This is a genomic window from Dysgonomonas termitidis, assembly GCF_054657735.1.
On the sequence record NZ_BAAHYD010000002.1, the window covers coordinates 1,845,488 to 1,903,158 of the forward strand.

At 38.0% G+C, this 57,671-nt stretch carries 55 protein-coding genes, 1 tRNA gene and 1 pseudogene (2 of these 57 running past the window's edge); 28 read left to right on the plus strand and 29 right to left on the minus strand.

Annotated elements, in window-relative coordinates; translation table 11 throughout:
* From ACYQ3L_RS11810 to ACYQ3L_RS11845, 8 genes and pseudogenes are all read left to right on the plus strand, one after another.
* On the plus strand, window positions 1–1,652 hold the 3' portion of the coding sequence (locus ACYQ3L_RS11810; RefSeq protein WP_380000347.1) for a SusC/RagA family TonB-linked outer membrane protein. Its footprint begins 1,549 nt before the window's first position; the window shows 1,652 of its 3,201 coding nt (coding positions 1,550–3,201); its start codon lies off the left edge, out of view; its stop codon occupies window positions 1,650–1,652.
* A gap of 17 nt (window positions 1,653–1,669) precedes the next feature.
* Window positions 1,670–3,454 carry a RagB/SusD family nutrient uptake outer membrane protein gene (locus ACYQ3L_RS11815; protein WP_380000349.1) on the plus strand — a complete coding sequence of 595 codons (1,785 nt, stop codon included), beginning with the start codon at window positions 1,670–1,672 and terminating at the stop codon, window positions 3,452–3,454.
* A gap of 241 nt (window positions 3,455–3,695) precedes the next feature.
* Complete coding sequence (locus ACYQ3L_RS11820) at window positions 3,696–5,993, plus strand: alpha-L-rhamnosidase-related protein (protein ID WP_380000351.1); 2,298 nt, start codon at window positions 3,696–3,698, stop codon at window positions 5,991–5,993.
* Between the two features lie 27 nt (window positions 5,994–6,020).
* Complete coding sequence (locus ACYQ3L_RS11825; RefSeq protein ID WP_380000353.1) at window positions 6,021–8,129, plus strand: hypothetical protein; 2,109 nt, start codon at window positions 6,021–6,023, stop codon at window positions 8,127–8,129.
* Window positions 8,130–8,752: 623 nt separating this feature from the next.
* Window positions 8,753–8,835 (plus strand) — tRNA-Leu (locus tag ACYQ3L_RS11830).
* Window positions 8,836–9,266: 431 nt separating this feature from the next.
* Window positions 9,267–9,497, plus strand: a complete 231-nt coding sequence (locus tag ACYQ3L_RS11835; RefSeq protein WP_380000355.1) for a hypothetical protein — start codon at window positions 9,267–9,269, stop codon at window positions 9,495–9,497.
* Entirely contained in the window at window positions 9,494–9,811 is a 318-nt protein-coding gene (locus tag ACYQ3L_RS11840; RefSeq protein ID WP_380000357.1) for a type II toxin-antitoxin system RelE/ParE family toxin, read from the plus strand. The genes ACYQ3L_RS11835 and ACYQ3L_RS11840 overlap by 4 nt, the downstream gene beginning before the upstream one ends.
* 1,877 nt (window positions 9,812–11,688) lie before the next feature.
* A pseudogene (locus ACYQ3L_RS11845) lies at window positions 11,689–12,263 on the plus strand (ORF6N domain-containing protein).
* A 298-nt stretch (window positions 12,264–12,561) separates the two neighbouring features.
* Here the strand turns inward: ACYQ3L_RS11845 and ACYQ3L_RS11850 are convergent.
* The 3 genes from ACYQ3L_RS11850 to ACYQ3L_RS11860 form a co-directional block, all read right to left on the minus strand.
* Entirely contained in the window at window positions 12,562–13,029 is a 468-nt protein-coding gene (locus ACYQ3L_RS11850; protein WP_380000359.1) for a hypothetical protein, read from the minus strand.
* 133 nt (window positions 13,030–13,162) lie between these two features.
* Window positions 13,163–13,429 (minus strand): putative polyvalent protein kinase domain-containing protein, encoded by a 267-nt coding sequence (locus tag ACYQ3L_RS11855; protein WP_380000397.1) that lies wholly within the window; start codon window positions 13,427–13,429, stop codon window positions 13,163–13,165.
* Window positions 13,354–13,530 (minus strand): hypothetical protein, encoded by a 177-nt coding sequence (locus ACYQ3L_RS11860; protein ID WP_380000361.1) that lies wholly within the window; start codon window positions 13,528–13,530, stop codon window positions 13,354–13,356. The genes ACYQ3L_RS11855 and ACYQ3L_RS11860 overlap by 76 nt, the downstream gene beginning before the upstream one ends.
* 433 nt (window positions 13,531–13,963) lie before the next feature.
* Here ACYQ3L_RS11860 and ACYQ3L_RS11865 point away from each other — a divergent pair, with 433 nt between their 5' ends.
* From ACYQ3L_RS11865 to ACYQ3L_RS11880, 4 genes are all read left to right on the plus strand, one after another.
* A complete protein-coding gene (locus ACYQ3L_RS11865; protein ID WP_380000363.1) occupies window positions 13,964–15,118 on the plus strand; it encodes an HlyD family secretion protein in 1,155 nt (384 codons plus the stop codon).
* Complete coding sequence (locus tag ACYQ3L_RS11870; RefSeq protein ID WP_380000365.1) at window positions 15,102–17,261, plus strand: peptidase domain-containing ABC transporter; 2,160 nt, start codon at window positions 15,102–15,104, stop codon at window positions 17,259–17,261. Before ACYQ3L_RS11865 ends, ACYQ3L_RS11870 begins: the two co-directional genes overlap by 17 nt.
* 92 nt (window positions 17,262–17,353) lie before the next feature.
* The gene (gene rseP / locus ACYQ3L_RS11875) at window positions 17,354–18,634 is read left to right on the plus strand and encodes an RIP metalloprotease RseP (RefSeq protein ID WP_380000367.1); all 1,281 of its coding nucleotides are present in this window, start codon (window positions 17,354–17,356) and stop codon (window positions 18,632–18,634) included.
* A gap of 322 nt (window positions 18,635–18,956) precedes the next feature.
* Window positions 18,957–19,127: a hypothetical protein gene (locus ACYQ3L_RS11880; RefSeq protein WP_380000369.1), complete on the plus strand. Its 171-nt coding sequence runs from the start codon at window positions 18,957–18,959 to the stop codon at window positions 19,125–19,127.
* Between the two features lie 393 nt (window positions 19,128–19,520).
* Here ACYQ3L_RS11880 and ACYQ3L_RS11885 read toward each other — a convergent pair whose 3' ends face one another.
* From ACYQ3L_RS11885 to ACYQ3L_RS11945, 13 genes are all read right to left on the minus strand, one after another.
* Window positions 19,521–19,712, minus strand: coding sequence for a hypothetical protein (locus ACYQ3L_RS11885; protein WP_380000371.1), 192 nt, complete (start codon window positions 19,710–19,712; stop codon window positions 19,521–19,523).
* Complete coding sequence (locus ACYQ3L_RS11890; RefSeq protein ID WP_380000374.1) at window positions 19,702–19,998, minus strand: hypothetical protein; 297 nt, start codon at window positions 19,996–19,998, stop codon at window positions 19,702–19,704. The genes ACYQ3L_RS11885 and ACYQ3L_RS11890 overlap by 11 nt, the downstream gene beginning before the upstream one ends.
* A 48-nt stretch (window positions 19,999–20,046) precedes the next feature.
* A complete protein-coding gene (locus ACYQ3L_RS11895; RefSeq protein ID WP_380000376.1) occupies window positions 20,047–21,117 on the minus strand; it encodes a DUF6371 domain-containing protein in 1,071 nt (356 codons plus the stop codon).
* 119 nt (window positions 21,118–21,236) lie between these two features.
* Window positions 21,237–22,679 carry a DNA primase family protein gene (locus tag ACYQ3L_RS11900; RefSeq protein WP_380000379.1) on the minus strand — a complete coding sequence of 481 codons (1,443 nt, stop codon included), beginning with the start codon at window positions 22,677–22,679 and terminating at the stop codon, window positions 21,237–21,239.
* The gene (locus tag ACYQ3L_RS11905; protein WP_380000381.1) at window positions 22,676–22,957 is read right to left on the minus strand and encodes a hypothetical protein; all 282 of its coding nucleotides are present in this window, start codon (window positions 22,955–22,957) and stop codon (window positions 22,676–22,678) included. The genes ACYQ3L_RS11900 and ACYQ3L_RS11905 overlap by 4 nt, the downstream gene beginning before the upstream one ends.
* Before the next feature lie 3 nt (window positions 22,958–22,960).
* Complete coding sequence (locus tag ACYQ3L_RS11910; RefSeq protein ID WP_380000383.1) at window positions 22,961–23,254, minus strand: helix-turn-helix domain-containing protein; 294 nt, start codon at window positions 23,252–23,254, stop codon at window positions 22,961–22,963.
* A 241-nt stretch (window positions 23,255–23,495) separates the two neighbouring features.
* Window positions 23,496–25,514, minus strand: coding sequence for a hypothetical protein (locus ACYQ3L_RS11915; protein ID WP_380000386.1), 2,019 nt, complete (start codon window positions 25,512–25,514; stop codon window positions 23,496–23,498).
* A gap of 2 nt (window positions 25,515–25,516) precedes the next feature.
* Entirely contained in the window at window positions 25,517–26,896 is a 1,380-nt protein-coding gene (locus ACYQ3L_RS11920; RefSeq protein WP_380000389.1) for a site-specific integrase, read from the minus strand.
* Between the two features lie 167 nt (window positions 26,897–27,063).
* Complete coding sequence (locus tag ACYQ3L_RS11925; RefSeq protein ID WP_380000391.1) at window positions 27,064–28,707, minus strand: recombinase family protein; 1,644 nt, start codon at window positions 28,705–28,707, stop codon at window positions 27,064–27,066.
* Window positions 28,700–28,876: a hypothetical protein gene (locus ACYQ3L_RS11930; RefSeq protein WP_380000393.1), complete on the minus strand. Its 177-nt coding sequence runs from the start codon at window positions 28,874–28,876 to the stop codon at window positions 28,700–28,702. The genes ACYQ3L_RS11925 and ACYQ3L_RS11930 overlap by 8 nt, the downstream gene beginning before the upstream one ends.
* Window positions 28,877–29,366: 490 nt before the next feature.
* Window positions 29,367–30,149: an IS21-like element helper ATPase IstB gene (gene istB / locus ACYQ3L_RS11935; RefSeq protein ID WP_459952321.1), complete on the minus strand. Its 783-nt coding sequence runs from the start codon at window positions 30,147–30,149 to the stop codon at window positions 29,367–29,369.
* Window positions 30,136–31,719 carry an IS21 family transposase gene (gene istA / locus ACYQ3L_RS11940; RefSeq protein WP_380002093.1) on the minus strand — a complete coding sequence of 528 codons (1,584 nt, stop codon included), beginning with the start codon at window positions 31,717–31,719 and terminating at the stop codon, window positions 30,136–30,138. Before istA ends, istB begins: the two co-directional genes overlap by 14 nt.
* A gap of 137 nt (window positions 31,720–31,856) precedes the next feature.
* Window positions 31,857–32,231 carry a hypothetical protein gene (locus ACYQ3L_RS11945; protein WP_379999154.1) on the minus strand — a complete coding sequence of 125 codons (375 nt, stop codon included), beginning with the start codon at window positions 32,229–32,231 and terminating at the stop codon, window positions 31,857–31,859.
* Between the two features lie 354 nt (window positions 32,232–32,585).
* Here ACYQ3L_RS11945 and ACYQ3L_RS11950 point away from each other — a divergent pair, with 354 nt between their 5' ends.
* Entirely contained in the window at window positions 32,586–33,026 is a 441-nt protein-coding gene (locus tag ACYQ3L_RS11950) for an AAA family ATPase (protein WP_379999152.1), read from the plus strand.
* A 67-nt stretch (window positions 33,027–33,093) separates the two neighbouring features.
* Entirely contained in the window at window positions 33,094–33,258 is a 165-nt protein-coding gene (locus ACYQ3L_RS11955) for an AAA family ATPase (RefSeq protein WP_459952412.1), read from the plus strand.
* A 370-nt stretch (window positions 33,259–33,628) separates the two neighbouring features.
* Here ACYQ3L_RS11955 and ACYQ3L_RS11960 read toward each other — a convergent pair whose 3' ends face one another.
* The 4 genes from ACYQ3L_RS11960 to ACYQ3L_RS11975 form a co-directional block, all read right to left on the minus strand.
* On the minus strand, window positions 33,629–34,891 hold the full coding sequence (locus ACYQ3L_RS11960) for an LVIVD repeat-containing protein (RefSeq protein ID WP_379999148.1): 1,263 nt from the start codon (window positions 34,889–34,891) through the stop codon (window positions 33,629–33,631).
* A 38-nt stretch (window positions 34,892–34,929) separates the two neighbouring features.
* Complete coding sequence (locus ACYQ3L_RS11965; RefSeq protein WP_379999146.1) at window positions 34,930–36,225, minus strand: outer membrane beta-barrel protein; 1,296 nt, start codon at window positions 36,223–36,225, stop codon at window positions 34,930–34,932.
* A complete protein-coding gene (locus ACYQ3L_RS11970) occupies window positions 36,203–36,763 on the minus strand; it encodes an RNA polymerase sigma factor (protein WP_379999144.1) in 561 nt (186 codons plus the stop codon). The genes ACYQ3L_RS11965 and ACYQ3L_RS11970 overlap by 23 nt, the downstream gene beginning before the upstream one ends.
* 209 nt (window positions 36,764–36,972) lie before the next feature.
* Entirely contained in the window at window positions 36,973–37,350 is a 378-nt protein-coding gene (locus tag ACYQ3L_RS11975; protein WP_379999142.1) for a hypothetical protein, read from the minus strand.
* Window positions 37,351–37,547: 197 nt separating this feature from the next.
* Here ACYQ3L_RS11975 and ACYQ3L_RS11980 point away from each other — a divergent pair, with 197 nt between their 5' ends.
* From ACYQ3L_RS11980 to ACYQ3L_RS11990, 3 genes are all read left to right on the plus strand, one after another.
* Window positions 37,548–38,201, plus strand: coding sequence for a hypothetical protein (locus tag ACYQ3L_RS11980; RefSeq protein ID WP_379999140.1), 654 nt, complete (start codon window positions 37,548–37,550; stop codon window positions 38,199–38,201).
* A gap of 199 nt (window positions 38,202–38,400) precedes the next feature.
* On the plus strand, window positions 38,401–39,072 hold the full coding sequence (locus tag ACYQ3L_RS11985) for an oxidoreductase (protein WP_379999138.1): 672 nt from the start codon (window positions 38,401–38,403) through the stop codon (window positions 39,070–39,072).
* A gap of 203 nt (window positions 39,073–39,275) precedes the next feature.
* On the plus strand, window positions 39,276–39,794 hold the full coding sequence (locus ACYQ3L_RS11990; RefSeq protein ID WP_379999136.1) for a GNAT family N-acetyltransferase: 519 nt from the start codon (window positions 39,276–39,278) through the stop codon (window positions 39,792–39,794).
* 4 nt (window positions 39,795–39,798) lie between these two features.
* Here ACYQ3L_RS11990 and ACYQ3L_RS11995 read toward each other — a convergent pair whose 3' ends face one another.
* Both ACYQ3L_RS11995 and ACYQ3L_RS12000 read right to left on the minus strand, forming a co-directional pair.
* Window positions 39,799–40,557 (minus strand): GNAT family N-acetyltransferase, encoded by a 759-nt coding sequence (locus tag ACYQ3L_RS11995; protein WP_379999134.1) that lies wholly within the window; start codon window positions 40,555–40,557, stop codon window positions 39,799–39,801.
* 116 nt (window positions 40,558–40,673) lie between these two features.
* Complete coding sequence (locus ACYQ3L_RS12000) at window positions 40,674–40,949, minus strand: zinc ribbon domain-containing protein (protein WP_379999132.1); 276 nt, start codon at window positions 40,947–40,949, stop codon at window positions 40,674–40,676.
* Window positions 40,950–41,158: 209 nt separating this feature from the next.
* Here ACYQ3L_RS12000 and ACYQ3L_RS12005 point away from each other — a divergent pair, with 209 nt between their 5' ends.
* The 3 genes from ACYQ3L_RS12005 to ACYQ3L_RS12015 all read left to right on the plus strand — a co-directional run bounded on the left by ACYQ3L_RS12005 (window position 41,159) and on the right by ACYQ3L_RS12015 (window position 43,669).
* On the plus strand, window positions 41,159–41,929 hold the full coding sequence (locus ACYQ3L_RS12005) for a hypothetical protein (RefSeq protein WP_379999130.1): 771 nt from the start codon (window positions 41,159–41,161) through the stop codon (window positions 41,927–41,929).
* Between the two features lie 141 nt (window positions 41,930–42,070).
* The gene (locus tag ACYQ3L_RS12010) at window positions 42,071–42,505 is read left to right on the plus strand and encodes a hypothetical protein (protein ID WP_379999128.1); all 435 of its coding nucleotides are present in this window, start codon (window positions 42,071–42,073) and stop codon (window positions 42,503–42,505) included.
* Window positions 42,506–42,670: 165 nt separating this feature from the next.
* Entirely contained in the window at window positions 42,671–43,669 is a 999-nt protein-coding gene (locus tag ACYQ3L_RS12015) for a hypothetical protein (RefSeq protein ID WP_379999126.1), read from the plus strand.
* Between the two features lie 43 nt (window positions 43,670–43,712).
* Here ACYQ3L_RS12015 and ACYQ3L_RS12020 read toward each other — a convergent pair whose 3' ends face one another.
* The gene (locus ACYQ3L_RS12020; protein ID WP_379999124.1) at window positions 43,713–44,099 is read right to left on the minus strand and encodes a hypothetical protein; all 387 of its coding nucleotides are present in this window, start codon (window positions 44,097–44,099) and stop codon (window positions 43,713–43,715) included.
* Window positions 44,100–44,228: 129 nt separating this feature from the next.
* Between ACYQ3L_RS12020 and ACYQ3L_RS12025 the strand changes: the two genes are divergently transcribed.
* The gene (locus ACYQ3L_RS12025) at window positions 44,229–44,597 is read left to right on the plus strand and encodes a YccF domain-containing protein (protein ID WP_379999122.1); all 369 of its coding nucleotides are present in this window, start codon (window positions 44,229–44,231) and stop codon (window positions 44,595–44,597) included.
* A 37-nt stretch (window positions 44,598–44,634) separates the two neighbouring features.
* Here the strand turns inward: ACYQ3L_RS12025 and ACYQ3L_RS12030 are convergent, their stop codons facing one another.
* Both ACYQ3L_RS12030 and ACYQ3L_RS12035 read right to left on the minus strand, forming a co-directional pair.
* Window positions 44,635–46,392 (minus strand): LIC_10190 family membrane protein, encoded by a 1,758-nt coding sequence (locus ACYQ3L_RS12030; RefSeq protein ID WP_379999120.1) that lies wholly within the window; start codon window positions 46,390–46,392, stop codon window positions 44,635–44,637.
* A 49-nt stretch (window positions 46,393–46,441) separates the two neighbouring features.
* On the minus strand, window positions 46,442–46,924 hold the full coding sequence (locus tag ACYQ3L_RS12035) for a surface-adhesin E family protein (protein ID WP_379999117.1): 483 nt from the start codon (window positions 46,922–46,924) through the stop codon (window positions 46,442–46,444).
* Window positions 46,925–47,680: 756 nt separating this feature from the next.
* Between ACYQ3L_RS12035 and ACYQ3L_RS12040 the strand changes: the two genes are divergently transcribed.
* Genes ACYQ3L_RS12040 through ACYQ3L_RS12050 form a run of 3 tightly spaced genes read left to right on the plus strand, consistent with a single transcriptional unit; the run spans window position 47,681 to window position 49,665 of the window.
* Entirely contained in the window at window positions 47,681–48,514 is an 834-nt protein-coding gene (locus ACYQ3L_RS12040; protein ID WP_379999115.1) for an ABC transporter ATP-binding protein, read from the plus strand.
* 4 nt (window positions 48,515–48,518) lie between these two features.
* Window positions 48,519–49,301: a hypothetical protein gene (locus tag ACYQ3L_RS12045; protein WP_379999113.1), complete on the plus strand. Its 783-nt coding sequence runs from the start codon at window positions 48,519–48,521 to the stop codon at window positions 49,299–49,301.
* 4 nt (window positions 49,302–49,305) lie between these two features.
* Window positions 49,306–49,665, plus strand: coding sequence for a GntR family transcriptional regulator (locus ACYQ3L_RS12050; protein ID WP_379999111.1), 360 nt, complete (start codon window positions 49,306–49,308; stop codon window positions 49,663–49,665).
* A gap of 192 nt (window positions 49,666–49,857) precedes the next feature.
* Here ACYQ3L_RS12050 and ACYQ3L_RS12055 read toward each other — a convergent pair whose 3' ends face one another.
* The 4 genes from ACYQ3L_RS12055 to glmS all read right to left on the minus strand — a co-directional run bounded on the left by ACYQ3L_RS12055 (window position 49,858) and on the right by glmS (window position 53,451).
* Window positions 49,858–50,439: a hypothetical protein gene (locus ACYQ3L_RS12055; RefSeq protein WP_379999109.1), complete on the minus strand. Its 582-nt coding sequence runs from the start codon at window positions 50,437–50,439 to the stop codon at window positions 49,858–49,860.
* 87 nt (window positions 50,440–50,526) lie between these two features.
* Entirely contained in the window at window positions 50,527–50,931 is a 405-nt protein-coding gene (locus tag ACYQ3L_RS12060; RefSeq protein WP_379999107.1) for a PaaI family thioesterase, read from the minus strand.
* Window positions 50,932–50,970: 39 nt separating this feature from the next.
* A complete protein-coding gene (locus ACYQ3L_RS12065) occupies window positions 50,971–51,498 on the minus strand; it encodes a Hint domain-containing protein (protein WP_379999105.1) in 528 nt (175 codons plus the stop codon).
* A 108-nt stretch (window positions 51,499–51,606) separates the two neighbouring features.
* Complete coding sequence (gene glmS, locus ACYQ3L_RS12070; RefSeq protein WP_379999103.1) at window positions 51,607–53,451, minus strand: glutamine--fructose-6-phosphate transaminase (isomerizing); 1,845 nt, start codon at window positions 53,449–53,451, stop codon at window positions 51,607–51,609.
* A gap of 1,082 nt (window positions 53,452–54,533) precedes the next feature.
* On the opposite strand from glmS, the gene ACYQ3L_RS12075 reads away from it, so the two are divergent.
* The 4 genes from ACYQ3L_RS12075 to ACYQ3L_RS12090 all read left to right on the plus strand — a co-directional run.
* Window positions 54,534–55,394 carry an energy transducer TonB gene (locus tag ACYQ3L_RS12075; protein WP_379999101.1) on the plus strand — a complete coding sequence of 287 codons (861 nt, stop codon included), beginning with the start codon at window positions 54,534–54,536 and terminating at the stop codon, window positions 55,392–55,394.
* 74 nt (window positions 55,395–55,468) lie between these two features.
* Window positions 55,469–55,879, plus strand: a complete 411-nt coding sequence (locus ACYQ3L_RS12080; protein WP_379999099.1) for a DoxX family protein — start codon at window positions 55,469–55,471, stop codon at window positions 55,877–55,879.
* Between the two features lie 312 nt (window positions 55,880–56,191).
* Window positions 56,192–57,202 (plus strand): AI-2E family transporter, encoded by a 1,011-nt coding sequence (locus tag ACYQ3L_RS12085; protein WP_379999097.1) that lies wholly within the window; start codon window positions 56,192–56,194, stop codon window positions 57,200–57,202.
* Between the two features lie 40 nt (window positions 57,203–57,242).
* Window positions 57,243–57,671 carry the 5' portion of an esterase gene (locus ACYQ3L_RS12090; protein WP_379999095.1) on the plus strand. The gene runs 723 nt beyond the window's last position, so only the first 429 of its 1,152 coding nucleotides appear in the window; the start codon lies at window positions 57,243–57,245; the stop codon falls past the right edge of the window.

A 57,671-nucleotide genomic window follows, 5' to 3' on the forward strand; every position in this document is an offset into this window, starting at 1 on the left:
AGGGTGCTTATGATGATGTTTCCCGCTATACACCGGCAGCCTATCAGTTGCTGTTGAGTAACGCGAATGGAAGTATTGACAACAACAGTTCTTCCAGCTGGGTAATTGATAATATTCTGAATTATAAAAATACCTTTGGCAGGCATACAATCGACTTAACAGCCGTAGCAACCCGCGACCGGAAGGATTATGAGCAGGTAATCTCCAGAGGTAACGATTTCTCTGCCAATGGAAATACCGTATTGGAAGTAAACGGCCTTCATAAAGCTGCCGTTCAGAAAATTGAGCTGAATAAGTGGAGACGTTCCAATATCGGTTATCTGGGCCGGTTGTCATATTCGTTTAAGGACCGGTACTTCTTAACCGGGTCTTTTCGCCGCGATGGGGCTTCCGTATTCGGAGTAAACAAAAAATGGGGCAATTTTGCAGCAGCCGGAGCTGCCTGGAGGATATCGGATGAGGCGTTTATGCAAAATATAAATGTCCTGAACAATCTGAAACTAAAGCTTTCATGGGGTAAAAACGGTAATCAGGGATTGGACCCCTATGGTACGCTTTCCACCACAAAGAATGGGTCTACAGGCGGTCTTCGCTACGAATTCGGCAATAGCAGCAATATTCTGTACGGATTGGCCGCCGATGCACTTGGTAATGCAGACTTAGGCTGGGAATCTACGGAGTCATGGAATACAGGATTTGAGTCAGCCTGGTTGGGTTCCCGGATTTTCTTTGATATGGATGTTTATTTCTCACGGACAACCAATCAGATATTTGAACGTGACATACCTGTAATAACCGGTTTTAAGAAGATTAAATCTTCCATGGGACAAGTTAATAATAAAGGTTTGGAAATAACGGTTCGTTCCGTTAATATCGATAATAGGGAATGGAACTGGATGACAAGTGTCACTTACTGGATAAACCGTAACAAACTGGTACATCTATATGGTGAAGATCTGGATAAAGATGGGAAGGAAGATGATGACATCTCCAACAGCCGCTTTATAGGTAAGCCGTTAGGCGTTATCTATGGTTATGTACAGGATGGAATTGTACAGGAAGATGATACGGAATACATAAAAGCGAATGGTGTAAGTGCCGGCGTTCCCAAATATAAGGATCTGGATGATGATGGTGTGATTACGTCAAAAGACCGTGATATTCTGGGATATACCAGCCCTAGTTTTAAACTGAATATGAGCAATACTGTCAGTTATAAAAATTGGAGCCTTTATATGATGGTTACAGGTGCTTTTGGTGGTGGTGGATATTACATGAAGTCTAATACGGCTGCCTTTATGGTCAATGGCACTGGTAACTTTAATACAAATGGTATCTATATCCCATGGTGGACACCGGAAAACCGGAGCAATACCTATCCTTCTGCAACCTTCTCCGGTGACGGAGGGCGGTTTCAGGGATTACAGAACCGTGCATTTGTTCGTTTTCAGGATGTCACCTTGTCTTACACATTCCGGCAACAGTGGGTAAAGAAGCAGGCCCTCAATAACATGAAAGTATTCATGACAGTAAAGAATCTGGCTACAATCACAAATTGGAAAGGTGGAGATCCGGAAGTTGGCACACCTGTACTTGGAGATACATACCCTGTGCTGACTTCTTATTCATTAGGTATAAATCTTAGTTTTTAATCTTATAATAATAAATCATGAAAAAGATAAAGAATAGTCTTCTGACCTTGTTCTTTCTGCTGATTGCAGGCGGTTGTGACGATGCCGGCTTTTTGACAGAGAAACCCGATACATTCTATACAATAGACAATACGTTTTCTACTTCGGAACAGGTAGACCAGGTTTTAGTGGCTTGCTACTCCCAAGTGAGAGTAATGATGTGTATGGTAGAAGAAGGCACTCCGGCTTTTGCATTCAGGGGTGGAAATGGTACCGATATGTTTGATGTAGCTACAATCAGACGGGGAAACCGATTCAATGACTATAGTATACTGAATGCTTCTAATGATGTGTTCTATATAAATTATTCTCATTGGTATCAACTATTGGCAAAAGCTAACTTAGCGTTATATGCTGCAGAATTACCTCAAATATCTTGGGGATCGGCCTCCGATAAAGCTTATGCTATAGCACAAGGTCGTTTTTTCCGTGCTTTCTGTTACAGAAATCTAGGGGAATTATATGGAGGAGTACCTATCGTAACAGAAATTACGACCAAACCTCGTTACGATTTTAAACGAACTTCACGGGTAGAAACTTATCAATTTGCAATCGATGAACTCGAAGCCATATTAAACGATCTGCCCGAGACAACACCCGTTGGAGGACGATTGGTACGTGGAGCAGCACAGCATAATCTTTGTCAATTGTATATAGACAAAGGTGTAGCATTGGAAGAAGAAGGCAAAGCCAGTGAAGCTAAGAGCGCCTATGAGAAGGCTGTTACATATGGTAATACCTTGATAAATGGCTCTTTATATAGACTAATGACAGAACGCTTCGGTACACGTATGAATGAAAATCCCGATTATTATTATGCAAACACGGTAGCAGACCAGACTCCCGATCATCTGTATTCATCCACCGGATTGATAATAGACGGAAATGTCTATTGGGACCTTTTTCAGGAAGGGAATCAGAACTATCAGGAAGGCAACAAAGAAGCTATTTGGGTTGCACAGGTGGACTATGCAGCTTATAAAGCTGAAGATAAACAATCTGTACTTCAATATTCACGTGTGTTCGGCCCTGTTTTTCGCGATCCGATGTCTGCTCATCTGGCTAATGAGCTGGAGGACGTGGGAGGACGTGGGATTGTGCAAGTAATGCCCACCATGTATACCCGCGATATTATATACAGTGGTAAGTGGGGAGACGATATGAGAAACTCGGAAGCCGTGTTGAGAAGGACCTTCCTGGGAAATAAAAAAACTTCACCTTATTATGGTAAAGTTGTACCCTGGAGTATAATCTATCGTGACGGAGAAAGCAAAGATGCTGTGGATGCAGCTAAAACTCAATGCTTCCCTATTTCCTGTAAAATTTCAACCGATAAATATACAGGCTTGAATGACGGACAGAACAGAAGTAATTTATTTCGTGACGAATATCTGATCCGATTGCCGGAAACGATTCTATTGCGTGCAGAAGCCAAAATGCGTGCAGGTGATAAGCCTGGTGCGGCATCAGATATAAACTTATTGCGTACCCGTGCTAATTGTGGTTATCTGGTCACTGCAGCCGACATAAATGTAGACCTGATACTCGATGAACGTGCCCGGGAACTTGTTTATGAAGAATGCCGTTGGAATACCCTGCTTCGTATGGGAGGAACAGTCGCTTTGGAACGCATTAAGAAATATGCATATTGGGATGATCCTCGAAGTACATTGACTAAAAATTTCAACCTATGGCCAATACCTCAGGTTGTAATAGATACCAACAAAGATCAAATAATGAACCAAAATCCGGGTTGGAATTGATAACTTTGGATGAAATTCATTGTGTTGAATATATAGACTAATCGTATTGCCGGAAGTCAACTTCTGCCTGAAAGTTAGAACCTGTTCAAACAAATGGGAGAAGATTTGCAAAAGTGTTCTTTTGCATCTTCCGGCTCGGTTGGTCTGTCAATATATGGTTTGTATTTATAGTCTTTAATTGATAAATTCCTTTGTATAAGTTATTCATACCATTTACATAATATTATAAAAAAATAATTTCATGTATAAAACAAAGAAGACAATAACCCGGATTATTCTGATATGTTCTTTTGTTTTTTTTACCATTTTGCTACAGGCTGCAAAAAATAAGCCTTCCGGATTGATGACCGATCTGATAGAACATACCGACCGGATATGGCAAAACGGATACGCCAGTAATATATTTGTCTGGCAGACAGATGGCGCAATAGAACCCTTTCAATATGCACAAATACGCTCTACCCATCCTTCTCTTAGCTGGATTGTACCAGGAGAGGCCGAGGGCACCAGGCAGACAGCCTACCATATTATATTCGCAGATACGCACTCCGATGCTGTAGCCGGAAAGGGGACTGTATGGGATAGCGGGCTTACCGGCAGCGATCAGTCAACCGCTGTACTTTATCGGGGAACAGAGCTGAAGAAAAATAAGTGCTACTTCTGGCGGGTAAAGTGCGTAACAAATACCGGAGGAGAGAGTGAATGGTCTGATGTTAAAGCTTTTCGTACAGCATCCGCTCTGTCAGAGTATGCGGCTACATCTTATCCTCAGGTCAAATCCATGGAATATCCGGTATCTGTGACTACAGTTACAACAGACACCCATGTTGCGGATTTTGGGAAGGACGCTTTTTCTCAATTGTTATTGACACTAACCTCTCTATCTGATACAGATACGGTACTTGTACATTTGGGAGAATGTATGTCGGGAAATCGCGTGGACCGCAATCCCGGAGGATCAATCCGCTACCACTCTTATCCTTTGGCTCTGCTAAAGGGAACATATACATACCGGATCAAGATAGCAAAAGATAAACTAAATACGAGGAGCGCCGCAATATTGATGCCTGAATATGTGGGTGAGGTGCTCCCTTTCAGGTATTGCGAAATCGAAGGTTATGCACCTCCATTACTTCCGGGTATGATATCCCGGGAACATGTTCATTATCCGTTTGATACAACTGCGTCTTCCTTCCAATGCAGCAATGATACATTGAATCAGATCTGGAATATGTGCAAGTATTCGATTCAGGCTACCACCTTTACCGGCATGTATGTAGATGGTGACAGGGAACGTATTCCCTATGAAGCGGACGCTTTAATCAACCAACTCTGCCATTATAGTGTAGAAAGGGAATATTCGATGGCACGCCGTACACACGAATACTTACTTCAATATCCGACCTGGCCTACAGAATGGATATTACAAGCTGTTCTGATCGCGTGGAATGACTATATGTATACAGGAGACAGTCGTTCACTCGAAGCTAATTACAACATACTTAAAGCACGTACATTAATGCAACTACGGGAAAAGAATGGAATGATAAGTACTACTACAGACCTGCAAACCTCTGAATTTCTATCCTCTATTAACCGCCCAAATGAGAAAATAAAAGACATAGTAGACTGGCCTCATACAGGAATTCTCGGCCTGAATAAACATGAGGGAGGAGAAGCAGACGGGTTTGTTTTCACGGACTATAACACCGTAACAAATGCTTATCACTACGAAGTGTTAAAATTTATGGGTGAGATTGCCAAAGTACTGGATCTAAAGTCGGATGCTTCTTTATTCGGTGAAGAGGCAAAGATGTTCCTTATAAAGTTTAATAAGATGTTCTTTAGTCCAAAATTAGGGTATTATGTAGATGGTGATACTACAAGTCATGCGTCTTTGCATGCAAATATGTTTCCCGTTGCATTTGGGATGGTTCCGTCAGGCAAAATGAATAAGGTAATGGATTTTATACAGACTCGCGGTATGGCCTGTAGCGTGTATGGTTCCCAGTTTTTGATGGATGCAATATATGAGTCCGGTAATGCAGATTATGGACTGCATATGTTGACAAAAACAGACGACAGGGGATGGTATAATATGATACGCGCCGGCTCTACTATTTCATTGGAAGCATGGGATAATAAATATAAACCGAATCAGGACTGGAATCATGCCTGGGGGGCAGCTCCCGCTAATATCATTCCCCGAAAAGTAATCGGAGTAGAGCCGTTGATTCCCGGTTATGGACTGGCACGCGTAAAACCCCAGATAGGGTCTTTGAAATGGGCTAAGTCAACCATCCCTACGATAAAAGGAAAGATACAGCTTGCAATAGAAAACAAGCCGGAAAAGTTTTCCATGAAAGTAGTGCTCCCTGCCAATATGGAGGCTGAAGTTTATCTGCCGCTACCTTCCGGAAAGTACGAAATCCGTAATAACGGAACATTTGTAAAGGCAACGAAAGTAAAGGGAGAACCATTCCTGTATGTGGGTAAGATAACCTCCGGTACTCATGAAATAACAATGGATATCAAATGAATCCTAATAATGTAAAATGATAAATCGATGTCTATCAATATCTTTCCTTATATTATATTATTAATATCCCTTTTCGGATACAAGGATAATGAGTCTAAAATCGACAGGAAATCCCTGGTTAACAGAAACAACCCTTCAGTGGTAAATGTCGATACACTATCTTCCTTTACTATTGGGAACGGAGGCTTTGCCTTTACTGTAGATGCTACCGGATTGCAAACATTTCCTGATTTGTACAAAAATGGTATTCCATTGGGAACACAGTCTGATTGGGGGTGGCATAGTAAGCCTAATCTTAAAGAATTCACCTTTCAGGATATATTAAAACCGTTTGACTTTGGACGCGGCAAAGTAGAATATTATGCTATACAGAAAGATGAGTCAGCAGATTCGAAAGTAGCAGCAAACTGGTTCAGGGCAAATCCCCACCGTATACACTTGGGGAATATAGGACTAGCGTTGGATGAGGGTGTAAAAGCTTCTGAATTGAAGAATATTTCGCAACAATTAGACATGTGGGATGGAATAATAAAAAGTAGCTTTACGATCAGAGACCAGCAGTTTGATGTCAGAACAGTTTGTCATCCACAGAAAGATGCAATAGGGGTGTCTATCCATTCAAACGCCAAGCCATCTGTGAAATTCTGCTTTGCTTATCCTTCAGATAAGAATATATCCGATGGTTGCGAATGGGATAAGAACGATTTGCACCAGACTTCTATTATTCATTCGGATAAACATCAGGTTATTTTGAAACGTCAGATTGACGAAACTATCTATTATGTGACAATAAAATGGGACTATGAAGCAGACTTTTCCGAAAAGGAGAAGAATTATTTTACATTATCGTCTAAAAGCAATGATCTCCATCTGGTCTGTACATTTTCACAAAAAAGAGATGCCGGTGATTCGCTTTCATCTGACGATATACTGCAATTATCGGCTCGATACTGGAACTCCTTCTGGAATAAATCGGCCGTTGTAGATTTTTCGTTATGCAAAGATCCCTGGGCTAAAGAATTGGAACGCCGGGTGGTACTATCCCAGTATCTGCTCGCTACCCAATGTGCAGGCGGAAGCCCTCCGCAGGAAACAGGTTTGACTTATAATTCCTGGTATGGTAAATTTCATTTAGAGATGGTGTGGTGGCATCAATCGCATTTTGCCCTTTGGCAACATCCTGAATGGTTGAGCAACACGCTGAACTGGTATATAAATGTATTACCTATAGCCCGGGAAATTGCGGTTCGACAAGGCTTCGGCGGAGTAAGATGGATGAAAATGACCGACCCTTCAGGTATGGATACGCCATCGTATATTGGTCCTTTTTTAATATGGCAGCAACCTCACCCTATCTATTTATCAGAGTTATTATACAGAGCTGAGCCTTCACAAAAAATAGTTGATAAATACAAAGATATGATCCAGCAAACAGCAGAATTTATATATTCGTTTGCCAGCTATGATATAGAGAATGATTGTTACATATTGAAAGGTTATATACCTGCTCAGGAGAGATTTGACCCACGGAACACAGTGAACTCCCCGTTTGAAATGTGTTATTGGGCCGTAGGATTGGAAATAGCCCAGAAATGGCGTGAACGCTCAGGGCTCGACCGTTGTATGGAATGGGACGATCTGATTAAAAAGTTATCTCCTCTTTATTCAGAAGACGGTATTTATCCTGCGGCCGAATCGGTGGGTAAAGACTATGCCAATGAACGTTATACCACAGACCATATGAGTGTATTAGGATCTTTAGGTATAATTCCTCAATGCCATCTGGTAGATAGAAAGATCATGAGTAATACTTTGGATTGGGTCTTAAAGAATTGGAATTGGGATCAAACCTGGGGATGGGATTATCCAATGACTGCTATGACTGCTGTGCGGTTAGGGGAGGCTCAAAAGGCCATCGATATATTGTTGATGGATAAGCAAACTAACACATATTTAAATAATGGTCATAATTTTCAGAATAAAGATTTACGTGTATATTTACCGGGTAATGGAGGATTGCTTACAACCATTGCCCTAATGTGTGCGGGATGGGATGGTAATGATATTCCTAACCCGGGATTTCCCAAAGATGGAAATTGGGATGTAAGATGGGAAGGGCTGCTGCCGTTACCTTGAATCTCAGGGCCCATTTAAATTTTATTCATTCTGATTATTATAATTGTATAGGATAATTTATGAAGAAGAAGTATGGAGAGGGACGAATAAAAACTCTTCTGCCCTGACTGTAGGTGCTTATTGTAAATAACTGCTCTTCGGATCAGGTCGGAAATAAGCATTTACGAGGACACATTTCATAGAACGAGTAAAAAATTCGAAATGGATAAGAAATACATCTGAAAAGATAAGTAAAAAGACGGGAAAGGCTGTCCCACGACAAACCTGTTTTCAAATTAAAAGTCTGTTCATTTAAACTTACCACTAAATTTCTAAAAATACTAGTAAGTATTGAATCTTATATTTTAAACCTTTGACTTATAAAGCTCGAACTTTTTGTAGTATGCATTGTATTATTTACTTTATAAAACATATAAATTTGACTTTGAAATTTGTGTAATTAAAAAAAAGAACCTACTTTTGAACCCGAAAAGAAAGCAGGTTGCCAGAGGACGCTTGCGCGACAATATGAGACAGAATAAAGGTACTAAATCGGTGCCGAGTCTTTAAGTCAATTTCAGAGAATAATAATTTTTACTTATATAGCAAATATGGGTTCAAGTCCCATATTTCGCTCTTAGGCTGCTCGGATGGTGGAATGGTAGACACGCAAGACTTAAAATCTTGTGACCATTAGGTTGTGCGGGTTCAAGTCCCGCTCCGAGTACAATATCAAACGCTAATCATTGATTTATCAATTGATTAGCGTTTTTTCTTTTGTGTTTTTGGCGACTTTTTGGCGAAATATTTCAATGCAATGGAAAAGCACCCCAAAATTATTATCATTCGAGGTGCTTTCTTGCATTTAAAATAATACCATTTGGCATTTATCTCGGAACAAATATATAATTTATTTTCGATAAATATTTTAAAGGATGTATTATTTGTACACAAAACAAGCAATAGATTCAGAGATAGATTCTATTATATTGCAGTAATATTATAGAAAAGCTTATTTCAATATTCTTTAAAGCATTTATCTATATAATCTATTAGAATTGAGTGTATTTTCTCTATAAATCAGGCATATTTTTTAGTTAATTAATATACATAGTGTGCTAGTTTATCATATATTTGTAATGAATAATTTGAATGATTATGAATATAATTAGTTTAGAAGCAAGAAAACGGCTTATTGCAGAAGAAATATCAATGGTGGATGATGCATCTGTTATAGAAAAAATAGAAAAAGTTTTAAAAAGTTTCTCGCCAAAAGTAAAACGCTTTACCGTTGAGGAGCTGGAAGCCCGTATACAAAAATCAGAAAAAGATATTATGTCGGGACGAGTTCATACTACCGATGAAGTAAGAAAACATTTAGGTCTGTGAAAACAAAGGTTGTCTGGACTACTTCAGCAAGAAATGAGTTGGCACTCATTTATCAATATTTGTTGGATAATACAAGTGTATCCATTGCGTTGAACCTAATCCAGGATATTCTTGATGTATCTCAACTGGAACAGTTCCCACAATCGGGAGCTATCGAGAGCAATTTGGTAAAGGTTATAGGCGAATACCGATATTTAATAAGAGGACGTAATAACTACAAGATTATTTATCGGGTCGAAGGTGATACAGTTTATATTGTTGATATTTTTGACTGCCGGAAAGACCCTAAACAGATGAAAGAACGAATAAAGTAAGAAGAAGTTTTCTCCAACCAATAATAGTTTGTAAGCAGTTTATGTTAACCTTTTACAACTTTATTTCTGTGATGCTGTGAAAGGAGGGTGTTGTGTTATTGTACTTGTTCTATTTTTGCAATGTTTATATAACTTTATTTGATATTTATTCTTCTTCAGTTTACATATTGTCTGTGTTATAAATTGTACACAGTAAAATCAAATTTTTATTTTTGTAAAATACAGAAATAATAAAAATGGACTGCATATAATATACTGTATATTAAATAAATATGCGTTTATGCCATTTATACCCGTTCTTTGTTATTTTTACGATTGTAGTCGCTGTCCGGAGTTGCTTTTAGCTCGTGTCAGTTGCCTGTGAAGATAGCAATAACAAGAACAGCAGACAAGCGGCGGGATGGCAAAGGTGACCTGATAGTTATGTAATCCTATTCTTTACGACTTGATAAATACAGGAATTTATAGAACAGTTTTATTTTAATTATCTGTAAATCTACCTATAAATGTTTATATTCACATATATGGCGGACAAATTCAGAAATCAGCGAAAGTAGCCCTATTGTATTATTTATTTCCGGTTCTGCTGCCTGTATATAATAAGAACAAAGGAACAGATAAAAGATTTATGCAACCAAAAGTAATAATATTCTTATTAATCTGTAAGCAACCATCCTGCTATATTATATAGTTTATAGGTAGTAGCTATCTATTAGTAAACGAGTTGTAATAGGTGCAAAACTGACAGCAACAACAGCAACAACTTTACATCAACTCTATAAGTTGCAGTCTCTTTATGTCTTGAAAACCGGAACAAATAAAATTTAAACAATCCTAAACCCCAAATAAACAAAAAAGGAAGTCCACAAAATCACTTCGTTAACTTCCCAACCTTCACAAATTTTACAAAACTACATCTTTTAAACAGCATACGCAATGAAAAGTTTTTCGGAAGTTAGAATTAATATCAAAAAGATATTAAGTTATTGAAAGAGAAGTGGAAAGAATACCGGATATCCCGATATTTACAACTTACAGACTCTAACATGGTTATTATTACAAGAAATTGACAGTCTGTAAGCAATTACCCTGTAATAACAGGCAACATGTAAGCAATAAGGGTGTGAAAACAAAGATATCCACAAGAATAATAAAGCAATTTGCAACCAACGGTACATATGCCGGAAGCCGATAGTGGTAGCTTATCATCCGTCCACACAGGCTCTATTTTTGTTAAATACAGAAATAACAAAAACAAGTTGAGCCTAAATATTTGTATATCAAATTAATATCTATTTATTTCGTCTCCTGTTATTTTAACCGGTTCTGCTGTTAATGCTATGTGTTGTAAATACTCTGAGTTTATTTATGAGACTTGGTAAATTGAATAATCCTCTTTATATGAAACATAGAGATAAAGTACCTTATGCCTTATTCCCTATCAGCTGTAACAGCCTAAAATTTGTCTGTATTATCTATTGCTGTTGATACAAGCTGTATAGCATCTGGCGGAAAAGAAACCCTATATCCGTTAAGATAGTGAAAATGTACAGCGTGTGGTATATCGAACAAGAATGACGAATATTTATGACTCCCCAAAATTGGGTAGGTGTTCAGTATCAGAAAATTATCTAACGAATAGATGTTTTGAATTATCCGGGATACAGACGGCTTAATGACAGGTTACTGTACTGAATCAGAACAAGTGTTGAGAGGCTATCCAAAATTAGACTGCCCAATTATATTACAGATAATGGATATACAAAACTACCTTTAAAAATATAGTGGGTAACAAAAATAATCCGCTTATGATATTGTAGTGTTAATTTATTTATCTTTACGATTACGATTTAGAGATAAACGAAGGAAATCAGGATATGGAACTATCGGTTATACAAAGTAAGATATACGAGATAAGGGGAGTAAAAGTGATGTTGGATCGAGATTTAGCAGAGATGTACCAAGTGGAAACCAGAGTATTAAATCAAGCTGTAAAACGTAATATAGAACGGTTCCCTGACGTTTTATGTTTCAACTAACGGATGAAGAAATGAACTATTGGAAATCACAAATTGTGATGTCCAATTCTGTCAATATGGGAGTAAGGCGTAAACCATACGCTTTCTCTGAACTTGGTGTAGCAATGTTGAGTAGTGTCCTTAATTCCAAAACAGCGATACAAATAAATATAGGAATTATGCGAGCTTTTGTAGCTGTTAGACAACTTCTGGCATTTTCACCTATCAATGAAGTGAAACGATTACAAGATGAAGTAAAAGGACTTAAAGCGTATATTGAAGAAGTATTTGCAGATTATAACGATATAAATGAAGATAATCAAAAATCTTTTGATGAAATATATGTTGCATTGTCGGAATTGGCAGCAAGGCAGAATAAACAGGATGAACCCAAACCCCGGAAACCTGTGGGATATATTAAGCCGAAAGAGTAATGTTTAAATATAAATAAACGGTCTATAAATATATCCTAGGTTCTTCCCCGCAATTTATATCGGAGGTTCCCCGACTCCCTTTTTCCCGCTAGTTAGTACGAAAAAATTAAGTCCGAATTTTATGCATAAATATGCATTATGCCAATTAAAAGATTGTATATTATTGTTTTATAAATTCGGACTTGTATGAAAAAGTCCGAAAAATTAGATATAAGTCCGAATTTAAATGTGAAGCAATCGAAAAAGAAATAATCTTGACAAAGCCTAACCTACATAGAATATAATAATTGAATCTGAATCAACTTAATTCTTCCCCCTCTACATCTATTATCTTACAGGATTCGCGCCATTTCTTATTATAGGATTCAAGTATCTCGTCCAGTTCCGTTTGTGAATTAACCTTATTATCCCTGTTAAGTCCCTGTAGCTTTAAGGGATTAAGCTTATCTATAATAGCGACTAGTTTATTGATGTCTTTTTCGACAGGGATTAATTCCATAAGTTTGTTATAAGCCAGTTCACAGGCTTGCTCTGCTAAATGTGTTTGCTTCTCCTCAAAACGGATAATATTGTTTGCCCGCATGTGTTCTATACGTGTTCTATACGTGGATTTTTCTCCCGCTTCCAATATATCCTTGTAACATTTAAGCCACCTGTTTATCGTAGCCGTTCCTACACCAAATTTTGATGCGGTTTTGATACAGTTTTTCCCGTTATCCCTGTACCATGTAACAGCCTTTATTTTATCTGTTTTTGTATATGCCATACTAAAAATATATGTGGTAAATATAGTGAATTATCAAAACTTCTACCATGTTCAAATCTATTGAATATCGATCCTCTTGTTTTATCCCAGAGAGCATATTTACATCTAAATACGAAATTATTATAATGTTGTTTTAATGGATATCGATACGGTCAAAGAAATTAGTTGTATTATCTCCAGCGTATTCGAAGTTATTCAACTTGTGTACTACACCATCCCCTTTATAATAAACTTCATTTTCACCTCCCCTGGGCAGTTCTCTACCGAATTGGCTTATATCATCGATCCATAAGCCATTTTCTTTTGACAGGTTTTCAAGTTCTGTTAGCTGTTCCCGTTTGCTTCCCGCCTGGCTCGCTGTTCGTCCAACATCTTCTGCTGTTCTAACTTCTGTTCGAATGTCATCGGATTCTCTGCCCAAGCCGCTACCTGATTCAATCCTTGTTCCGTTTGTTCTTTGTGGAACTCGTTCAGGTATTCCGGGTTGTTGTTCTTGTCCATTACTTTGTTTTTTTCGGTTCTAAAGGTAACATATTTTCTTCTCCTATTAACTGTTTGGTAACACGTTGCTCGACAGGCTGACTTTATTGTATATGGAGCATTACCGAATAAGAAGTTTTTATATCAGGTTATATTTTAGCAGATTTTTAAATTAAAATTTTACATTTGCAACATGCAACAGCCCACTTTGGGAACAAAAACACTAGACGTGTTAAGAATAATGATTATATTTGCCGTGTCTGTTAGTTATAACAGGCAGACATTTTAATATAAAACAAACATAGAAAGTGTTTGGCTTATTGTTATTCATTGCGAGATCTAGTTTTAACACACTAGATTTTATGGTTGATACAGTATGGCAATGATTCCACGCTTTCTTTTCTTTATGTAATAATATTCTTTTAGGGAATCAGAGGAAAATAAACTTTGCTGTATGAAGCAATTATTCCCTGTCGGGATTATGGAGAACACTGTGCAAATACACTGGACGAAACGCCATTCAAAATCAAAAATTATTTATTTCATTATTATTGTTAGCTTAATAGCTGTATTAGTTAGCCTGCCTTTTGTCTATGTGGACGTATCCACACAAAGCAGGGGTATTATCCGTACCCCGGAGGAAAACAACAGCATCCAGTCGGCTATTTATGCTGAGGTTATCCAAACAATTATCTATGAAAATAAACAAGTAGCCAAAGGCGATACCCTGATATGGCTCCGTACTGATGAATTGGACGAGCAAATTAACAGATTGCTTGAAAAACAAATAGAAAACAGTTTATTTATCCATGACATTGACAGGTTGGTTAATGGTTCATTTTCTGCTGTTACACCTAAATACCAAACAGAAGTAGCCCAATACAGAGCAAAGTTAGCGGAACAGGATATTGCGCTATCACAGGTACAGAACGAATACGTCATATCTAAAGAATTATACGAAAAAGGAGTAGAAGCAAAATACGATTACCAGCAAACTGAAAGCCGTTACAAAACAGCCGAATCTCAAAAGGCATTAGTAAAGCAACAACAGATAAACAGTTGGCAGGCAGAAAAAACACGCCTCGAATACGAGAACAAAGACCTGAACTCCCAATTGTTGCAACTGCAAAAACGGAAAACGCAATATGTCATAACTGCTCCGGTCAGCGGTACTGTTGTACAGTACAACGGTATACAGGCAGGCAATTTCCAGCCATCAGGACAGGTTATAGCAAAAATAACGACAGCCGATTCGCTGATGACCGAATGTTATATATCGCCTGTAGATATCGGTTATATTTCAAAAGGACAAAAAGTGCAGATACAAGCCGACGCCTACAATTACCAGCAATGGGGATTGCTATCGGGAGAAGTCACTGAAGTCTTACCCGACATCGTAGAAATGAATAACCAACCTTATTTTCGTGTCAGGTGTGCAATAAATCGGAACTATCTGGAGTTACCCAACGGTTATAAAGGCTATATGAAAAAAGGCATGAACGTTACAGGCAGGTTTTACCTGACAAGGCGATCTTTGGCACAATTGTTATTTGACGAAATAGATAACTGGATGAATCCAAAAATAAAAAACGATGGGAATAAAGATTAAACAGCGTGATATAACGGATTGCGGGGCTGCATGTTTGGCATCTGTTTCAGAACATTACAAATTGAAATTGCCATTATCTCGTATCCGCCAGATAGCAGGAACAAACCAACGTGGTACAACCGTATTGGGTATGGTTGAGGCAGCCAAACAACTAGGATTTGAGGCAAAAGGTATGAAAGGTAGTGTGAATGCGTTACCGAATATCTCGCTTCCGGCAATAGCACTTGTCATTATGAAAGAAATGTATCAGCATTATGTGGTAATCTATTCTGTCTCAAAAAATAAAATAGAATATATGGATCCGGCAGACGGTGAAATGCACAGGACAGGTATTGAAGATTTTGCAAAGATATGGACTGGTGTACTTATCCTGCTTGTCCCCAGTGAAAACTTTAAACCGTCAAACGAGAAAATATCGAACCTGTCCCGCTTTTTCTTCCTTTTACGTCCACATAAGGGTACACTCCTACAATGTCTGACAGGGGCTATACTCTATACCATACTGGGCTTATCCACTTCTTTTTATATCGGTAAAATAACAGATTATGTGCTGGTAGGTGGAAACACCAACCTATTAAACCTGATGGGCGTAGGTATGTTGGTAATACTGATACTAAGATTGTTGCTTGCTGTATTCCAAAGCCTGTTTATGCTGAACACGGGACAGCAGATAGACGCCCGCCTGATATTAGGCTATTATAAGCATTTATTGAACCTTCCACAACGCTTTTTCGATACGATGCGTGTCGGGGAGATTATATCCCGTGTCAATGATGCTGTAAAAATCAGAACGTTCATTAACGATGTGGCTATCTCCTTAGTCGTTAATGTTTTTATTGTGCTGTTCTCCTTTATACTGATGTTTATATATAGCTGGAAGCTGGCTTTGGTCATGCTTATCACAATACCCCTGTATGCTGTTATCTATATTGCAATAAATAAACTGAACAAAAAGCAGGAGCGCAAAGTAATGGAAGATGCAGCCGAACTGGAGAGCCAGTTAGTTGAGTCGCTGAACTCGGTAAAGACTATTAAGCAATTCGGTATAGAGGAGTTTGCGAATATAAAAACGGAAACCCGCTTTATTAAGCTGCTCAATACAATCTACCGTTCAGGAGTTAACTCTATATTTTCTAATGAAAGCTCCGGCTTTATCAATTTCCTTTTCACTGTGATATTGTTGTGGTTCGGTTCCTATCTGGTGCTGGATAATGAACTGACAGCCGGAACACTGTTTTCGTTCTATGCAATAATAGGTTATTTTACGTCTCCTGTAGCATCACTTATTGGTGTGAACAAGACAATACAGAATGCACTGATAGCGGCAGACCGCCTTTTTGAGATAATGGACTTGGAGAGTGAAAGCGATAATGAAAAAGAAAAGATAGAGTTTACTCCGGAATTGAACGATACTATCATTTTTGACAGTATTTCATTCAGCTACGGCACACGCACCGAAGTATTCAAAGACTTTACATTAACGATACCCAAAGGAAAGATAACGGCTATCATCGGGGAAAGCGGCTCGGGAAAAACAACACTTGCTGTACTACTGCAAAAGCTATATCCCTTAAATAACGGAAAGATATATATCGGACAGCATAATACAGACTATTTCAGTACCGAAAGTATGCGTGCTCATGTAGCTACCGTTCCCCAGCAACTGGACTTGTTTTCAGGAACGATAATAGAAAATATTGCTCTGGGAGAGTTTAATCCCAATATGGAGCGTATTATAGATATTTGCAAGAATCTGGGTATTATACAATTCATAGAAAACCTCCCCAAAGGCTTTGCAACCCGTATCGGCGAGCATGGTGTCGGCTTGTCAGGCGGGGAACGGCAGAGGCTTGCCATTGCACGGGCATTGTACCGCAATCCTGAAATACTGGTACTGGATGAGGCGACTTCTTCGCTTGATTCGGTTTCGGAACATTATGTACAGCAGGCGATACTGGATTATAACAGGCAAGGAAAAACGGTTATTATTATCGCCCACCGGTTAAGTACGGTGATGTCGGCGGATAAGATTGTGATACTGGAAAAAGGAAAACTGATAGAAGAAGGAACACATATACAACTCTACAAGGAGGGTACGGTGTATTATAATATGTGGCAGAAACAGATCCCTAGTTTAATTTAGTTTGACTGGAATTCGAATAGTTATCTCATATTTTACTATATTTGTTGCCTATTTTTATAAAAGTAAAATTTAATTGGTACAAAATGATATTAATGATTATAAAACTCCTAGTAGGGTTAAGTGTGATTGTATTTATACATGAATTAGGTCACTTTTTAGCTGCGAAATTATTTAAAGTCAAGGTTGAAAAATTTTATCTGTTTTTTGATATTGGCGGTAAAAAATTATTTAGCATTAAAAAGAATGGAACAGAATTTGGTATAGGCTGGTTTCCTCTAGGGGGATATGTAAAAATGTCAGGAATGATTGATGAATCATTTGATTTAGAGGGATTAGCAAATAGTACAGATAAAGATCATGAGTTTAGGTATAAACCTGCTTGGCAAAGGTTAATCATTTTATCGGCTGGTGTTATTCTTAATTTTATTTTAGGTATCGGGTTAATTACAGGTCTAACCTTAAATCAAGAATTTATACCTAATGATGAACTAAAGAATGGTATTTATGCTTATCAAGCAGGCGAAAATCTAGGCTTTCAGTCGGGTGATAAAATCTTAAAATTAAACAATCATAATATAGATAATTATTCATCTATTTCACCTTTAGATTTTTATAAAGGCACTTTTCTAGTAGAACGAAATAATCAAATAGTTGAAATAGACCTCACTGGTAAGGTGTCTTTTATGGATGCCGTCAGAAAGAAATTTATCTCGCCGATGAACTTTCTTCCAATAATTGAAAATGTTCAATCTGGTTCTTTAGCTGAAAGAATAAATATGCAAAAAAAAGATTTAATTCTTAAACTGGACACAATCCAGATAACTTCTATTGCTGAATTTCAAGAAAAGCTGCAAAATATTAATAGAAACGATTCAATATTGATTGAATATGAAAGTGGAAGTATTGTAAAACAAGCAAAAGTTTCTTTACAAAATGAGGCTTATTTAGGTATTATATTCAGTGTCCCTATAAAATATCAAAAGTATTCGTTTTTTTCTGCTCTTATTAGTGGTTGTAAATCTTCATTTGAATTATTATACACTAATGTTATTAGTTTGAAATTGATCTTTACAGGAGAAGTTAGTACAAAAAGTGTATCCGGCCCAATCGGTATAGCAAAGATATACGGGGATGATACTAGCATAGAACGTTTTATAAATATAACCGCTATGCTGTCTTTAGTGATAGGTTTTATGAATATTTTACCAATACCTGGATTAGATGGAGGACATATACTCATTATTTTATTTGAAACTATCACACGTAGAAAATTGTCGGAAAAAGTTCAAACTGTAATTCTTACTATAGGAATGGTTCTAATTTTAGGATTAATGCTGTTTGCTATAATTAATGATATTGTGAATTTAATATAATTACCATACTACTTAATACTTAACATTATGAATTTTAATAATTTTCCCAATATTTTTTTATTTGTATTGCTTGTACTATTTCCACCTTTAGGTATTTATATTTTTATTAAGAAATACAAAAATTATTCTATTTTTAGCAAAATCTTAACTTCTGTCTTTTTTTGTTTATTATCAGTTGGATTTTATATTTTTATTTTTAACTTTGAAAAATAATCTACATTTTGTTTAATTTATCACAAAATTATGATAAAATGTAGCTAAGAATAGGGAAGATGTCGAAAATCCTTAAAAGAGTAGACACAATAATGTAATTTTTATCACCATGAAAGTTGAAAAATTAAATGAATCAGCAGTAGAACTGACTGAATTAACTCAAAAAGAAATGAGAGAGTTAGAAGGAGGACATTGGTTTATAGATTATTTAATGAATGGATGGGGTTGGGATGTAACAGGCTGGACTGCGGATTCGAGACCTAACGAAATTTGGGCGTAAAATTTCTTAGCTAATTATATCAAAAATATACACTGCAATTGACCCCAAAAGTGGAAGTATATAGAAGGTTGGATTCAAGTAAAATCCAACCTTTTTCTTTATCCCACAGGATATAATTTTCATTTCCAGTTTATTTAGTGTAGTATTCGGTATTATTCAGGCATTTCTCAAAATTGTACCATGTTGTGTTGATGGTTGCTTTCACAAGATATCAGATTATTATGATATAATGGCAACTATGATAAGTGGAATTATTATCTATATAATATTAAAAAATTGCCATGTACATTTTTTGCTAAATAATAGACATAAATGCACTTAAAATACTCAATAAAGGAACGTTCACCTTTTTATTTAGTTGCTTTTACATTAATCTGCTCATTGATTATTAATTTAATATACATCTTCTTCCTGCATATCGTCAGGGCAACCCTCGTATGTTTTTATAATCGTCAATGCCGGAACATAATGATTGGCATGCAGGTAATTAATATCGTCCTGCGTAAAAAAGCCCCGTTGTAATATCTGTAACAACATTATTTTTGCCTCCCTGTCTAAAGGCTTGTTTATATCTTTATTCTTCATCGTCAATATTTTTTGTAAGTTCTGCAATAATTATATTTAATTGTTCATCTGATAAGGTGTCGAGGTCGATTTTAGCCTCAACGCTCTGCATCTTGGGCACTGCATAAGATAACAGCTTCTCAAATATCATTACCCGTTGATGAGGCTCCAATGCCTGCAAGTCCTTTGCAAATTGTTTCCTGTTATCATTCAACAATTCATTTATCCACGTCCTTAAATCAGATGTTACTTTATTGGGCGTTCCCTTTGCCCGCCCGCCTGTCTTTTGTGTCCCTTTTGCCCTCATATACCGTTTCTATTTTATTCTACTTTAGATATGAATATTATATTTACCCTAATTATTGATCACCTCCAAATCCAGTTTATCAATTAATAGTGTCAATACAGGGTTTAACTTCTGCATTCCGGCTAATCGTATTCCGGCTTCAGAGAGCTGTCTCTCCGGTTTTTCTTTGGCTGCTGTCCTTAGCCTGTTGTCAATGAGGTAATCGCCTATATCGTACCCCCGTTCTTTTTGCTCACCGGAGCATTCATCCTCCAACATGGTGGATACATGGATGTCATACCCCTGCGACCTTGCCTCATCAGCTATCTGCGTCCATTTCTCAAAGGCTTTTCCTGTGGCTGATGTATCGGGGAACAGGATAATACATCTGTCCCGGAGAGGCTTTAATTTATCAATGTTGAGCCAACCGAGTGCCCCGGCAGCCATCCATAAGTATTCAGGCATTGCGCCGGATGCTATGACCGCCGATTTTTCACTCTCGCATATGCATACAACTTTACCTTTGTTCCTTTCCGAGCGGATGAGGTGCAGCCCGAACAGGCACATCCGCAAATTGTAACCGCCGGGAAGTTCGCCTTTCTTCTTTAGTATGCTGTGCATCCAGTTAACCGCCCCCGGTTCGTCCTTTATCCTGTTTCCTGTTTCGGGATTGTATTTCTGTATCTTTGCCGTCCTGCATTTCCCTTGTTCGTCAATTTGTGGGAATATGACTGCCCTGTTTTTCGTGCAGCCTATAAAATAGGGGTCGGTAATATCCTTTATCGTTTCCCAATCAAACAGGCAGAATAAGAAGTTTACAAAGTCGCTGTTCCGGTTCTTGCAACCGTCAAAAATGTACTTCATAGGGATAGTCCCTATTGGTTGAGGAGTTACCATTTTGACAGGCTTGGGCTTCCTGCCTTTCCATGCCGGAGGGTTCAAATCTCTGTCCGCCGGATTATCAGCAAAGTATTCTTTAGGCGTGTAATGATACCCACAGCTATCCTCACGGTCACACCTTCCTGCCGTTTGATATAAGGGTTTGTTTGCCTCATCGACATAGTGGACAAACGAACGCTTTCCGCATGCCGGGCATTCGTGTTTTTGACTTTTATTTATATATTTCTCTAATTTATACATCGTTATCTGTTTTTTGAATGAAAAAATATTTTCTTTTTCCTGCGTCACGTGCGTCACATGTATCACACATTAGGCTTATCCTGTGACGTTCGTGACATTCGTGACGATGAAAACAAACTTTATTTTTTTGCATAAACTATTATTCCGTTTCTTGTTTTTTCGGTCGTAAAACCCAACATCTTTATCCTTTCCGATACACTCCTTATACTACAGACCTTATATCCATTCTCTACGGCGTACATTTTATAGCCGTCGTATATCGTTTTCAATAATACATTCGGGTTTCCATTGGTCTGGGTATAGTTTTCTTCATCAATGAACATAGCCACGTTATCCGATTCTTTACGGTAAGTATCGATTTGGTCTTTAACCAATGCCGATTGCGTAAATTTCTTCTGTTGCAGTATGCGCTCCAATCCGTCCAGTATCCAGTTGAAAACCCCGCTTAACTCTGTATCTATAATCTTTTTTGCCAGTTCCGGGTCTTGTTCATGTTCGGGTATGGTTTCCGAAAATGGGATAATAATGAAGCGCCTGAAAAAAGCGTTCGTTTGTTCCACTTCTTTAGGCAGTTCGTTGCAGTTAAACATCAGCTTCCCATACTCCCGCATTATAAAAGGCTTTCCATATATCTGTCTTGCCTCGACAGGTTCACCGGACACTAATTGTTTAAATATGGACGCTTCGAGCTTTCCGTTTATCTCACTCGCATAATTAAGCAACTTGTTCGATAGCTCGGCTCTTTGGTAACTGTCATACTTCGTCAGGTTCTGTAATGAATATGAACAAATATTCTCGTCTCCCAATATTGCGTTAACGATTTCGAAGAATACGCTTTTTCCGTTTGCCCCGCTGCCATAGAGGATTAAAGCCTTCTCCAGTTTCAGGCTGTTCACAAAGATGTATCCCAGATATTCAGCCAGTACCTTTCTGCAATCCTCGTCTTTCAATACACGGTTGAGGTATTTATCAAAAAGAGGGCATTCCGCATTGGCGTCATATTCAAAAGGTAATTGGTATTTCAAAAAGTCTTTCCTGTCCGGTTCTCTCAACACCTGCCGTTTGTCGGTTATTTCAAACGTGCCGTTAAGCAGGTTAACCAATACTGTGCGCTTAATTTCGAGTGTAGGCAGATTGGAAACCGAAAGGAATTGTTTGTATAGTTCATCCCTAAACAGATGGTATTTAGCTTCCAGTTCCGGCACACCCATTTTCATGGCAGCTTCCGCGAGGAACGGCTTAAAATCATCTGCGCTTATTGCCTGCCAGTATTTGGAGTTAAACACATAGATAAAGCCGTCCTTAGTACATAGCCCCCACTTGTTGGCTACCGCTATATCCAGTATATTGTCTATAGCAATAACAACATATAGTTTCCGTGATATTTTCTCGTCTGTGTCCAATCCGGCTTTTTCCCGGAAGTCAACCCGTTTTATCTGGTTCAGCAAACCGGACAGCACGCTTTGACAGGGCTTGCCTTTATTCGTTACTTTGCGTTGTTCGTTTGCTGACAAGACCAGATTTGAGATATGGGCTCTCAGGCCGTCTATTGTACCTGTCATCCCGTGCCTCCTTTCTTTATATATCCGTCATTCATGGCTGACAGGTATAGTCTGTATCCATAAGCTGCATCCCGACACTTCAGTATGAAAATAACCTTATCTATATAACCGGAAAGACAAAGACTGTCTGTCCGGATGGAGATGTATTTGCCTGATAAAAGTAATCGCCTAGCCTGTCGGATAACCGGGGAAATACGATTACCTTTGTTTTGATAATAAAGCCTTTGCCCCGTCGGAACGGGGCTTTTTGGCTTTAATTGAGTTGACTTCGTTTTCATAGCTTATCTTTCCAAAATTTTTTTTACATCACTCATTCGGTAACGGCGTTTACCTCCTATCTCTATAGGTATAAGATAGCTCTGCTTACGCCAACGCCACAGTGTGCTTTTATCCACATTAAGGATTTTTGCTACTTGTTCAATGCTCGGATAAGTTTCCGTATTAGCATCGGTGATTTGCTGCTCTAATTCCCTGCGGGTTTTATTTACGCAATAGTCGATTGCTTCGATTAGTTGTCCGGCATTGATGGTGATGTTCAGGCTTGTATTGTCATTTAATAAATCATATAAATTCATTTAATTAAAATTTACAATTTTGTCAGCGTTCTGGGGGTACTAATCCCGCCCACCTCGAAAGGTTAAGTACATTTCTTTCGTTTTTGACAATGTAAAATTATGGAGACAATACACAGCAAAGCAATCTTTTGCACTCCTCTATACTCTCTGACAACTAATGAGGAATAAAAACAACTAGATACAAAAAAAGGTGCAATGATTTACATTGCACCTTTTTTTTCTATAATTATCTATTAAATAGTTATTTAACAGCTTGCAGTATATCTTTTGTCGGTTTTATGTCTATTTCGGATAGTCCATTATTATTTGAGTTTAAAAATTTGTTCAATCCTGAATCTGTACCGGAAAAACTAAATTCCTTTCGCATTGTGTCGTAAAGGTTATTTTTACTACCATAGATAAGATATGATAAATCTGTTAAGGCTTTTATCGTAATTGCTACAGTTTTACATGTTTTACCGTCTAATAATTCATGTAACTTTTTCATTAAAGCATTTTTATTTTCATGATGTAAATAATCAGCGAAATTTTGTTGAGGCTTACCAATATCGTATTTAGTTTGTTCTGGCTTTGTTTGCAGTGCTTCATCTCTTTGATCTGGTTCAACCTGTTTTTGAGCTTTATTTAACTCTAATGCAAATTGCTTTTGAGTTTCAGTATTTGGGAACATATACCGATCCAAAAGCATTATCATAAAAACAGTATGGTTGTCGATAAATAATTTTAGACATTCAACAAATATAGTCGGGGTTTTTAATATTTGGCGTTTTGTATGGTATTTTTCGAAAAAATAACTTATACATTCATCCGGCTTTTCTTCGTGATGTTGTTCTATTCTCCGCAAATCATTTATAATCTGTATAGGTGTATATTGACTATAAATATTCTTGTTTGGAGGATAATCTCTGGGCGTATGTCTGATTGCAAAATAAATAGTTCTCAATCTGGTATTTTTTATAATTTCGCTTTCTTTAGTATATTCATCTATCGCAAGTGGGTTTGAAAGGCTATTTACATACTCAAAATAATTCCGCACATATTCTTTTATCTGGTTTACTTCCACATCCGAAACAAACTCAAATATGGCTTCCGACTGTTTTACCCACTGTTCTTCTTTGGTTTTGTATTGGTCATAGAATTCACGTTCCAAATCACGCTTGAATACATCGGCATCGTTTTTATGTTCGGTTTTGTATTTGTTCAATCTGGCTTGTAAGTAGCTGGAATAGATTGCTTGCGTATTGGTTCCCCAATGTTTTATCAGCCATGCGACAAAACCGCAGGCTAAGACAGGCAATTTTTTTTCCTCTTCCTTTTTAAGTAAATGAATATGGCAATCTTTGTCCATTTCACAAAATCTATACAAACAGGTATTATCGAAATCCTGAAACTGTCCCGATTTACCATTTACCCAATTATTACTAATCGTACCGGATTTAATAAAATCAATGAATTGCTTTTCTTCTTTTTCATTTTCTATTTGAATACACTTGTCAAGCCAATTAAAATATTCATTCATACATTGGTTCAGTTTCCTATTATCGTTAAAATCGAAAAATTCGGAAATAGTTGCTTTGTCCCATTTGGTTTGCTCTACAATTTTAAACTCGTTTAAAAGTTGCAACTTTATTTGTTTATCTATTTTATTTTTATAGGGATAATTGTCCTTTCGCCATTGTTCAACACGTTTTCGGTATTCATTTTCGGTATATTCTTCATATAGTTTAGATAAATCCTTTCCCCAATTTTCCAAAACGTATTCCCCAAAGCCGGATACAATAATTTCGTTATTTTGAGGATGGTAATATATTCCATCACTTCTTTCAGGCGTTTGTACAAATCTCAATCCTTTCCCATCCTTTCCCCTGTCCGGATTCATCAGCTTCATGTAGCAACCACTCCATGAATCATAGTCGAAAGGTATAAAATACCCTGTTTTACCATTTTCCCATACACGTTCGGGTGTATAGGTATCATTTACATCATCTGGAGTTTTATACATCCGGCTATCATTATTCGCCCGCAATTGAAAGACATCTTCAATTTCATCTTCTTCTTTGTTGAAGTTATAAAATAGGTTTTTATAACAATATATTGGTTTGACAAGATTAAGAGAGTTAAGAGGATTGATAGAGTTGATCCAATCAACAGGGTTACTTACGTTTTTTAATATCCGGTTAGAAATTTCTTCAAGTTTCTCTTTGGGTAAGTCTTTCAAAGGAATACGGTTATTCTGGTTTGTATTATCATTCTTTTCCATAATCATTCCAACATTTTTACAAGTTCGTTTTTCATTTCTTCGTCAATATCCCTATATCGGGCAAAAGCTTTACTACCCTCTTTATGTCCGGATAACGCTCCTACTAAGTTTGGGTCTTTTACTTGCTTGTAAAGATTTCCGACAAATGCACGTCTTGCAAGATGTGATGAGGCTACTTTATTAATAGGACGTTTTTCTTCTTCCCGTGTGGTTGGATTAATAATAGTCACAATCCTTGTGATATCCGCTAAAGTAAAAATCTTTTTAATAGCCTTATTATACTTTTGTTCACTGATAAATGGTAGTATTCTACCTTCCGGATCATTGCCATTATAGCGGTTTAGTATCTCTTTAGCTGTTTCTGTTAGAGGAACTCGTACGGGTATAGGTCTTTCGTCCTTGGTCTTTCTTGGAACATACTCAATAGCTCCACGAATGATATGCTCGTTTTTCATTCGGTACAAATCTGATACCCGGCAACCAATTAGACATTGAAAAACAAAAATATCCCGTTGTATAGCTAATTGTGGTTGATGTGATAAATCCGTATTATAGATTGTATTTCTTTCGTCAATGGTAATGTAATAAGGAGTACCGAATACATCAGGTTTACTTTCATAGTTTTTAAATGGTTTATTCGTCATTTTATTGTTGTCATAACACCAATTAAAAAAAGCCCGGAGTTTATTAAACAAAGCATTAATTGTGTTTTGTCCACGAGGTTGAGGTTTTACGGTTTTTCTGTTTGTTCCGACAATAGCCGGAAACTTATCATACAGAGATTGAAATTTGTCATACAAAGTATGTTCATTTCGCAAGAAACTTTCAAAATCTTCTATCGTATCAGAAGTAATGTTATCGAGTTCTAATTTATATGCTCGTTTTTCTTTTATTCCGACTAACATTTCATAACGTTGTAATGCCCGGCACAATACCATGTAGTTTTTTTCCCGGACATCGGATAATTTTCGTTTTTGAAGAAATTCATCAAACGCATCAAAGAACGAAAGCTTTGTATTTAATTCTGTGTTTGTAATAATATATTTTTCTGGGAAATTGAACTTGTCAATGATAAACTTTAACCAATCAGGTTCAATGCTATTCTTATCTGCATTATTGAAGGTTGTTTGTATAATAGATATAAGAGTATTCAGTTTCTCGCTATGAGAAGTAAGGTAGGTTTTAATTTGTTTATTTTCTTCATTCATTAACCGGAAGTTGGGAATGATGATTTGTTGGGCTTTATCATCCCAATATTCGGCGGGGATAAAAAGATTTGTTTTCCCTCGTTGGTTTATACGCCCGTGTGAAAACCGGATTAAAATTTCTTGTTGTTTGTTTGAATCTGCTTTTGTAGAAAGAGAAAGATAAATTGTTGCCATAGTGATTATTATTTAAATGCAATACAAATATATAATGATTATTTATTTTTGGCGACTTTTTGGCGAGATAAATTCAATTAAATGCAAATTAATGAAATTCTGTGCAACTATTTCTTTATATGTAATTTGTTTATTTTCATCGTTTTATTGTTTATTTAAGGCTATTGTTATAGGAATGCAAAAAGGGTAATATTGTATTGTTTTACTCCCGCTCCGAGTACATAAGGGGACTTAACAGATTTTTCGCTGTTAAGTCCCTTTTCTTTTCCCAAGTAATTCGCTGTATTATTGTGTTTTACATTAAAGAAGTTGTTGATTGAAAGAGGTTCAATATGGTTATTTTCTTTGTTATATATAATTCCTTCAGGAAATATTAGATTTTGTAATCGTTGTTTGTCTCCTAATTCTATTTCTTCCCACATTTTCAATGGGTTATATATCATGTTAATAGCATATTTTAAGTAAGTATTGAGGTTCAATATGGAATTTTCATGTTTGTCAATTTCGTTTTCAATCTCTACTATTTTCTTTTCAGTATCTTCTATATTGTTCCACAAAATATCTTTCTTTTTGGGATGTATTTCAAGTGCCCAATTATTTTCCATTGTCTTTAATTGGGCTCTCAGTTTGGACACTTGTGTTTTCATCTGTTGAGCACTTGATTTATCTTGTTTTGTCAAATTATTAAATAGTTTATGTAACTGTTTTTCAAATACATCTTTTGATATATTATTAATTGAAAAATTAGATAAATAACTGTTGAATACTTCGTGTACTTTTATAACTTGATTATTGAATTTACATCCTTTCCGAGAACAAACATAATAATATACTTCCCTATTATATTTTCTCTTCATTTTGGTAGATATGGATGCAGTAACATTGAAACCACAGCAAGGACATTTTAAAGTACCTAAGAGTGTTGCCCATTGTTTTTCTTTCTTCTGTTCATATCCACCTTTATACCTTAGATTAAGCATCTCATTCGCCTTTAAAAACGTTTCTTCTGATATGATAAGAGGATGATTACCATCAACCACTTCACCATTTAAGAAGTTATGTATCATCTTTCCACAATAGAATGGATTTTTCAATACTTCTGATAGCTTTTGCTTTGTGATATGATAGCCCAGTTTATCTAAACGTTGGATTATCTCTTGGTTGGTTAATTTTTCGTCTGCTTTCCAATGAAAGGCTTTTTTTATGAATTTACCTTCTTCATTAATCGTAATTGTCTGCTGCTTTTTTGTCGTTTTTTGGTCATATCCTCTTGGAGCTTTACCAATCCAACGCCCTTCTAAAAGTCTTGCTCTACCTAAATCTTTTGTTTGCTGGCTTTTCATTTCATTATCAAAAGCTGCATTCGCCAATTCAATACGTTGGTTGAACTTTCCTGATGGTGTCTTTGGATTGTAGTTACTTGTTGCCGACAATACAATTACACCCATGTTTTCAAGGTCTTCAAGAACAACAGTACTACCTGTGCGACTAAATCGAGAAGTAGACCATACAATGGCATATTTTATATTTAACTTTTTGTTTCTTTTTATAAAGGTCAACATTCTGTTAAATTCTTTTCTTTCTTTATCTGTTTTAGCACTTTCAAAAACACCACCAAAAGGTTCCGTTATAATATTTAGATTATATCTTTCTGCATACCTTTTACAGGATTCAAGTTGATGTCCAAGACTTTGGTTATCTTCTTGTTCTTTCGTTGATACACGATTATAAATAACAGCATTTCCTGGTGTTATATCTGATGTGCTTGCACTATCTCCTTTCGCAAAACTTTTAAACAATTCTTTATTCATAATTAATACTTCTTACTTCTTTATTTTTATAGGCATTGTATGCCATTGATGACAACATGAATACTGTGTCTATAATTTCTGTTGCTTCTTCTTCTGTTATATTCTCATATCCCTCAATTTTTTGTAATTCTTGATATGTGAGTTTTGTTTCTTCATCATTTTCGCACATTGGTAATTCGATTTACCATAGTGGCATAAACCACCTTATTTTTCGGCTTGTATGTGTACGTGCTACAAGCAAGCATTATGATTTACCATAGACAAAACGCCTCAAAGTGCGTTCTAAATCAGTCTACATTCTTGGATAAATCCCTTATATATCATTACATACATTTTCTTTTAAATCATTATTCTTATCATTACCAATACCTAACACAAATAAAAAAAACAGCAATACAAATCCCCATCCAACGTTTCCATTGAGGGCAGATTATTCATAATGCTGTTTTTTTGATTATATTAACAAATATACCTTTTTTGTTTTTCATTCCCAAATGGATTTTCAAATTTTTGTGAAAATTTTTTCTGGAATTTTTTAAAAGCCTATTGGAAAATCCAGTGAGCGTTGCCCCCTCGTGCCAAATCTAAATTGACCCCTGAAAAAACTTTATGATTACCCCTAAATTATCCTGGTCGACGGGGTCATTTTTATTTTAGATTTACTTGTTTTTGTCTACCTTCATTTTTCTCACACTCTCACCGGTAAGTTCTATCTGATGCGCCGAGTGGACGATGCGGTCAAGAATGGCATCAGCGACTGTTGGTTCTCCTATTGCATCATACCAGTTGGCAACCGGTAATTGTGAGGTCACAATGATAGATTTGCGCTCATGACGATCTTCGATGATGTCAAGCAATATTGAACGTTCTTTAGCGTCAAGAGGAACAAGAAAGAGATCATCAAGTATAAGTAACTGACATCGTTCTATTTTCTTGAGTTCGGCCTCGAAGATCCCCTTTGTCTTTGCAACTTTTAGCGCTCCCATAAGTTTGGATGCATTGGCATAGTTAGTTCGTATTCCGTTCTTACACGCCTGATACCCAATGGCTGTTGCAATATAACTTTTGCCGGTTCCGGATGAACCGGTAATGAACAGATTCTTTCCTTGACGGATAAAGTCAAGCGACGAGAGCCGTTCTATATGGTTGCGGTCGAGACTTCGATTGATGGTATAGTCTATATTCTCAAGATAAGCCTTGTATCGAAAGCCGGCCCCTCGAATCAGGCGTTGTATGGAGGCATCCGAACGATAGTCCCATTCACGAGCCAATAGTAATGAGAGGAAGCCGTCAGCAGTCATAGACTCGGCAACGGTGGACTGCAGGCTTTCCTTAAAGGCGGCAGCCATACCATGCAGCTTCATACGGTTCATCAGATCCAGAGAAATGATATTTTGGTCTTTCTCCTGAGTAACGGGTGCGGTTTTATTATTTGTTTCCATTGTTGTTGTTAGTTTTTGTTGTTGATTTTGAGAAGTATTCACGTCCACGGATGTTCTTGTGGTGCGGAAGTGATAAGTTGGTGTCCGAGTCCTGATCAGCCTGTGGCAGAAAGTCTGCATCATCGCCCCGGTTCAGGATACCGATAACATCTTGATATCCGTAAACGCGCATCAATGAAGCACAGGCGCATGCCGCCACAAGCCTGTCCTGTCCGAAGGTCTTTTCCAAGGCTAGGATACCTCTGCATGAGCGGAAGGCCTGAGGCATATATTTCTTCTGCGATGCTACATCCTTGAGATAAAGCAAGACGATATTATCTATCTGAGTAGCTCGTTCAAAAACCTCGTCCAGATCCTTTTCGTAGCTACCATGCCTACCGGGAAGATTGTGTGCCTCCTTCCGAGTGTAGCCATAGGGAGTGTCATCACGCTGGTGGGTTGTTACCAGCCGCAGGCCATAGAAGATATCGAGAGTATCAGCATCGTAAACAATATCGACACGCTTGCCTACATATTCCTTTGGCACGCTGTAATGATGCTTCTTGAGAGTTACATAGCTATTACGCATCACGGTCACAGATTTGCGTTCCTTCATCTGATACCGCACAGAGGGTAAAGTTCGTAGATAGTCTTTTTCTACCTCTTCAAACAACTGCCTGCGAGACTGATTGCGTCCGGTAAGTTTTCTCTCGTTGAAACGACTTAGAGATTGGATAATGCAGGCATTGAGTGATTCCAAATCATGGAACATCAGACCTTCGAGATCGGTATAAACAGACTTGTACATCAGTTTTACAGCGTTCTCTACAAGGGCTTTGTCTTTTGGGTGCCTGACACGTGCCGGATATACACTACAACCATAATGCTCGGCAAAAGCGGCAAAGTCTTCGTTAATAACCGGCTCATTGCGATTGCTCCGAGTTACCGCCGACTTCAAATTGTCAGGGACGATTGCAAAGGGCACACCCTCATAGAAGTGTAGTGCATTCTCACATGCTTTTATAAGGTCTTCTTTCTTCTGCGACCAGACTGCCTCACAGTAGGTATAGTGGCTACAAGGAAGGATGGCTACAAAAACTTCAACGGATCTGACTTCGCCTGTTTGCTCATCAACAACCTCTAGACGGTCGCCCGCAAAATCAATATACAGCTGGTCTGCGGCGTAATGCTCAACGTGACCCACCGGACGTGATACAAGCCGATAACGTTGTATGTACGCGCCGAAACTTGCATGACGGAATCCACCCGGATGCTCTCGCCGGTACTCTTCATACAAAGATTTTACTGTCACTCCTTTGCGTGTAAGTCTTGCGGCATACTCAGGTAAGAGCGCCTCCAGTTCCAACTGACGCACTGAAGGGGTACGTTCCCTCTCACCGCTGCTTCCAAACATCTCCTCAAGGCGCTTCGCCGGCATGGACTGAAGCTGCTCCATTGGCATACCACTCTCTTGAAACAAACGCACATACTTGCGCACTGTGTTACGGGATAGCTCAAAGGTCGCGCTGATACCTTTTATACCCATCCCCATTGCATAGCAATGAAGAATGTTTGCTAATTTTGTTGTCATAGTAATTTTAGTTTTAACCCATCGACCAGGAGGGTAAATCTAAATTACATAAAAATCCCCTGTTGGTTTATATTCCGACAGGGGACATTTTTATTTTGGCGAAAAGGGTCAAACATATTTTGGTACATGGGGTCAATTTAGACTGGCACGAGGGGGCAACGCTCACTGGATTTTCCAATAGTAAACGCTATGGTTCCCTCACATAATTCTACTTCTGCAAATTCCGGGGAAATTGAAACAGGAATTTCCCCTATAAAGCTTTTATCTTCATTTATTGGGATTTCGAATGTATTTGTTGTGCCTGTTATTAAGTTGGGGGTGTAAATAGAGATATTTTGGAGAGATTGTTGTAAATTCTTCCTCAAATTAATAATCTTTCCAGAGATTGTAGCGATACCCATCTCTAACTTAGGATTATATGTATCATCTTTGCCTTGTTGAGCAGAAATATATGGGGTAAAAGTTATACTGAAGATAAAATAAAAGATATAGAAAGTCATTCTATTATTCATGAACTACAAAGATTAGAGTTGATCTTGATATTTTTTATAAATATAATAATAAAACTTAATAGATAATATCTTTACGAAAATTTAATCCCTCTCTGATTAAAATATTCCTAGCCAAAATCTATTGAAAATGGCATCTCTGGGCTATTGGAACGGTTCGTCAGGTTCCTCGGGTCTTGGGTTAGTGGAGGAGGGACAAGTGAAGAAGACTGTATGTCTCAGGTTATGTACTGGGGACTGACCGGGCAAGGAACATCTGTTGGTAATATGTCTCGCAAGTCATGGTAAAACTTGGAATTAAATTAAGAATAATTCCTTATCTTGTGATTCTTATAAGATAAGAAATTATTAAAAATTATGATATATATTAATAAGATAAAGAATATCAAACCAATTGAAGAAAGGAGTGTATACCCATATAACATACCTTCAATAGCAAAATTAAATGAGTTAACATTTCACAAGAATATTACATTTATTGTCGGGGAAAACGGATCTGGAAAGTCTACTTTAATTGAGGCTATAGCTATAAATGCAGGATTTAATCCAGAAGGAGGAACCCATAATTTTAATTTTCAAACAAAAGAATCACATTCAAGCCTATTTAATGATTTAAAATTATTCAGATCACCTTATCGTGAAAAAGACGGCTTTTTTCTGAGGGCAGAAAGTTTTTATAATGTTGCTACCGAAATAGATAAGCTTTTTGAATTTGAAAAATCCAAGCGAGATTTATATTACGGAGGTTCACTCCACGAACGATCTCATGGGGGAGAGTTTCTTATCATTAATACATAATAGGTTTTCAGGTAATGGGTTATATATTTTAGACGAACCCGAATCGGCTCTTTCTGCGACCAATCAAATGGCTCTGCTGGCAATAATGAAAAACATATCAGATAATAATTCACAATTTATTATTGCGACTCATTCACCTATATTGATGGCTTATCCGGAAGCTGATATTTATTGTGTAACAGATGATGGATTAAAACTTGTAAGTTATGAAGAGACAGAACATTATAAGTAAACAAAATATTTTATCAATAATTATCGGTTAGTAATCAATGAGTTAGGACTACAAGCTTTATAAGGAAATATAGGTAACTTTGGATTTAACCACCAATGTAAAGAGATTCTGGTAACAATACTTTTATTAAAAGATTCTTCAGGACTATTTATAAAAATAGATATATCATTATTGTGAAATGTTTTAAGGTGAGTGAAGCAGAGAAACAATGTAAAGGTAAAAATTCCCGTGATATCTGTTATGTTAATGGTGAGCGAGGATATTGTTCGACCTTGTAGTTGGCCTTTACACAAAATTATGGATAGTACCTGAAAAATAAGCTGGGAATATATTCCCAGCTTATTTTTTTACCGTTTAGTTCTTTTTACTCTTATTTTCCGATACTTAAAACGCTGATTTGTCTAATATTCTGCAGGTCGCTGTAGTCGTATTGATACAGGCCGCCTTCAGCAATCATCATCAGTGTATTGTCATGTGGTATCACGTCATATCCATTCATGCCTTTATGATGGGCCAGTTGACTCGACATCAGTTTTTGGGGATCATCCGATTTATAAACTTTCAGACCATCGTCACAGAGGAATAATATACCATTATCTATTCCTAATCCCTTAGGATTGGTCATTGCATAAGATACTATCTGTTTAGGCATTTTCACATCACTAACATCTACTATAAACAATTCATTTGTATTTTGTCTGCACATATTTCCCGAATGAATGGTGACATAGGCCAGATCATCTTCCACAACAACGGGGTCACAGCCATAAACATGTTGTAAGGATGATTGATAATCGGGCTTGAGCGGATCTTTCACCGAGTATATCAACATTCCGGTCGGCGTACCCATAAACAGATTATCTTTATAGCTGAAGATCGTTTCTACATTCCAACCAATATAAATATCATCTGTTGCTTTTACTGGTTTGTCCCCTGATAGGTTAAATATACTCATATTATTATTAATTACAGTGTATAAGTAATTCTGGTATAAACCAAAACGGGACATGGAACCATTTAGCCCGCTTGCACCGTTACTGCTACTACTGCTGTTTTGCATATATGCATAATCATGACATACTATCATATTCTGTTTAACGGGTTCGGTCCTTTCTACCAATTTCCAGCCTACTATGACACCTTTATTGTCATTAAGATAACACATTGCATAGTCATATCCAAACTGGAAATTTTCCATTGGTGGTAAAACGTTTTCAAAGACGTTCTCTAACCGGCCCTTGAGTTCCGGCTGTGCAGGGTTGCTTATATCAAACCATACGAGGTCTATGTAGGAATCAGCATAGAGCATATTGTTACGGATGCTCAGGTCAGCATTTCCGATAAGTTCTATGTAACCGACATTTTTAGGTTCAGAGGGAGTGCGGTTATCGATGATATGAATACCTTTATCAGGCTCAGATATATAAAGATAGCCCTCATAGAAGCATATTTTGCCTTTTTGTGTAATCTCTTCAGGTGTGACTGATACCTTTATGGAATTACGAAAAGTGATGGCATTCATAAATACCGGTTCGTGGATTTTGTAGGTGATGGTTTCAGTATTGTCATTATCGCTACAGCTATACAATACACAGAATGCACTAATGTATAATAGATACAATAGATTTTTCATTATTTAAAGATTTAAGTTATTAAAAAATTCCGGTTGTTTTAAAACTTGTATCTGAGTCCGGCACCAAGACCAAATACTGAAGGTTTTTCTGTTCTAATGCTAATTGGTTGTTTATTATCGAAATAGTAAGAGAATCTAGGCTCAAAATATATACTCCAGTCGTTATAGAACATGTAAGATGCTCCAAGCGATGCGTTTAAAGACCATTGCAGACCGCTTATGCTTCCCTTGTCGTGAACGACAGCTGTACTATTGTTCTTATCATATATATCTTCCGTATATTTATATCTTAAGCCTTTCTCCACCATGCCTCCGGTAGATAGGTAGATATTCCAGTTCGAACTGTTCCATAGATACAGGACGACATTGACAGGGATACCAAGATAATGCAGTTCCTGCCGCGCTTCTAACGATTTAATCGCTTTCTTCCGGAACTGTGATGATAAGTATGTGTATGTCAATCCGGTTTCAAATCCGAGATATTTATTGATATCCTTGCGGACGTTAACACCGAATGATAATGGTAGAGAGTGATCCATTTCTGAAAAATCATTTACGCTGAGATCCTTGCTTAACAGGGCCTTCGTGTCTGAAAATGATTCCGAAATGTTTGCCGATGTGGCATAGTCATACATAAGCCCCTTATACATATTCCCATTCGACGACGAACCGCCTCCGGATGAAAATGAGGCAGACATCAGCCATCTGCTGTCGTTATTGCCGGCCTTTGCAATCAATAACCTGGCTGGTTCTTTAGGGGTTGCCTGCACAGGTTTCTTTTCCTGTATAGCAGGGACGGTGTCAGAAGTATTGACATTGGTCTCAGCTATATTATTATTCCCGGAGACCACATTCTGTACCATATTTTCAATATGAGCCATACTGATGGTATCTATGATCGTTGCAGGTACAGCTTCGTTCACAATTCCGCTTCCTTCTGCTATATGCCTGTCTCCGGCAGTCTTACTACTTAATGTGTGTGCGGGATAGCTTTTTGCGGGTATATGACTATCATTTCCGCTAACGACAATGATTGGCTGTTTGCCGGGTTTTGTTATTTTAATCCTGGTGGTATTAAAATTATCGATTCCGGTTATGCGGTTGAAAGGGGGCTCATCATTCTTGGGTATAGAGAGTAGTAAAATCACGATGACAGCTATAGCTGCAACAGAGCCCCCGATCCACCAGACAGACTTCCTCTGTTTGGGCTTCATCTGAAGCTCAATTCCGTTCCAGCAGTCTGCATCTACAGGCATCCGGTAATCTACCAGTTTTTGCCTTATCAGTCTGCTGAATTCGTCAGGTTGTTCGTTATGGCTTTTCTTGTCTGGCATTTTCATGCATTAATAGAGATTCCACATTTTTTTGTAAAACTTTCCGCGCCCTGATAAATTGAGAACGCGAAGTACTTTCTTTGATATTCAACATATTTGCTATTTCGCTATGTGTATAACCTTCTATGGCAAAAAGGTTGAACACTGTCCGGTAACCTTCCGGTAAGGCCGCTACACATGCCATCAGCTCATCTGCCGAAATCTGATCCAAAGCCGAAACATCAACATTCTCCATCGCTTCGTTATAATCGTCGATGTTTACACTTAATTTAAGAGCGTCGTTTCGCCGGAGATATTCCAGTGCGGTAGTCACAAAGACCCGGCGCATCCAACCGCCCAGCGAACCTGTTTCGGAATAGGTGCCTATTTTGGTAAAAACCTTGATAAACCCATCCTGGAGTAAGTCTTTGGCCGTTTCCCTGTCATTCGTATAGCGCATGCAAACACCCATCATGACCGGCGCATGTAACTCGTACAATTGTTTACGAGCCCATGATTCTCCACGTTTGCATCCCGCTATTAATAACTGTTCATTCATCGGCTAACTATACTCTCTACTTACATTGATGCAATAACATTTCCAAAAGTTGCATTTATGTAAAAATAAAGGATTTTTTAATTGGACATTTCCTAACTTGTAGTTTAACAGGTTATAAAAGCACTGTGTTTTTCTACAATGTATAGTAAAAAAGCTTCCTTTGAGAAGCTTTCAGTTAACAGGAGAAATCTTTTTAATCTTAATATTCCCTATTCTTTTATCCTTCGCAATCTCATTATTATTTTTTCAGGATCGTCTTTATCCATAATTGTGAGGATATCATCTTTCAAGACAAATTTGCATTCCCGCTGTTTCCCGTAATTATCCGTTATTATTATGCGCTCGTCCTTGATGGTGTATATACCGATACATTGGCTTCTGACAGAGCCTTCACTTGTCCGTACATCCATATAGACGGTATCATATCCGAAACGGAGTTCGGGTGATACGATCGTATCATCAGGCATTTTGATAGAGGTCTCATCCGTACCGTCTATATCCATCGCCCATCGTCCGGCAATGGTATTTCGTTCGCCACAGGCCATCAGGGCGAAGATAAATAAGCAGCAAAATACAAGTTTCCTCATTCTTTCTCATTCACAAAAACGATGCAATATATAAAAATATCAGCTATCTTGTAATATTTTTCTTAGATTTGTATAATGTCTAATCTATATACCATGAGAAAAAGGATGCATCTCTGTTTATTATATTCTCATAATCAGGCGCGGATGCGCACCATTGAAGAGGTGCTTTCGGATGTTGAATAATAAAATCGCCGGATATGAAAAAGCTATTGTTTCTTATATTGTCAATAACTATATTTATCTCTGTATTTGGGCAGGAAGGGCATAAGCTGAATATAGATATAGATGTATCGTTTAACCTGAATTATGCATTTGATAATAAAGATGGAATCAGAGATCCTGCCGCCCTGGGAATGAGTTTGGGATATGAATATGATGTGAATATGTTCTTTGGCCTGGAAGCCGGATTTAGAGCCGGGGGATTTAATCAGGGTATCCGTTATAATGATCCCAATATAGGGGTTGATGGCTTTGATAATCCATACAGTTATACAGAGACATCCTATAAAGGAACATACTGGGCTCCGTATATAGCCCCGAAGCTTTATCTCCCGATAGCATATGACGATAAAAAGGACCGGGCTAAATATATTTTTATAGAAAACAGGTTTTCATATACCCGTATCAACCTGAATAAAGCAAAAGGAATGGATGCGGCTGCTCATAAGTACCGCCTGATATACGAAATAAGGTTAGGGTATCAGTTCCCGATAGATGACAGATGGGCTATGAGTTGCTGGCTGGGATACAACACATTTGATTTTTCGAAAGTGAAACCGGAAGTTATTGAATATAAAAACGCAACACCTATACAGATAGGGATAGGCTTTAATTATATTATCAAGCAATAGAGGATAACTACCTGCATGCCCCAATTATTATGTAATTGGAGTAATTAAGTTTAATTAGGAGTCGGTAGGGGCAAAGATTCATTTTTTTTGATTATCTATACATGATTAAAACTGATAAGTAAGCATAAATAGAAAAAGAAAATTCGGATTTATTATAATAATGTTATCTTTGCCGCATTTTAAAACCAAAATATTGTAGATGACCAAGACAGCAATTATAATAGGAAGTTCAGGACTTACAGGCTCACAACTACTAAAAGCATTACTAACCAGTAATGTATATGGAAGGGTTATCAGCTTTGTGCGTAAAGGATCGAAAATATCACATCCTAAACTGGTACAGCATGTCGTCGATTTTGATAATCCTGAATCGTATCAGGATTTGATCGTGGGAAATGATATGTTTTGTTGTATGGGAACAACAATTAAGAAAGCCGGGACCGAAGAGGCTTTTGAGAAAGTAGACCTGCACTACCCTGTTCAGTTTGCTAAAGCCGCAGTAAATAGAGGTATAAAACAATATTCAATTATTTCGTCGGTTGGGGCGAATTCAAAGTCCGGTAATTTCTATTTGCGGACAAAGGGCAGGTGTGAAGAAGAATTAAGAAAACTTCCGTTCCAGTCTATTTCCATATTTCGTCCTTCGTTGCTGCTGGGAAACAGGAAAGAATTCAGGCTTGGGGAAAAACTGGGTGAATATGTTATGAAGATATTCGGGGTTTTCTTTGTGGGTAAGCTGAAAAGATATAAACCCATTGACGTGAAAAAAGTGGCGTATGCCATGTTTGATACCGCTCAAAAAAATACAGTAGGCTACCATATTTACGAATCCGAAGAGATTGCCGAAATATACACGGAGAGCCATAGATAAAGTCCGGACTCCTTTCCTCCCCAAAATTGTATTATATAAACAGTTAAGTATTACTGAATACTTATTCGTCCTTACATAATATTTCTGGAAAATGCGGCAGTAATTTTTATTGATTACTTATTTCTGTAAATTTTTTCCTGTTCATTATTAATTCATTATCTTTATGGAATAGATAATCTCTTGTAACCATGGAGGATAAAAACATGAAAGTCGAAATAAGACAGGAGGAAGCATGTGACTTTCCGGCAGTTTACGATATCAATCTAAAAGCATTCAACAGAAAAGAAGAGGCGCGGCTTGCAGACCGTTTACGCCTGAGTGACGGATTTATACCCGAACTTTCACTTGTCGCGATAGTGGAGAATAAGATAGTAGGGCATATCTTATTTACAAAAATCAGTATAATAGATGAGGAAAAACGTCAGGATAGCCTTGCTCTGGCTCCCATGGCAGTGAGCCCGGATATGCAGCGCAAGGGCGTTGGAGGGCAGCTGATCCGTTTCGGCCTGGATAAGGCCCGGCAGCTTGGATATAAGTCCGTTGTTGTTTTAGGGCATACCGGGTATTACCCGCGTTTTGGCTTTGTCCCTACAAGTAAATGGGGTATAAAGCCTCCGTTCAATGTTCCTGCCGATGTATTTATGGCAAAAGAATTAATTGATGGCGGCTTGTCGGATATTAAGGGGATAGTAAAGTATGCCCGGGAATTTGAAGAACTGTAAAGCCTTACTGTTCGTTTTCTATTATTCTTTTCAATTTATCCGGAGTCAGTATTTCATTTGTAAAGAATTTTCCGTTGATGAAAACACAATAGCTTGTCACCGGGGCTAAATGGTTTTGTGCCATTTCTTTTGTCGTGATCTGATGTAGCCGTACCGGATAATCGGAAGCCAGGATAACGGGTTCTAATAATTTTGTATATGGCACGGTAAACGGACATTGTGCCGTATAGAAGATGTCAATCCCTTTTATTCCGTCTCCCATTCCTTTGCGCGCCGAATCATTGAAGCGGGGTAGGGGCGCATCTTTGTCGAAGCGTTTTACGGCCAGTTCGAAGAAAGGAGGGCAGCTATCGCTTATTTCATATCCATGACACAACATAAACGCCTTGTCGGAAAGGAATGGCTTTTTCTTTTGCCCGACAATCAATACTACACCTTTATATCCGTTTTTGAGTGCGTCGGCCTCGCAACCGGCGAGTAATTGTTTCCCGTAGCCCTTTCCTTTAAACGAACCGGATACCCAGAAACAATTAATATATAAGTATCCGTCTGCCATTATCGGTACCCATGCATTGACCGCGGGAATATATTCTATAAACACTTTCCCCCGGGCATCGAGTTTCTTAAACCTCAGTCCTTCCTGCATACGGCAACTGAGCCATTCTTTTTTAGCAGCAACACCTGTTTCGGTTGATTTGCTGCTTATCGAGCAGCAGATGTGTTCGGTTGCAATATTCCCGGGAGATAGTGTAATTATATTCATCTTATACTGATTTTAGAACGTTCTTTTTGCGGTTTCTAAAACTCTAACAGTTGATATGATCTATCACATGGTTTACGGCTTTATCGTACCCGTCTTGAGTTGTTTTTCTCATTCTTTTATGCAGATGCCCAGCGTTTTAATGTGGGGAAATATTCCTTCATCTGAGCAACAGCCTGTTCTTTGGTTAGTTTTTGTTCAGTATCCTTGTTGAAATCGTCCAGATATTGTACGCAATGTTCTATCATCTCGTCCATTGTAATATCTTCGGTGAACTCACCGTCTGTGAAGCAATACCGGCAATATTCATGATTCTTGCTTTGGTCGGCGTTTGTTCCGAAATCTTCATCTGCATTTAGGGGCATGCCACAGCTTTGGCAAAATTGTTGGTTCATAATGTTCTGTTTTAATGGTTAATAATCTTAATGCAAAGAAAAGGATTTATACGACATGTCAGGTTGTCCATTCTTGCTAAATTAGGATATTTTTATCCGGCCGGTTAATTAAAGTTAAACGGGATTGTTGCGATTAATCCTTTTTGTCGTTATCATATCAAAGATACAAAGAGATGAAATTCAGTATTCACCTTTTAATATTTAAAGTTATGAAAAAGTTTTTATTAGCATTCGCATTATTCATAGGTGTTACATCATTTTATAACACTGCCGAAGCTCAAAATATAAATGTAAGTATCAATATAGGCCGTCAGCCGGCGTGGGGCCCTGTGGGATATGATTATGTAGGATATTATTATTTCCCGGATATAGATTGTTACTACGACGTGAATGTAGGTTTATTCTATTATTTCGACAGGGGGAGATGGATTTCTGCACGTTACTTACCATACGGATACCGTAATTATGACTTGTACGGACTATATAAAGTGGTGTTGAATGTGCGTGATCCGTGGAGATATCACCATATCCACTACAGAGATTATGCCCGCTACAGAGGACACCGTAACCAGATCGTAATACGTGACAGCCGTGACCACCGTTATCATGATAGCCGTAATAACAGGGTGATTTGGTATTCAGACAGCAGGAAAGACCATAAAAATAACAGTGGCCGTCCAAATTATAATTATAACAACCGTAAGGACAATAATTATCGCCCTGACAATAACTATAACAATAGCAGAAAAGATAATAACCGCAACAAGGATAAGAATTACAACAGCGGTCAAAAGAATGACAATAAGCGATCCGACTACGGTAACCGTGATAACCGTTCCAACAGGAATGACAATGTAAAGAGCCGCCCGTCTACAAGCCGCGACAATAACCGTAACAGTAAGGCTACGCAGTCATCTTCGGGTAGGAGTGATTTTAGGATGGCGTCGAGTACAGGCTCGGAAAGAAGTAACAGGAGATAATTAAATATAGGTTTAGGTGAATGGTTTTTTGAATGAAAGTGACAGGTGTATATCTATCAGGATATACACCTTAATCTTTATAAAATTGAAAAGCTTATCGTACCTTTGTATATATAAACACAAATAACACAAACCCCAATAATGAGAAAATATCTATTGATTATAGTTCTTCTTCTCGGCTTTACGCAGCTGATGAAATCACAGGACAGCCTGTCTGTACAATCTTTCCCAAAAGAAAATATTGTAGGCAGATGGGTTGAGGCTGAACGTACGGAAGGTGAGAAGACAAAACCTGCCGGAGAATTTCCCGATACATATATATTCCGCGATAATATGGTGTTTCACAAAGGTGAAGCTGCAGAAGGAGTCATCGTATTTAATATAACCGGAAGATATGAATTGGAAGGTGATTCTGTAACCATCTACTATAACAATTATTTGCTGAATAAGGCGAACAGGACAAAACCGAAGAGAATCCGCTTTACAGTGCTGTCTGTCTCTGATAAGGAGATGCTTGTCCAGGTGAAAGATTATGACTATGAATACAAAATGCTGTTGAACAAGCAGGCTCAATAGTACAATATATCAGGTATTTTGTCGTTTATATTCCTGTAAAGTTGTTAAATATAGATGTTTAAGCATTGCATAAACATAAAAAAACATATGGACAGATGAATCTTGCGACAGAATTGTATATCTTTGCCATTTAATTAAAACACAATAGTCCATTACTACAAAACGATGAAGAAAATCTTATTTATTCTATTTTTCTCATTACTTGGGTTATCCGGTTGCGTCAATAATGGTGATGAGCCTGATCAGCCTGTGATACCTCAGCCGGAACCTCCGGTAAATGCGGCAGCAGATGACCTGATAGGTACCTGGGAGACTTATTATTACAAGAAAGATATAATCTATATTTATTCGCCAGGCGAACAGCAGATATTTCCCGGCTTGCGGCTTGTTGATTATGACGGGTACAGGACCGAGTTCTATCTCGATCCGGCAGATAATAAATACAAATTTAAAAGTTATAATGTAATCGATCATTTAAATGATGAAGGAACATATTCGGCAAGTAGCGACACCATATACTTTAAATTTACTTATTTGGGCGGTGTGGCAACGGATACCACAACAAAACAGATCATCCGCCGCTTAGACCCGTCGAAGGGAATACTTAAGACGGAAGATATTTATCCGGGAACTATAGCGAATACAGGTATGAAATTTATAGTAACAGACATGAAGGCCCAGCGAAATGTCGCAATTGCCCCTACATTTACAGATGTATCGAAGGTGATGGTCAATACATACTTCGATGAATTGTCGGAGGCTCCTTGGGATGTAAAGGCATGTGCCTATTATTACAATGGTCTGTACCAGCCCGGTGAGACGGCGAAAATGGAGGAAGCCCTGACAAAAACTCAAACTTCATATAGATTCTATAAAGATGCGCAGGGGAAGAAGTTTTGTGTCATTAGTTCTCTAAATCCGGAGACAAACGAAATAGAAGCTGATAAGAACTCCCCTTATCCAATAATCATAGTAGATGATGTGATCTATTTTTTCTACACGGATAAAGTAACAGGAGAAATGAAAGACTTTGCGGCATGGGTGACCGAATGGAAGACTGCTAACGGAGCCCGGACATATATAGATAAGAGAAGCGAGAGGCTTGGCAATGATATATCTGCGATAGTAACAAGGGACCTTCTTCTTGTCCAGAGAAAAAACTGAGAGAACTTATATCGATAGACAGGATAGGGCGGTAATAACAATATTATTGCTCTGTTTTTTTATATATCCATTTGTTATCAGCTATGGAGAGGATGAGTGAATCTTCGGACAGGATTTCGATATCCAGACTTCGGAAAGGGATCTCGCCTTGATACAGATCCAATTCATAATTGTGAATTATAAACCTGAAAACCAGGGAGTCTTTCCTTTCAGACATATGCTGGGTACATTTATCCCCATCAAAAATAAGGTAGGTACGGTCTTTATTATAATCTACATCTACATTGTCGTAGATAGTTCTGTCCACATCTGCCAATATCCATTTTCCTTGTATAAGTGAGGTGTTTACCTTATCTGCATTGTAAGGGGTACAACCGCAGAGCAGGTATCCGGCAAGGGATAGGATGAAAATGTAAGCATCTCTTTTCATAGATTATATGTATTGAATGCAAATTAACGAATAAATTCTCATTATATATACCTTGTAGAAAAAAACCGGACAATAATTAAATATATTGTTTTTACTGCTATATTTGCTTAAACGTAATGTATAATCGATATGAAAACAATAGGTAATATTATCTGGGTATTGTTCGGAGGCTTTATGATAGCTTTGGAATACTTTATAGCAGGCTTTCTGATGATGATCACGATCATAGGTATTCCATTCGGTATCCAGTCTTTCAAACTGGGTATTCTTGCATTATGGCCTTTTGGCAGCAAGGTTGTAGAGGATGAAAGCTCTATTGGCTGCCTTAATCTGATAATGAATATTATCTGGATCATTATCGGTGGATTCTGGATTGCGCTTACTCATTTGTTTTGGGGAATTGTATTCTGTATCACAATAATTGGCATTCCTTTTGGTAAGCAACACTTCAAGCTGATACATCTGGCACTGTTTCCTTTCGGGAAAAAGGTAGAATAGGTGCGATACCGGGTGTGCAATCAGAACGAATTTTTACTTATTTAGACCTGAAACCCTCTTGTAAACTTCTACCCCGTGTGGTTACAGAGCTTATATCCTGATATTTCCCCAGGGCATCGGCCTGTAGTACTGTGCACGGAAAAGGACTTTCGAAGCATACAAAACGTCCGTCAGGTATTTCCGGGGACTTACTGATATAAATGGTTGCCCCATTGTCCAGTTTGTAAGGAAGAAACTCATCTGTATATAGGGTAAGCGATTTGAGTAGTTCCCTGTAAGGGTACTGCCTTATAATGATGTCGGATACAGGCCTGCTATTTGCTTTAGGGGTTTTTAAGTCAAACATATTGTAAAACTTGATAGAACGGCTTACAGCCCAGTATCCCATAAGAAGGGCAAAAGCTGCAGTAAGTATTGTACCCGTTTTAGGGTACAGTTTTTCTTCTCTTGTAGCGAGTAAAAGATAGCAGATATAATATATAATAGCAAACAATATTCCTCCTATAAACCGGGGGTCGGGCCCTCCCATATACCATAATCCTATTATTACCAGTAATACGATATAGACGAAATAGATATTCTTGTTCAGGTACCTCTTCTTCATCAGAGAATATACGACAACAACAGGGGAGAGCAGGGTAGGAACTATAAAAATGAGATTCATTCCCCACTTGTATATTCCGCCGAAACTACTTAATTCCGGATTTAAAATCTGCCACACAACATCTTTCAAGACACCTATCCCGCACGAAAGGATAAAATCTTTTTCTTCAATGGCGACAAATGCAGGAAGTTTCCAATCAACAGAAAATATATCTATTTCGTGAAGCGGAAAAACCAGATAGCCCGAAATAATAACGTTTCTGGTAAACCAAAGTGCCAGTATTACAGCAAGGATGAAACTCAGGAATAAGACTGCGCGGTATTCTTTACTCCGGATCAACCGTCCCAATATATATAACGAAATGAGGCCAAGCGGAATTGTGGTAAGTTTGAATGTGATCAAGGCTATCGGAATAACTATGAAAAATAATTTTTTGTTATCCGGTGAGTTTGGATATAATAACAGTTTTGCTATCAGGTATAGTGATACCAGGCTGGGTATGGCATCGGTAGATGTTGCCGCCAATGAATAGCCGAATGTGAAGATGTATCCTGTTATTACCAATAAAAGCAGGATGCGTTTTATCTCATAGCCGGATTGTATGATCTCCTTTATTGTCCAGCATATTATAGCCGCTAATACCAACACCTGCAGACTATATACTCCTTCGCCAAAAAGAACCCGTAGGCTGAAAATAGCCGACAGTAAAAGGTAATTGGAATTGAAACTAAACCGATGTTCTATATTTCCCAATCCGGGTACTATGGCAAATTCCTCATTCCAGCGTATATTCTGTTGATGGTAGAGCAGGGAGTCGAATACGCCTACCTGCCATATGATGGCAACCATCAGGCTGATAATGGGTATAATGAAAATGGCTGACTGAAAAGCATGTAAATGGACAAAGCTTGATTTTACTTTGCGGACGACAGCCCGAAGGTGATTTCTCCTTATGATCCAGTATATAATGCATGCTGTAATTAGTGCCGATAATATATAATGATTGGACGGCAACCAGAATGAAGTAATGGATACCGGTATCAGGGTAAAGCACATTCCAAGCAGGAATGTATCCGTAAGTCCATATTGTTCATCTTGTTTGCAAAGTCTGTTATATAAGGAGATAAAAATGTCTCCCAAAGAAAGGAAAACTACCGCGATAGCAATCCATGATATAATTATAGCGAGCATCTTCGACTAAATTTGATTACAAAGATACGGATTTTCTTTTAAATTTTCTTTATTGCTGATAATCACATACAAAGAAGAAAGTATAGTCGCCGACAGTTTCACTATCGACTTGTAACCACCTGATATTATTTTTGGCCGGAGTTGTTTTAGCGATGCGTTTCCCAGTAGAGTCATAGTCTTCGACCGATAGTATTCTGAATCTTTTGTTTGTACACTCATACAGGCAGTTATAAATACAGTAACTGAAATCATTCCATTTATCGGCTTTCTCAGTTTTCCCCATTTTAGTATATTCAGCCCTGATCTTGTCTATATACAACTTCTTGCTTTCCGGGCTTATATAAACCCTTTTCTCGCGGGCATAGGCTACCGCACCTTCGTGCCGTATGCTGGCTGTATCCGTATATATTTCCACATCTTCGGCTACAGCAATGTTAAACCACCCTTCATATTTTGGATGTACACTGCTTGTTGTGGATTTACAGCTCGATAAAAATAGTATAAGGCTTATGAGAAAGACAATGTATTTCATATTATTCTGTTATTGTTTATAGTTAAAACAAAGATAGGTTATCAAAAGATTATATATTGGTAAATAGCTTATAATTTTTAAGAAAGTTTATCTATAGATAGGAGCTGTTAGCCTTTAGCTTACAGCTTATAGTTCTTTGAAAGAATGAAATGGCCCCTCCAACTTCCCCAAGGGGCAGGGCTGTTAAGTTCTCTTCTTTGTTCTGTTATTTTCTGCTGTCATTGGCTCCGCTTCGCTCTGCCGAACGTTGTTTCTGAGTGGAACGAAGGACCCCGACCCTGAGAAACGAGATGTTTCACTCCGTTCAACATGACACAGAGGGTATAAATAATTAGAACTTAACAGCCCTGCCCCCAAAGGGGACTTACAGAGAGGGAAAAAAGTAACGGATAGAAAATAGTGGAAAAAGTGTAACTTTTGTAACTTTTTAACAGTTACGAGTTTGCCTCGCCTTCGCTTCGGCGAATGTTATTTCTGCGCCCTTTGGGCAGTTACAAGTTACAAGTTACGAGTAGACAAGATACGAGATACAAGATACGGGTTGTTAACTGCTTACTGTTGACTGTTAACTGATATATCTGTTACCTTTTTAGGTATGCCAGATGAATTTGTATTGATTATACTGTTTGCTACTAATGTTTTACGTGTGGTAGTTGAAGTCCTGTATAAATTTAAAAAAAAGTTTCCATTTTCTATTGCATATATAAAAATATGCCATATATTTGCAGTGTACTAATAAACTAATACACTAAATGTATGATAAAAATAAATGACTTAAGCTTCTATTACAATAAGAAACGGCCTGTATTTGAGCATGTTTCTTTTGATATGCAAGGGGGGATATACGGTCTGTTAGGCGAAAATGGAGTGGGCAAAACCACTTTGTTACATTTAATTAGCGGATTATGCTTTCCGAAAAATGGTAGTTGTAAAGTTTTTGAGTATGAATCCGCATATAGAAATCCGGAGATGTTGAAGCAGCTTTTCTTTTTGCCGGAAGAGTTTCAGGCTCAGAATATGCTGATAAAAGACTTTATAAGATATAACTCATCTTTCTATCCCAATTTCAGTGAAACACAGTTCGACGTTTATCTGAATGACTTTCACGTAGAAAAGGACAGGAAAATGGCTGAATTATCTTTCGGACAAAAAAAGAAAGTAATGATAGCATTTGCTCTCGCGCTTAATACACCAATTACTTTGCTGGATGAGCCTACAAATGGTTTGGATATTCCATCCAAGGCGCAGTTCAGGAAAATAGTGGCTTCAGCATTCGAAGAAAACAGATGCATCCTGATCTCCACGCATCAGGTACGTGATCTTGAAAGCCTTATAGACCCTATTATTATACTGGATCGTAATCAGGTGTTGTTGAATAATTCGGTGGAAGAGATTACTCAAAAACTTTTGTTCTCGTACACATCTTCCAAGCCGGAAGAAGCGCTGTATTGTGAGCAGACAATGCAAGGTTATGCATCGGTGCAGGTAAATAAATATAAGGAAGAAAGTACCCTGAACATAGAAACTCTGTTTAATACGGTTGTTAATAATAAGACGAAAATTAAGGAATTATTTAACTCTAATCAGTGATAGAATGAATGCTATATTTAATATAAATCGTTTTTGGGAACTGGAAAAACGTAACTTTTTTTTGTCCAGGATGCAATATATCTATATTGCGGGCGGACTTACAGGCCTGTACTTTTTATCCATGCTTTTGAATGTACTGACAAACAATAGTAATTTGATCTGGTTGATAAATTTTATTGCGGGTACGATCATAATAGCGGGTCCTTGCTTTTTTGAAAAGTCGAGGGGAAAGCATTCGAGTATTTTCGATTTCACATTACCGTCATCAACTTTCGAAAAATTTATAAGTCTCTGGACTAAATATGTGATTGTACTGCCGCTAATGATTTTCATATTATTGCTATTGCTGAATATTATAACAGGTTTTATCCCGGTGGATGGGGTACAGGCACATGCTAAGGAAATGAGATTGACAGAAAATCTTTATGCATTCAAAACTTTATCTACGGTGCTGTTTTTCCAATCTATATTCATGTGTGGATATTATTACTTCAAGCGGTATGCCTTTGCCAAGACCTCTGTTGTTTTATTAATACTGTTTATAGTAGTCGTATTCGGCGCGATACTGATGGTGCATCTGTCCATGCAGCATGGTAATATGACTTTTAATCTGGACAGCGACCAGCAACAGTCTTTCAGGGTCGGTTACGAAGCCGGGCATTCAATGGGTTTTATCGCTTTTACTTCCGATGTCATAGTTAAAACCTGCAGTATTGTAATAAATGTGGTTGTTCCTGTGGGTATGTGGATTGTATCCTTTTTTAAACTGAGAGAAACTGAAATTTAACATTATGGATTTTAAATCAAATAAACCGATATATCTGCAAATAGTAGACTTCTGCTTCCAGAAGATGTTGACCGGTGAATGGGCGGAAGAGGAACGTGTGCCTTCTGTCAGGGAATTGGGGACAACATTGCAGGTGAATCCCAATACCGCTATGCGGGCGTTTGAATATATGCAGACAGAAAATATCATTTACTCAAAGCGTGGTATGGGATATTATGTGGCGGAAAGTGCCCGTAAACAGATACTGAATCTTCAGAAGAAAGAATTCTTCGAGGAAATGCTTCCTGAAACTTTCAAGACTATGGAATTGCTGGATATCAGTATAGATGAAGTGGTTGATAGGTATAATAAGTCAAAAGGATAGAGATATTATGAAAAAATATGCAAATAAAATTTTAGCCGTTATGATAGCAATCGTTGTAGTATGTATAGTTGTTATAGTGTACAAACTTATTGATATACTAACAGCGTCTCTGTGACAAAAATAATAAGGGAAGGGAGCCCCGACACCATATAAAATACCCATTCTTTCCCTGATAAGAATGGGTGTTGATTTTTATTTCTTGTCTTCGGTTCCTTCGGTTTGTTTGCTTTGCTCTTTCGCAGGAGTGCTGCTTCTTGACGAGGTACTGTTGCCGGAGCCATAAGACGGGCGTTCTGTTCCGCCGGACGATGGTCTACCGCTATTTCCGGGTTTATTATCTTCCGTCGGTCTGGTACTAGGCCTGCCTGAATTGGAGGTATTGTTATCCGGACGATTTGAAGGCCTGTTGTTTTCCGGCCTGTTTGGTTGTGATGGCCGGTTAGGCATTGGCCTGTTCGGATAAGTGGTGTATGGCGGACGCGGAGAAATTCCGGCAGGAGGAACGTCTTCATACATGAAATCGTACCGCGATAATCGTCCGTTCCAGAATTCTATCGCATAGGCTTCATTTCTGTAAGTATAGTATTCGTACACATCCAGCTGTCCGTCTTGTGTGTAAGAAGATGATAATACTCGTATAGGTGCGCCCATTATCTGGTTCACCTCATTCTGGGTCATTCCTACAGACAGGCTCGATACATCTGCAAGCCGCATAGTGCCACAGGCAGAGAATAACAGAACTATAAATATAATGATGAATGCTGACTTTTTCATAACAGTTCTTTTTGGTAGTTTAGTTTCCTATTAGAATAGAGAAGGGTATGAAAGGTTTAACTCTGTTTAGATAAATTATGAGATATCCTATTTCCCTTTTCCGAAATATACAACCTGTTTCACAACAGCGTTCGTTATGCGTATAGACGATATTAACCGTCCTGTGTTTTCTGAAAATACATCGACATTCCATACATGTGTAGAACGTCCTTTGTGTTGGATTACGCCTTTGGCGCGGACTGTGTCACCTACATTCGCACTCGATATATGACTGGCGCTTATCTGCATACCAAAGCATCGTTCATCGCTTGCGCATACGTTATTAGAGCCTGCCCCTGCCAGCGATTCGGCGAGAGAGATCGTTGCCCCGCCATGCAGAACGCCCATTGTTTGGGTCATCTGCTGGGTGACAGGCATAATCGCTTCAAGAGACATTGGGTCATCAGATTCTATGAATGTGATGTTCAATGTCTCCAGAAAAGTATTCTTCATTCGCTCTTGTATATTGTTTGTATCGAGCCTCATTCTTTATTAATTCTGGCCTACGAGAAAACCATTAGCTATGATGGCACCGTCCCCTTCCAGTTCTATTATATAGGTTTGGGTTGGTTCCATTATGCCTTGTATAACGGTAATTTCTACATAGTCTGTACTTGTTACATTATAGAAAAGCGCGAACTCTCCTAATTGACAACGTTTTACATCCGGATATTTTTTATTCGACTTAGTCAGTTCAGGATCAACTGATACCCAGCCTTTTTCGGCAAGGAACGGGCAATCGCTGGTCATGGTAAGTTGCACTCCGCTGCTCAGTGTAACGCGTACAAGGCGATTATACATTATTTTGTTTATACTTTTTACCTTCTTTTCTTCGTATACTTTATCTTTGATATTGAATGATAGGACAATATCTCCAACTTCCAGGTTTTCAATATTCTTTTTCTTGTCATCAAACATTGTTATTTTTGTGCCCGCAGCCAGGCTACTACTCTGCGCAGCCACACTCATATTGAGCCCAAGAAAGCAGATAAGTGTGAAAAGGAAAAATCTGATTTTCATATTAATTTCGTTTTTCTATGTAAAGTTTTGTACAAAGATAGAAATATTTTGCAAAATGTCCCTGACTGACAATATATATCGGCAAATATATTTATAATAACCGGACAATCACTCTACGGTAACCGATTTTGCCAGATTCCGCGGCATATCCACATCCCTGTTTTTATTGACGGCTATGTGATATGCGAGCAATTGCAGGGGAATCGATGTCAACAATGGATCGAGGCACTCTTCTGTAGCCGGAACTTCGATATAATGGTCGGCCAGTGCTTTCATCGTTTCATCACCTTCATTAATAATAGCTATGACACGGCCTTTACGGGCCTTTATCTCCTGTATATTGCTTACCACTTTCTCATAAATGACGCTGTGTGTAGCAATTGTTACTACCGGCATTTCGTTATCTATCAAAGCGATAGGACCGTGTTTCATCTCTGCGGCAGGATAACCTTCGGCATGGATGTATGATATTTCTTTCAGCTTTAAAGCTCCTTCGAGGGCAATGGGATAGTTATATCCACGTCCCAGATAGATAAAGTTTTGTGCATAAGTAAAAATCAGGGAAAGTTCTTTCACCTTATCGCTCAATGCCAAAATATGCTCGATTTTCGAAGGAATGTTCTGGAGTTCTTTTATTACTTCCAGATACTTACTTCCGGTAATTGTGCCTTTTTCTTTCGCTATGGTCAGGGCCATCATTGTCAATACGGTGACCTGGGCTGTAAATGCCTTTGTGGAAGCGACCCCGATTTCGTGTCCGCAATGTGTATATGAACCGGAGTCGGTATTGCGGGGAATGGAAGAACCTACCACATTGCAAACTCCATAAACAAATGCACCTGCTTTACGGGCCAGATCGATAGCTGCAAGCGAATCTGCTGTTTCTCCCGACTGGGAAATAGCTATGACAATATCATCAGGGCAGATTACCGGATTACGGTATCTGAATTCCGAAGCATATTCCACTTCCACCGGAATACGGCAGAATTCTTCGAACAGATATTCTCCTATCAACCCGGCATGCCAGGATGTGCCACATGCTATGATTATGATACGCCGTGCATTTATAAATTTATCTTTATGGTCAATGATGCCGGAAAGCGTTACATTTGTACCCTCGATATTGATTCGTCCGCTCATGCAATTTTTCAGGGTTTCGGGTTGTTCGAATATTTCCTTTAGCATAAAGTGGGGATATCCTCCTCTTTCTAGCTGGCTGAGATTCATTTCCAGCTCTTTCACTTTCGGAGTACGCTCGATATTTGATATAGTGACAATCTTAGGAGCTTCATCCCGTTTGATTACAGTTATTTCTTCATTATCCAGATAGACTACCTTTTTTGTGTATTCGATAATCGGAGATGCATCAGAACCTATAAAGAACTCTCCTTCGCCGATGCCTATTACTAAAGGACTGCTTTTGCGGGCAGCGATAATCTGGTTCGGATTCCCTTTCTCTATTACTGCAATCGCATATGCGCCCACTACCTGATTCAGGGCTATCTGTACTGCAGTGAACAGGTCGCAGTGATTTATCTGTTTTATATATTCAATCAGTTGTACCAGGACTTCAGTATCGGTACTACTATGAAAAGAATATCCTTTATTTATTAATTCAGCTTTTAAGACAGCATAGTTTTCTATGATCCCGTTATGGATAAGCGCCAGTGATTCCGATTGTGAATAATGGGGATGCGCGTTGGCATTGCTGGGTTCTCCGTGCGTAGCCCAACGGGTGTGTGCAATTCCTATTGTACCCGTTACATCTTTGTCACGGGCATATTCTTCAAGATCTTGTACCCGTCCCTTAGCTTTATATACCGATAATTTATTTTCATCGTTAATGATAGCAACCCCGGCGCTGTCATAACCTCTGTATTCAAGCCTGTGTAATCCCTTTATTAAGATAGGATAAGCCTCGCGAAAACCAATATAACCTACTATGCCACACATATATTTATATATTTTTTATGCAAAGATAAACAAAAAGGCTTTTTTTAAACGTTAAGTTGTGTCTTTAACAACTTTATTCCATTTTATTTCATGTTTTTTTATCTTTGTGTTACTTGATATAGTTTCTACAAACTAAATTTATAACCTGATGTATTTAATCTTGACAGGTTGTCTTATTATTTTTTTGCTAACCAATTAACAAAGACCTCTCAGATCCTTTTTTATTTTAACCTGTATTTGCAATTCATAGTTAAAAAGTAACAAAGGTAACAGATATATCAGTTAACAGTAAACAGTTAACAACTCGTATCTGGTATCTTGTCTACTCGTAACTTGTAACTGCCCGAAGGGCGAAGTAACTCGTAACTGTTAAAAGGTAACAAAGGTAACAGATATATCAGTTAACAGTAAACAGTAAACAGTTAACAACTCGTATCTGGTGTCTTGTCTATTCGTAACTTCCCCAAAAGGTAACAAAGGTAACACATGTTTCAGTTAACAGTAAACAGTTAGCAGTCAACAACTGGTAAGATGTGAAACCTTTGCGTCTTTGCGCCTTTGCGTGAAACAAAACAGGGTGTCAGTCAATTCATAACTCGTAACTGCCCTAGGGCGTAGTAACTCGTAACTGTTAAAAAGTTACAAAAGTTACACTTTTTCCACTATTTTCTATCCGTTACTTTTTTCCCTCTCTGTAAGTCCCCTTTGGGGGCAGGGCTGTTAAGTTCTAATTATTTATACCCTCTGTGTCATGTTGAACGGAGTGAAACATCTCGTTTCTCAGGGTCGGGATACTTCGTTCCACTCAGGATGACAGCAGAAAATAACAGAACAAAGAAGAGAACTTAACAGCCCTGCCCCTTGGGGAAGTTGGAGGGGCCTATCATTCTTTCAAAGAACTATAAGCTATAAGCTAAAGGCTAACAGCTCCTATCTATAGATAAACTTTCTTAAAAAATATAACTATGTGTTTGCTTAATCGTGTTAACCTGTTACTTTTGAATGGAAGAGGTAATTAAAAAAGTTTTAGAAATTGTGCTTATCAGGTATATAAGCCATAGATTGAAAAAAACAAATATATAATGATATACAGATACTTGACCTTTACAATTGCATTGATCATCAGTTTATCGGCACTTTCGGCACAAAACGGAGTGTCCGCAAAGCTTGTCCCCGTAGAAACCGGATCGGAAAATATAATAGCACCTCAATTTCCGGGAGGAGAGGCCGGATTATATAAGTTTCTGGAGAGTAATATCAGATATCCTTATCTTTTGCTAAAGATAGAAATGGAAGGCGACCTCGACATAAAGTTCACGATAGACAAGGATGGAACGGTGCGGGAGGTTGGAATCACAAGAGGATTTGATCCCGTTGCCGACGATGAAGTAATACGTGTGGTGAAAGCTATGCCCGGATGGACACCTGCCACCGATTCCGGTCAGCCTGTAAAAATGGAGCAAAAGCTTACTGTCAGTTTTAAGGCAGATGAAGATCTGAAGAAAAGGGCGAAAGAACAGCGGGAAAAAGAAGCGAACGATAATTTTTATGTTGGCTCTCTTGTAACTAATGAAACAGATTTATCGGTAAGAAAATCGGATGGGATTGTTGCCGCCATAATATCCCAAGGGGATACTTTATTGAATAAAGCCCCTCAGTTTCCCGGAGGAAGGGAAGCTCTGGAAGCATATCTGCAATCTAACCTGAAATACCCTAAACGGGCTATTCAGATGGGGATAGAAGGGCGGGTCATATATAATATATTGATCTCGGAACAAGGGGAGATATCCCGGATAGCCTTATTCAAAGGTATATTCCGTGATTGTAACGAAGAGGCTTTTTACCTGATAAAGAAGATGCCTAAATGGATTCCCGGTCTTAAAGAAGGTAAGCCTGCACCGATGGAAGTGATGTTGCCTATTCCTTTTGTGTTGCCAAAATAGTTTTTTTTTCGGAAAGAACGAACTTTCCGGATATTTCTTTGTTCTATTTACTGTAACTATTATAATAACAGTATATGAAAGTATTAGAAAGGAATACAGATTTAGGATTGCTCATTCTCCGGTTGAGTATCGGTGTATTGATGTTGATGCATGGTGTAGCCAAATTGATGCATGGCGCAGGAGGTATAGAACAGATGCTGGAAGCCAGTGGGTTACCATCTTCTATCGTTTATGGTGTATATATAGGGGAGGTAATAGCCCCGTTGTTTATTATATTTGGTTTTGGTACGCGTATCGCGGCAGCTATATTTGCATTCAATATGCTTGTAGCTGTAGGGATGGCGCATAGTGCGGACATATTTACGGTTAACGAAGCAGGCGGCTGGACTATCGAGTTGCAGGCTTTGTATTTCTTTGGTGCGGTAGCCCTGATATTTACCGGAGGTGGTAAATATGCTCTTAGCAATAAGAAACTCTGGGATTAAATATTTACCCATCGATATATTGCGGCTGATACATGATGTGTCGGCCGTTTTTGTTATCCTATAATTGCTTGAAATAAACATTATTTACTTAAATTTGGATTTGGATTAATGATAATAACCGCTATGGGAAACGATCATATTATTATATAAATATGAAGTATAAAAAATAAACCCCTATATAAGGATATAATAAATGCTTCCTTGTGATGATGGAAAGGTAAAATGTTAAACATAATTGCATCTTTCGTGTTAAATATATTGAAAATAGAATCACATAATTAAAAATTTATAAATTATCAAATCACTGGTTTTATGACTATAAAAGAACAATACTGGCAATATTCCCTGATTATTATCATCCTTTTCATGGGAGTGATTCTCTTTCATTATTTTTCACCTCTCTTTAGCGGTATATTGGGTGCGTCGACCGTATATATTCTGGTAAGGAAGCAGATGTTTTATTTAACCGGAAAAAAGAGGTTAGGGAGGAATTTGGCAGCTTCGCTTATATTGATAGAGGTGGTTATGTGTTTTCTTATTCCTCTGGCTATTGCCGTGTGGTTATTGATCCAGGAATTGCAGGGTATAAATTTAAACCTTACCTCGTCTATAGAATCTGTCCAGGAAGTAATAGCCATGGTGAAAGAGCGCACCGGTTACAATATATTAAGTACGGACAACCTTGTGAGCGCTGCCGCCTATCTGCCCAAAATAGGACAGATACTTATCGGTAGTGTGAGCAGTTTTGCCGTCAATTCAGTAGTAATGTTATTTGTCCTCTATTTTATGTTGATCGGAGGAACGCGAATGGAGACTTACCTGAATGATTTACTGCCATTTAATAATGAAAACAAAAAAGATGTCCTTCGCGAAATCGATGTAATGGTAAAATCGAATGCTATAGGTATTCCTTTGCTGGCATCCATACAAGGTATTTTTGCAACTCTCGGTTATATCATATTTGGAGTTCCCGATCCTATACTTTTCGGGTTTCTTACATGCTTTGCTACTATTATTCCTATTGTGGGAACGATGTTTATCTGGCTGCCGCTTGTTATTTATATGGCCATTACCGGGGATTGGCTGAATGCGCTCGGTCTGACGGCTTATTCATTGATTGTTATTTCCAATGTCGATAATCTGCTGCGCTTTGTTCTTCAGAAGAAGATTGCAAATACACATCCGCTGATTACCGTATTTGGTGTTGTGATAGGATTGCCGGTATTTGGGTTCTGGGGTGTTATCTTCGGCCCGCTGTTCCTGTCAATGTTTATACTGTTGGTAGATATATTCAAACGCGGCTATCTCGACAGTGACAGGTAGGGATTTTTCTTGAGACATATACATTTTAATATTACTGCTTATGAAAAAAACACTGTTTCTGCTTATTGTAAGCATCATATTTTGCGCAAACCTATTTCCCCAGCAGGCTTTATGGGGAGGTTCCGAAATTGTTTCTCCGGAGGTACATGAGAATAATACTGTGACTTTCAGATTGCATGCTCCTAATGCAAGAGAAGTAAAAATATCCGGAGATTGGATACAGCAGCCTGTAGCTATGAATAAAGATGATAAAGGTCTGTGGTCATATACGACCGGACCGCTTCATTCCGATCTTTACAGTTATTCCTTCTGGGTAGATAGTTTGAAGACAGATGATCCAAGCAATGTTTATATCAACAGGGATGTCTCCACCCTTTCCAACATATTTATAATCGGAGGGGGGAATGGAGACTTATATAAAGTGAATAAAGTCCCTCACGGCTCAGTGACGCGCCGGTGGTATTCTTCT

What these genes read in the sequence shown, in the direction of transcription:
- ACYQ3L_RS11985 (WP_379999138.1), top strand. Translation starts at nt 38,401, where the DNA reads ATGACCAAGACAGCAATTATAATAGGAAGTTCAGGACTTACAGGCTCA.
- ACYQ3L_RS11925 (WP_380000391.1), bottom strand. Translation starts at nt 28,707, where the DNA reads ATGAATAAAGAATTGTTTAAAAGTTTTGCGAAAGGAGATAGTGCAAGC.
- ACYQ3L_RS12085 (WP_379999097.1), top strand. Translation starts at nt 56,192, where the DNA reads ATGACTATAAAAGAACAATACTGGCAATATTCCCTGATTATTATCATC.
- ACYQ3L_RS11865 (WP_380000363.1), top strand. Translation starts at nt 13,964, where the DNA reads ATGAAGCAATTATTCCCTGTCGGGATTATGGAGAACACTGTGCAAATA.
- ACYQ3L_RS11915 (WP_380000386.1), bottom strand. Translation starts at nt 25,514, where the DNA reads ATGGAAAAGAATGATAATACAAACCAGAATAACCGTATTCCTTTGAAA.
- ACYQ3L_RS12040 (WP_379999115.1), top strand. Translation starts at nt 47,681, where the DNA reads ATGATAAAAATAAATGACTTAAGCTTCTATTACAATAAGAAACGGCCT.
- ACYQ3L_RS11885 (WP_380000371.1), bottom strand. Translation starts at nt 19,712, where the DNA reads ATGAAGAATAAAGATATAAACAAGCCTTTAGACAGGGAGGCAAAAATA.
- ACYQ3L_RS11930 (WP_380000393.1), bottom strand. Translation starts at nt 28,876, where the DNA reads ATGTGCGAAAATGATGAAGAAACAAAACTCACATATCAAGAATTACAA.
- ACYQ3L_RS11910 (WP_380000383.1), bottom strand. Translation starts at nt 23,254, where the DNA reads ATGAATTTATATGATTTATTAAATGACAATACAAGCCTGAACATCACC.
- ACYQ3L_RS11825 (WP_380000353.1), top strand. Translation starts at nt 6,021, where the DNA reads ATGTCTATCAATATCTTTCCTTATATTATATTATTAATATCCCTTTTC.
- ACYQ3L_RS11850 (WP_380000359.1), bottom strand. Translation starts at nt 13,029, where the DNA reads ATGGCATATACAAAAACAGATAAAATAAAGGCTGTTACATGGTACAGG.
- ACYQ3L_RS11870 (WP_380000365.1), top strand. Translation starts at nt 15,102, where the DNA reads ATGGGAATAAAGATTAAACAGCGTGATATAACGGATTGCGGGGCTGCA.
- ACYQ3L_RS12000 (WP_379999132.1), bottom strand. Translation starts at nt 40,949, where the DNA reads ATGAACCAACAATTTTGCCAAAGCTGTGGCATGCCCCTAAATGCAGAT.
- ACYQ3L_RS11970 (WP_379999144.1), bottom strand. Translation starts at nt 36,763, where the DNA reads ATGAATGAACAGTTATTAATAGCGGGATGCAAACGTGGAGAATCATGG.
- ACYQ3L_RS11945 (WP_379999154.1), bottom strand. Translation starts at nt 32,231, where the DNA reads ATGAATAATAGAATGACTTTCTATATCTTTTATTTTATCTTCAGTATA.
- ACYQ3L_RS12025 (WP_379999122.1), top strand. Translation starts at nt 44,229, where the DNA reads ATGAAAACAATAGGTAATATTATCTGGGTATTGTTCGGAGGCTTTATG.
- ACYQ3L_RS11950 (WP_379999152.1), top strand. Translation starts at nt 32,586, where the DNA reads ATGATATATATTAATAAGATAAAGAATATCAAACCAATTGAAGAAAGG.
- ACYQ3L_RS11835 (WP_380000355.1), top strand. Translation starts at nt 9,267, where the DNA reads ATGAATATAATTAGTTTAGAAGCAAGAAAACGGCTTATTGCAGAAGAA.
- ACYQ3L_RS12030 (WP_379999120.1), bottom strand. Translation starts at nt 46,392, where the DNA reads ATGCTCGCTATAATTATATCATGGATTGCTATCGCGGTAGTTTTCCTT.
- ACYQ3L_RS12010 (WP_379999128.1), top strand. Translation starts at nt 42,071, where the DNA reads ATGAGAAAATATCTATTGATTATAGTTCTTCTTCTCGGCTTTACGCAG.
- ACYQ3L_RS12020 (WP_379999124.1), bottom strand. Translation starts at nt 44,099, where the DNA reads ATGAAAAGAGATGCTTACATTTTCATCCTATCCCTTGCCGGATACCTG.
- ACYQ3L_RS12065 (WP_379999105.1), bottom strand. Translation starts at nt 51,498, where the DNA reads ATGAAAATCAGATTTTTCCTTTTCACACTTATCTGCTTTCTTGGGCTC.
- ACYQ3L_RS11895 (WP_380000376.1), bottom strand. Translation starts at nt 21,117, where the DNA reads ATGTATAAATTAGAGAAATATATAAATAAAAGTCAAAAACACGAATGC.
- ACYQ3L_RS12075 (WP_379999101.1), top strand. Translation starts at nt 54,534, where the DNA reads ATGATATACAGATACTTGACCTTTACAATTGCATTGATCATCAGTTTA.
- ACYQ3L_RS11815 (WP_380000349.1), top strand. Translation starts at nt 1,670, where the DNA reads ATGAAAAAGATAAAGAATAGTCTTCTGACCTTGTTCTTTCTGCTGATT.
- ACYQ3L_RS11980 (WP_379999140.1), top strand. Translation starts at nt 37,548, where the DNA reads ATGAAAAAGCTATTGTTTCTTATATTGTCAATAACTATATTTATCTCT.
- ACYQ3L_RS11880 (WP_380000369.1), top strand. Translation starts at nt 18,957, where the DNA reads ATGAAAGTTGAAAAATTAAATGAATCAGCAGTAGAACTGACTGAATTA.
- ACYQ3L_RS12045 (WP_379999113.1), top strand. Translation starts at nt 48,519, where the DNA reads ATGAATGCTATATTTAATATAAATCGTTTTTGGGAACTGGAAAAACGT.
- ACYQ3L_RS11905 (WP_380000381.1), bottom strand. Translation starts at nt 22,957, where the DNA reads ATGAAAACGAAGTCAACTCAATTAAAGCCAAAAAGCCCCGTTCCGACG.
- ACYQ3L_RS12035 (WP_379999117.1), bottom strand. Translation starts at nt 46,924, where the DNA reads ATGAAATACATTGTCTTTCTCATAAGCCTTATACTATTTTTATCGAGC.
- ACYQ3L_RS11965 (WP_379999146.1), bottom strand. Translation starts at nt 36,225, where the DNA reads ATGCCAGACAAGAAAAGCCATAACGAACAACCTGACGAATTCAGCAGA.
- ACYQ3L_RS11860 (WP_380000361.1), bottom strand. Translation starts at nt 13,530, where the DNA reads ATGGACAAGAACAACAACCCGGAATACCTGAACGAGTTCCACAAAGAA.
- ACYQ3L_RS12050 (WP_379999111.1), top strand. Translation starts at nt 49,306, where the DNA reads ATGGATTTTAAATCAAATAAACCGATATATCTGCAAATAGTAGACTTC.
- ACYQ3L_RS11960 (WP_379999148.1), bottom strand. Translation starts at nt 34,891, where the DNA reads ATGAAAAATCTATTGTATCTATTATACATTAGTGCATTCTGTGTATTG.
- ACYQ3L_RS12005 (WP_379999130.1), top strand. Translation starts at nt 41,159, where the DNA reads ATGAAAAAGTTTTTATTAGCATTCGCATTATTCATAGGTGTTACATCA.
- rseP (WP_380000367.1), top strand. Translation starts at nt 17,354, where the DNA reads ATGATTATAAAACTCCTAGTAGGGTTAAGTGTGATTGTATTTATACAT.
- ACYQ3L_RS11990 (WP_379999136.1), top strand. Translation starts at nt 39,276, where the DNA reads ATGAAAGTCGAAATAAGACAGGAGGAAGCATGTGACTTTCCGGCAGTT.
- istB (WP_459952321.1), bottom strand. Translation starts at nt 30,149, where the DNA reads ATGGAAACAAATAATAAAACCGCACCCGTTACTCAGGAGAAAGACCAA.
- ACYQ3L_RS11890 (WP_380000374.1), bottom strand. Translation starts at nt 19,998, where the DNA reads ATGAGGGCAAAAGGGACACAAAAGACAGGCGGGCGGGCAAAGGGAACG.
- ACYQ3L_RS11975 (WP_379999142.1), bottom strand. Translation starts at nt 37,350, where the DNA reads ATGAGGAAACTTGTATTTTGCTGCTTATTTATCTTCGCCCTGATGGCC.
- ACYQ3L_RS11900 (WP_380000379.1), bottom strand. Translation starts at nt 22,679, where the DNA reads ATGACAGGTACAATAGACGGCCTGAGAGCCCATATCTCAAATCTGGTC.
- ACYQ3L_RS11920 (WP_380000389.1), bottom strand. Translation starts at nt 26,896, where the DNA reads ATGGCAACAATTTATCTTTCTCTTTCTACAAAAGCAGATTCAAACAAA.
- ACYQ3L_RS11955 (WP_459952412.1), top strand. Translation starts at nt 33,094, where the DNA reads ATGGCTCTGCTGGCAATAATGAAAAACATATCAGATAATAATTCACAA.
- istA (WP_380002093.1), bottom strand. Translation starts at nt 31,719, where the DNA reads ATGACAACAAAATTAGCAAACATTCTTCATTGCTATGCAATGGGGATG.
- ACYQ3L_RS12080 (WP_379999099.1), top strand. Translation starts at nt 55,469, where the DNA reads ATGAAAGTATTAGAAAGGAATACAGATTTAGGATTGCTCATTCTCCGG.
- ACYQ3L_RS12060 (WP_379999107.1), bottom strand. Translation starts at nt 50,931, where the DNA reads ATGAAGAATACTTTTCTGGAGACATTGAACATCACATTCATAGAATCT.
- ACYQ3L_RS11820 (WP_380000351.1), top strand. Translation starts at nt 3,696, where the DNA reads ATGTATAAAACAAAGAAGACAATAACCCGGATTATTCTGATATGTTCT.
- ACYQ3L_RS12015 (WP_379999126.1), top strand. Translation starts at nt 42,671, where the DNA reads ATGAAGAAAATCTTATTTATTCTATTTTTCTCATTACTTGGGTTATCC.
- glmS (WP_379999103.1), bottom strand. Translation starts at nt 53,451, where the DNA reads ATGTGTGGCATAGTAGGTTATATTGGTTTTCGCGAGGCTTATCCTATC.
- ACYQ3L_RS11995 (WP_379999134.1), bottom strand. Translation starts at nt 40,557, where the DNA reads ATGAATATAATTACACTATCTCCCGGGAATATTGCAACCGAACACATC.
- ACYQ3L_RS12055 (WP_379999109.1), bottom strand. Translation starts at nt 50,439, where the DNA reads ATGAAAAAGTCAGCATTCATCATTATATTTATAGTTCTGTTATTCTCT.